This window comes from Ezakiella coagulans (assembly GCF_003096635.1).
Classification (GTDB): Bacteria; Bacillota; Clostridia; order Tissierellales; family Peptoniphilaceae; genus Ezakiella; species Ezakiella coagulans.
Genome location: NZ_QEKV01000005.1, coordinates 115,344 through 164,309 on the forward strand (window position 1 = coordinate 115,344; position 48,966 = coordinate 164,309).

Consider the following 48,966-nt stretch of genomic DNA (forward strand, 5'->3'; position numbering starts at 1 on the left):
TTTCTCTAATAGATTTGAAAAGACTCAGAAGTGAAGGTGTTAAATGTCTTTTGTTTAATCCGGTTACATTTCTCGACCCAAGGCTCAATAATCGCGACCACAGAAAAATGGTGATTGTAGATGGAGAAATTGCTTTCAGCGGCGGGAACAATCTTGCAGATGAATATGCAAATCTAGTCGAACGCTTCGGTCATTGGAAAGACATCGGCTTTAGCATCAAAGGCAATGGTGTGAATGTTTATTCATATATGTTTATGGAATTTTGGAACGCCTTTTCAAGCGACAAGATAAGTGAAAAATACCTTGATGTTGTGCACTCGGAAAAAGATGAGTACGACGGCATCGTTGCTTCCTACTATGACTCACCGTTTTTTGAAGACGCAGTTTCAAACTCTTTATATGTAGATATTTTAAGTGCAGCAAAAAGTTATGTATGGATTTACACTCCATATCTAATTCTTCCAAACTCGCTGAACGATGCAATAATAAGAGCGTCACATCGCGGAATCGATGTGCGTATAATAATGCCTGGGATTCCCGACAAAAAAATGGTTTACCGTTTCGGAAGAAGTTATTTTTCGGATCTTCTTTATGCCGGAGTTCGAATTTTCACATACAAGCCGGGATTTGTGCATGCAAAGGCAATTCTTTCCGACGACAATCTCTGTGCAATCGGAACTGTAAATCTGGATTTCAGAAGCCTTTATCTTCACTTCGAAAACAATTCCCTCTTTTATCACTCAAAAATTTCTTTGGACTTGAAAAAGGATATGGAAAAAACAATTTCAGAATCTGAAGAAATTTATCGTTCGAGTATAAACCCAAGCATTTTTAAACGCATAAATGACTCAATATTCAGGATTATTGCACCATTATTTTAATTTCAATTAATTTTCATATTTGTGATAAAAATCACTTGACATACAACTAATTATTAGCTATAATTGTATTTACAATCAAATTCATCAAGAGTGGTGGAGGGACTGGCCCTATGAAACCCGGCAACCTGTTTAAGAAACGTGGTGCTAATTCCAGCGGCAACGCCGAAAGATGACGCTAATATGAGTGTAACTCTTTATCTTTCGGTAAAGAGTTTTTTTAGTATAAGGAGAACTATATGATAGAAGCAAAAAATTTAACAAAAGAATATCATGTTGACGGGCAAAGATTCAAAGCTGTCGATAATGTCAGTTTCGAAGTCGATAAAGGTGATATTTTCGCAATTATAGGTCTTTCAGGGGCGGGAAAATCCACACTTGTTCGTCTTTTAAATAGACTTGAAGAACCGGATGAAGGAAATGTTTTCATAGACGGAGTGGATATAATGAGCTTGAGAGAAAAAGAACTTCTTGAAATAAGAAAAAAAATAGCATTCATATTTCAAAACTTCAATCTCTTCAACCAATACTCCGTGCTTGAAAATGTCATGTATCCTTTGAACCTTACAAACAAAAAAGTGGACAAGAAAAAAGTTGCACGTGAAGTGCTCGACTATGTCGGTCTTATTTCAAAAGAAAAAGCATTTCCAAAGGAACTTTCCGGAGGACAAAGACAAAGAGTCGCAATTGCAAGAGCACTTGTGACAAGGCCTGAAATTATTCTCTCCGACGAAGCGACAAGTGCACTCGATCCTGAAAGCACGAGAATAATTACGGATTTATACAAAAGAGCGAGAGATGACTTTGAAACCACAACAATAATGATTACCCACCAAATGGAGGTTGCGAAGGACACCTCAAACAAAATCGCAGTTATGGAAAAAGGTCGAATCATTGAATCAAACGACACAGTAGAACTTTTTAGAAGTCCGAAGTCGAAACTTGCACAAAGTTTTGTAAAAAAAGCGGCACCTTCAAATATCATCGACGTATCAAGCTTCAAAGGTGTTGTAAAAAGACTTTCCTACACAAAGCTCACAGTTAACACACCGGTCTTAAATGACACAATCAAAAAATTTGATGTCAATATAAACCTCATAGAAGGGAACATCAACAACATCTCAAACGATCAAGTCGGTTATATGATTGTTGAATTTACAGGCGAAGATGCAGAAATATTCAAAGCTCTACAATTTTTAAAAGAGCACAATGTAGAAATAAGCGAGGTGTTATAGATGAGATTTAAAGAAATTTTTGACATAGTGCTTCCGGCAATTCCGGAAACTCTGATAATGATTTTTGTTTCAGCAGCAATCGCATTTATAATCGGGCTCCCGTGGGCAATAATCACATATATGACTCGCCCGGACGGACTTAAGCCGAACAAAGTGGTCTACGCAATTTCAAATGGACTCATAAACATCTTCCGAAGCTTGCCGGCGATAATATTGATTATAATACTTGCACCGCTTTCCAGAATAATAATCGGAAAAGCAATCGGAACCGCCGCAGCAATAGTTCCACTAACATTTGCAGCAGCACCATTTGTCGCAAGACTTTTCGAAGGATACTTCCTCGAAGTTGAACCCGGAATAATTGAAGCAGCAAAATCAATGGGTGCAAACAACTCTGAAATAATAAAAGTTATATTAAAAGAAACATTCCCTCAAGGAATTTTGGGAATCACAATGACAATTATAAACCTCGTCGGCTACTCCGCAATGGCAGGTGTCCTTGGCGGTGGCGGACTAGGCGATATAGCAATAAGATATGGATATCAAAGAAACCAAATTGATGTCCTCTGGACCTCGGTATTGATTATCGTTATTATAGTACAACTCGTACAATTTATCGGTAACTCATTATATAAAATTACTAATAAAAAATAGAAAAGGAGATTTTTTAAATGAAGAAATTATTTTTATTAATTGTAACAATTGCACTTGTATTCGCAGGATGCAAAGGAAATGACAGCACAAAAGACACAACAACAACTGACGGTGGAAATGAAGCAGCAGACAACAAAATCATACTTGGAGTTTCACCGGTACCACACGCAGAAATCACAGAAGCACTTAAAGACGAATTCAAAAAAGAAGGACTCGAAGTTGAAGTAAAAGTATTTGACGACTATGTACAACCAAACCTTGCACTTGATCAAGGCGACATCGACGCAAACTTCTACCAACACCTTCCATACCTTGAAAACTTCTGCAAAGAAAGAAATATCGACCTCGTTTCAATTGGAAAAGTTCACATCGAACCGATCGGAATCTACAGCGACAAAATCAAATCACTCGACGAACTAAATGACGGTGACTCAGTATTAATTCCAAGTGACCCGACAAACGGCCGTCGTGCACTTCTTCTTCTTGAAAAAGCAGGACTCATCACACTCACAGACAACACAAAAGAAGACTTGACTGAAAAAGACATCAAAGATAATCCAAAAAATTTGAAATTCAGTGCTGCTGACCCTGCAAACGTTGCAAACCTCTACAAAGACGTTACAATTGCCGCAATCAACACAAACTTTGCATTAGGTGCAGGTCTAAATCCTTCAAAAGATTCACTCTTCCTCGAAGACAAAGACTCACCATATGCAAACATCATCGTTGTTAAAAAAGGCAACGAAAACCAAGAAAAATTCCAAAAACTCATGAAAGTCTTCAATTCTGAAGCATGCAAAAAATTCATCGAAGAAAAATATAACGGCGAAATATATCCTGCATTCTAAAAAAGCGACCGCAAGGTCGTTTTTTTATTGGGAAATTGTTTGGGAGGTTTTATGTTTTATAGCACGGAGGCTTTTTTGGCGGCGATACACCTTTTTCTCTCATCTCTGGGCGAAATCAAAGATTTCTGTTCGATGGATAAAAAAACTGGTCGCCGCTACGACAATGCTTGCCATATTATACAATTATTAAACACTGTTATTTGCGAGGAATTTTCGATGAGAAACGCTTACGATGAAATATTTTAGGAGTGAGGCATATTGATAAATATGTCGCAACGACTAAAATATTGAATCAAGCGTTTATCGCGAAAATCACCGCAAATCAAAAAAGAACCGGTAATTTCCGGTTCCTATATATACAACATAATTTGCGATGATAATTTGATGAGAAACGGTTGTATGGAGTGTTTTTGGAGTGAGGCGTACTGGCAAGTACGTCGCAACGACGAAAACACGGAATCAATCGTTTATCGCAAATTAGCGCGCAAAAATTATTTAAGTTTTAGCGACTCCACAATAATCTCCAAATAATCACAGAAATTATCGTATGCTTCATATTTGTCGACTTTTCCGTCGGCAACTCTGTCGAGGAGACCTTCAAAGATGTAAAGTGACATGTCGTTTGTTTGTTTTGCGGATTTTTCATCAAAATATCCAACATATTTCGCAACTTCAATCAAGACTTTCAATTTTTCTTCCATAGTTTTGCTCAAAAGAACTTTTTCGAGATATGCCGGGAAGCCATTGTTTACGATTGGGAATATTTTACGATATTGATATAAATAATCCGGATGTTCTTTTGCAAGTTGCGAGAATAGAACTTCTCTATATTTTGCAGCGTTGTCGAATGCGTGTTTTGTAAATGCTCTCCAAACTTTTTTGTATACCATCAGAGGGTCGTCTCCTTCTTTGACCCAGTTTGCGAGGTCGTTGTTGAAGTCATCAAATATATCGAGTTTTGCAAAGTATAGTAAGTGGTCTACATTATCGAAGTAGTTATATATTGTTGCCGGATTAAGGTCGGTACATTCACCGAGTTTCTTAATCGTTACTGATTCTATACCTTCTTCTGCTATAATCCTTCTTGCACAATCTACAAATGATGTTATAATATTTCTCCTGTGCGGAGTTAAATGTTTTTTATTAAAATCTATTACTGCCATAAAAATAAGCTCCTTTTTTTATAAATTGTACAGCGAATTAATGTTAAAAATAAATTGCTAGAAAATTTAATTCGCAGCACTAAGTTTTTACTCGTTTATTATTTGCTAAGTATATTATACTACTATTTATTCAAAAAATCAATGAATTATATATATTTATCTGAATTTAAATAAAATATTTTTGTATTTGAGTAATATCTAGCGATTTTCTTTATACAAATGTAATAAAAATATAATATTTCTTTAAAAAAATCATTTTTTCTTTTTTTGACATTTTCGTATTTTTTAAATATAATTGTCTTAGGGGGGATGGTATGAAAGATTTAAGAACACCTGCTGAAATAACTGATTTTGTTTCAGATTTAAGCGTAAAAAAAGCTACTTATAAACCGACAACCACCAGAATCCTTGCAAGTTTTGCCGGTATGTTTATCGCAATTGGAGGTGCGGCAAGTTCAAAGATAAATGTTTTGATGGCTGATTCACCTTTTAAGTCAATTGCAGCAGCTCTCTCTTTCACAATTGGAATTGTTTTAGTTTTAATTGCCGGAGGCGAGCTTTTCACCGGAAATATTTTGATTTCCGTTGGTTTTCTGGATAAGAAAATCAATATTAAACAGGTTCTCACAAATTGGCTGCGAGTCTGGTGTTGGAATTTTGTGGGTGCGATTTTTTTCTCGCTTCTCACTTATGTCGTTATCAAAGGCAATCCAAAAGATGTAGAATTTTTTCAAAATATTCTTTTAAAGAAAACTTCGCTTGGATTTTTTTATGCGATGATTTCCGGCATTCTTTGTAATATTTTGGTATGCCTTAGCGTTTGGATGTCTTTTGCTACATCGGAAGGTCCGGGAAAATTTCTTCTTTCCGCATTTCCGGTTTTTATATTTGTACTTTTGGGATACGAACACGTTGTCGCAAATATGTTTTATATAACTACTGCATATCTTAGCGGCGGAAGCGTTCCGATCCTAACCACAATTGTAAATTCATTTATTCCGGTAACTATCGGAAATATTATCGGCGGCTGCATTATAGGCTCTGCTTATAAGACAGCATACAAAAATTAATTTACATTAATAAAAACACTCTTTTTCTATTTTTAATGGAATTAGAGTGTTTTTATGTATGGAGAACACCCTTTCGGGTGTTCTCTTATTATTAATATCTATAATACCAGTAATTATATGCACTTCTTACAGTAACTTGTAGATAAGCATATGGTCCATCTACGCTTCTTGCATAGATGTAAACTGTTCCCGGTCTTACACCTGTGATGTTTCCGTTTTCATCAACTCTTGCAATTGAGCTGTTGAGTGATGAGTATGTTACGCTTTTATTTGTTGCGTTGTTCGGTGTGAAAAGAACTGATGCAGCTTTTGTTTCGCCAACTTTCAATCCCAATTGTCTGTCCGAGAAATAAAGTCCTGTTACTTTTACAGGTTTTGCTTCGCCATAAACGTCAACATAACATGATGTTTGAACACCGTTTGAACTTGTTGCTGTAATATATGCAGATCCTCTGCCGATTGCAGTAATTACACCATTTTCAACTGTTGCAACATTTTCGTTTGAAGATGTCCATGTTAAAGTTTTGTCTGTTGCATTGTATGGGTAAACAGTGTAATTGAGTTCATATTTTTTGCCTGCATCTAATCTTAGATATCTTGTATCAAGAGTAATATTTGTTACTTTAACTTCTGCAGGTGGTTGTGGAGCTGCTTTTGCTTTAACAGTTACATATGAATAAGCATAAGGTCCGTCAACTGATTTTGCATAGATATATGCAGAACCTGCTTTAACAGCTGTGATGTTGCCGTTTGCATCAACTGTTGCAACTCTTGAATCTGAAGATGAGTAGTTAACAGTTTTGTTTGTTGCGTCTGCAGGTGAAACTGTAGCTGTTAATGTGTAATTTTCGCCTTCTTCAAGTGTTAAATATCTTCTATCAACAGATACATTTGTTACTTTAACTTCTGCAGGTGGTTGTGGAGCTGCTTTTCTTACATATACGTAAACTGAATCAGATGGTCCGTCAGCAGATTTTGCATAGATATATGCTCTACCTTCTCCAACAGCTTTAACAAGTCCGTTTGCATCAACTGTTGCAACGTTTGCATTTGTTGTTGAGTATGTGACTGTTTTATTTGTTGCGTTATCCGGTTTTAAAGATACATTAAGTTGAACAGTTTCGCCTTGTTCTGTAAAGATTGAGCCGTTTGTAATGTCAAGATATGTGACCTTAACAGTTTCAGGAACTCCGCCGTTTCCGACCTTAACTTCACATGTGTCTGTGAATCCGCCGTCTTTTGTTGTAACTGTAATTGTTGCAACGCCGTCTTTAAGTGCGAGAACTGAGCCGTAGTTGTCAACTCTTGCAACACTTGAATCACTCGATGTCCAAACAACTTCTTTGTTGTCTGCATCTTCCGGAGTGATGGTGTATTTTAAGTTTAATCTGTTCCATTTTTTGAGTTCGGCCTTGTGTTCGCTGAGTTCAATTCCTGTTACTTTCTTTACTTCCGGTTTCGGATCGTCCGGCTTCGGATCAGGTGTTCCTTCTCCGTCAAGTGTAGTAAATCCTTTGATACATACATTTGCACTGCTGTTATAAACAGTAAGGTCTCTCCATTCTGCTCCGTCTGAACTTGTATAGCTTTGTCCAGGATATGCGTTTACTCTTGAAGCATATTTTCTTTCTCTTGCTTCAATAGGAATAGGATAATATGTTTCAAGTGTTGTGTAATAAACAACGACTGCGAATTTGCTGTCTTTTTGAACTTCTTGTTTATCGAAAGTTACTGTTGTGTATCCAGGATATTCAACAGTTCCCGATGCGACTTCAACTTTGTCGTTTTTAAGTGAATCGAGTCCCTTGTAGTCCTTAACAACATAAACTTTGTAATCTGTATTTGCAGATGGTACATAGAATCCAGCACCGTTTACATATTGTTTTTCCTTAACAGGTCCGAAAACGTTTGCACCGTATCCTTGTCCGTTGTAACCGACAGTTCTTGTCATTCCATACGGGTCATATTGATAAACATAATCGCTTTCGCCCTTATCTTTTGCAAAGTAAACAGCGTTGTTTGTTCCTACTACTGTATCATAATACGATGCCCAATAGTATCCATCGATACCCATGCCTTTGCCCCAGCTGTTTCTGATGAGCCATGCACCGTCCTTCGGTGGAGTTTGTAGGAAGTTTTCCTTCGGATAATTGTCGTCCCAACCGATAATAGCAACTGCGTGGTTACCGTTTACTCTTTTCGGACAATAGTGTGCCCATTCAGCTTGATTTAAATATCTGTCTGAAGCATACATTGCTGTTTGAACAGCACCATAATTCATAATTGCATCTTTAATAGCATTCATTCCGCCGTCAAAATCAACATCCATATCAGGAAGGTACATAACTTCTTTAATATCCTTTACTCTTTCAAGACCTTTTGGTGAGTAGAATTTGTAAGGATCATACGGATCGTCTTCTTCCAAAATCGGACCGCTCCAACGTGCTAAATATGCTGTCGAGATAAATCTATTTCCGCCTTTTTCCGGACCCCAGTCGAAACCGTGAGTATTTCTCATATTTGCTTCTGAGAAATCATAAATTTCACCTGGTCTCAAAGTACTTTCGAGAGAACTGTAGCATGCGAAAGTCCAACATGAACCGTTAGGACCTTGGTCTCTGATTTCACTTACTTTATTATAATCTCTTAAATCGTAAGTTGCAGGGAAACCCAATCTTTCAAATCTTTGTGCACGCGGTCTGCCGAAATAAATCTTTGCAGGTTCCGGAACAAGTCCTTCATAATCGTCTCCATCGGCGCTTGCTACGCCATAATTGCCATAGTTTTGTTGATTTTGCCATCTTATAAATTCTTCATTTTGTCTTGCTTCGCCAAGACGAGGTGCATATGATGTTCTGTAACCGTATGCTTCTGAAACAGCTGGTACAAACAATGCAATTGTCATGAAAAATACTATAAAACTAGCGAGTAATTTTCTGTTTTTCATAAATCCTCCTTATAGATTTGTAGGGGCAATGCCACCTTGCCCCCATAATTTAATACAGTGATACACTCTAAAATTTTTATACCACTGTTACTATTCTAGTACGTGTGCTCATAAATGTCAAGTGTTTTTCGTATAATAATTAATTATTTTTAAAATTAATTATTTTTATATACAAAACATCTTTTTAAATGTAATAAATCTGAACATTTGTGCTTTTTCTAAAGTTGTGTGATTTGTATCATGTTTTTCTTTAATTTTTTGTAACTAGATAAAGCATTTAGTCATTTAATAATAATATCATTTTTAATAACTCATAAAAACTATGTCAACCGTAAAACAAATAAATTGGGTAAAAATTTTAAAATAGATTTCATCTTCGCAAAAACATATCGGAACAAATATACTACATTTATACTGTATTTTAAAAATTACATAATAATTTTGCTTCGAATGAGATAAATATAATTCCTATTCGTCGTTATTTGCGAGGATATTTTGATGAGATGCGACGTAAACTCAATTATTTGATTGCGCAGGTGTGCTTATTTGCACTCCGAGCAATCAAATAATTGAAGTTTACAAGCAGGTCGCAAAATAGACCGCAAATTAACACAAAAAAATACCCTCTTACCTTAAGAGGGTACACACATTTCCTTTTCCTACTATATTACTTATTTCCAAGTTCTCTGTCAATAGTAATTTTTGCAGCGATATTGTCGTTTGCAAGTGTGAAGCTGTCAACAATATCAAGAGCAAGTTCTTCTTCTTCGATTTGCTCATTTATAAATTGATGCATAAATATTTCGCTTGCATAGTCATTGTTTTTCTTTGCAACGTCATGAATGTTGTAAATTCTTTCTGTTACTTTCTTTTCATGGTCCAAAATAATTTTTGCAACTTCCAATGGTTCTTTAACATCGAAAGCTTTCATTTCGATATCCATGAGTTTTGGAGTTGCGTCACGTTTTTGAATAAATTCAATGAATTGTTCAGCGTGTTGCAATTCTTCTTTGTAATGATTGCTGAGCCACTTTGCATAGCCTTTGTAGTTTTCTCTTTCCATCAAAATAGAGAGATTCAAATAAATATAACCTGAGTAAAGTTCAAAGTTTATTTGTTCGTTCAAGGCATCTAATACTTCTTGATTCATATTAAACAAACCTCCTTAATAAATTTTTTAATTCGGTTAATGGTGATATATAAAATATATTCTGACATTTTTCCAAATTAAAATGACCTATTTACTTTTGTTAGCATTTACCAACAATTAAATTATACTCTGTGCTTTCTAAAGTGTCAATGTTTTTTGTGATTGAAGTTTGATATAAAATATCAATTCATTTTCTATTTGTATACTATCATTCACTATTTATTATAATTTTCTTCTATTTCAAATAAAAAACTGCCGGGCACGCTCGCCTGACAGTTTTGTTTATTCAGCATCTTTTAATTTTAGTATTTCATATTTCAGTCTTTCTTTAATATAAATAGCAAATTTTCTTTTATTCCGCATTTTCGTATAAAAAACTCCGACCGCTATCCCAATCACCGAGATGGTGATGAAGTATGTCAAAAATGTTGGAATGGACATCCCGAAGAGATATTTTATATTTATGTCCTCGATAGAATTTATTGTAAGAAGAAGTGCTCCGAACGAAAGAAGTATAGGCAGAAGCATTCTTATCATCGGTCCCACGACCGATCCCACTCTTATAAATTTGTACTTAAATTCAAGACTCACACCCAGATTTGCAACTGTTTTCAAAAGATTTTCTTCGTATGATTCATCCTTTGATATAAATGCTTCATCAAGAACTTCCTCAAGTGCTTTTTCCTTTGCAGCATCGAATCTTTTAGCCAAAAATTTAAAATGCTTTTCAAAAAAATTCTTTTCCTTGTCGAAATAGAGATCTCGAACTTCCTCATTCAATTTTTGTTTCAATCTTTCAATTTTTATGTCCAAAACCTATTCCACCTCTAAGAATTTTCTAAAATTCATCTTGATTCAAATACTCAATCGCATAGAGCGCATACATCATTGCACCGTTTTTCATCGCACTTTCGTCGATAAAGAAGTCGGAAGCGTGATTGAATTTGTGTGTTCTCTCATCATCATCGCTCTTTGCACCCACTATTGCATAAGCTCCAGGCACACCTTTTCGTCCTTCAAACCCTTCAAGATATAGACCGAAGTCTTCGCTTCCTGAAAATCTGACTTCCGTTTTAACATTTTCCTCTCCGACAATTTCCGCTGCAACTTTTTGCATGAGTTTGCCGCTATTTTCATCAATGAAAACAGGTGCCGCACCTTGCTTTGTCTCAATTTCAACTTCGCCACCATACATTTTTGCAATGTCATTTGCCATTGTTTTAATTCTATCTATGACAAATTTTACACTTTCTGTTGTAAAAGCTCTAAATCCACCTTCGATTTTAACTTCTCCGCACACTGAATTTGCAACTTCGCCACCGTTAATTTTGCCGAACGTCAAAACTACCGGCTCTTCCAAAAGGTCTATCTCCCTTGAAATTATATTTTGAGCATTCATTATAAATGATGATGCCATAATAAGAGCATCCACGCCTTTTTGCGGTGTCGAGCCGTGTGTTGTCAACCCTTTAAATGTGAGTGTGACAAAATTGTTTGCAGCGAATGTTTGTCCCGTCGTTGCTCCGATTTCCCCGGTTTTAAAAATTGTAAAAATATGTGCACCGAACGCATTATCAACTCCGTCAATCGCACCGTCTCTCACCATTGCAACTGAACCTTCCCCCGTTTCCTCACCCGGTTGGAACAAAAGCCTTACCGTTCCGTTAAACTCTTTTTCTTAGTTCATTTAAAGCGTATGCTGCATTTAAAAGCATTGCAGCGTGTGTGTCGTGACCGCATGCATGCGAAATATCTTCATTTATAGACTTATACTCAATTTCATTTTCTTCCTTTATAGGAAGTGCATCTATATCAGCTCTCAAAAGTACTGTCTTTCCTTTTTTTGCACCTTCGATTTCAGCAATAACTCCTGTAGGGTTTGCAAGTCTGTACTTTATTCCCATCTTTTCGAGCTCTTTCGCAATTTTTTTGCTGGTTTCAAACTCTTGCATCGAAAGCTCAGGATTTTTATGAAGATCTCTTCTAAAATCTATCATTTCATTTTCTTTATTCGTAACAAGTTCTCTTACTTTATCAATTAACATAATACTAAATTCCTCCATATGCTTTTCTTATATATACCCACAAACCCACATATTTACTTAATTTTTCTGAAGGAGCTTTTTATGTGTCAAATCAATAAGAAATGCTCCGACAGGTGCGGTAAAAAGAATCGATATGACCGCGATTGTGAGAACCAAGTTTCCACATTCAAGTCCCATTTGTAAAGGAATGCCGCCAATCGCCGCTTGCACTGTCGCTTTCGGCATATATGCGATCGCCGTAAAAAGTTTTTCTTTTTTGTCAAGACTACTTTTTAACGTCGAGATGAAAACTCCGAACATTCTAAAAATAAGTCCGCCCAAAACCACGAGAAGTGTCAACGCACCGTAGTTCGTCGCATACTTTATATCTATTATGGAGCCGACCAAAACAAAGAGTAAAATTTGTGCGGCAATCCATAGCCCGGAGTATTTTTCGGAAAGTTTTTCGGCGAGAGTCGGTTCAAAATATCCGACCGTCATTCCGCTTACCATAACCGCAATAAGTCCAGAAATCGGAATAACCTTTGCATCTTCAAAAGTCACCATCAAAAACGAAAAGCTCATGAGTGCCAAAAGTTTTATCACCATATTGGTCCTTGCTTTTTTAAAAATAAACGAGTAAATAAATCCCGCGACAATTCCAAGAATTATTCCGAGCGCAATCGAGAGCGGTATGTTTAAGAATGACATATAGTTCACGGCTCCGCCTGATTCAATCGAAAGTGCTACCGAAAACATTACAATTACAAACACATCGTCGACGCTCGATGCCGCAAGTATCATTTGCGGAATTGATTTTTTCGTGCCATATCCTTTGTCCATAAGTTCAATCATCTTCGGCACAACCACCGCCGGCGACACTGCTGCAAGAACGCTTCCAATCAAAAAAGCCTCCTTTGTTGTAATCGGAAAAATTCTCGGTGCAATCAAAACAATTCCTATCACTTCAAAAACCGCCGGCACGAAGCAGAGCAAGATTGCACTTAAACCCGCTCTCTTCAAATCTTCGAGATTTAGTCCAAGTCCTGCACGAGTCAGAATTATTATTAGTGCAATTCTTCGAAGTTCTCCGGATATTGAAAGCGTTTTTTCATCGAGCACATTTAAAACGCTCGGTCCAATTAAAATTCCCAAAAGAATCATTCCGAAAAGTGCCGGAAGTTTTAATTTTCCCGACAAAAAGCTCATGATGATTCCAAAAATAAAAATAATCGATAAACTTAATAACATAATTCCTCCATAAAAAAAGCCGACTCCCCCTACAAAAAATTGTAGAAGTCATCAGCAGTTGCAATTAACGGGAAACTTCATTCCCTATTAAACTGTCTTCATTATACATAAATTATTTTTCGATGTCAAGCCCACCCAAGTCAAAATCCGGAGTGTAAATGCTCTTCTTTCCGTTTTCACGCCTCTTTTCGCCTTGAATGAAACCATTCGTAAAGCCCATGTCGAGTGCAAAGTTTACAAAACGATTGTACTCTTTTCCGGTCACGTCTCGATTTATTTCCGGAAAATTCTTTGCACCGAAAAGCGGGCAATACTGATTCATAAGACTGTACGCAATTTTGTTTCCATACTCATTAAAAAGCTTTTTAAAAACCGCCTTCGCATCAAGGACATGTCCCGGCAAAAGAAGAATCCTTACAATTACACCTTTTTTTATAAGTCCCTTCTCATCATAAACCGTCTCGCCGACTTGCCTAAACATCTCGCGAACCGCTTTGTCCGCATATTCGAAATAATCCCTCGTGCCGGAATATTTCTTTGAAAGCTCCGTGCTCACATATTTAAAATCCGCAAGATAAACGTCGACAAGTCCGTCAAGCATAGAAAGAGTTTCCACAAGCTCGTACGAATTTGTGTTGTATACGATTGGAATGTCCAGACCCTTATCCTTTGCGAGCCTGATTGCCCCCGGAAGACGATCGGCATAATGCATCGGGCTCACGAGATTTATATTGTTTGCATTTTTTTCCATAAGTGAAATCATCACGTCTGAAAGTTTTTCATCGTCCATTGTTATGTAATTTTTTTCCCTTAGCTGACTGATTTCAAAATTTTGACAAAAGACACATCTCATATTGCAGCCTGCAAAAAATATTGTTCCGGATCCGTTTTCTCCCGAAACTGCCGGCTCTTCCCACATGTGAAGCATCGCTTTTGACACAGCATAGTCATACGGAGCTCTGCAAAAGCCGAGAGTCGTCTTTCTATCTACATTACATTTTTTCGGACATATATTGCAATTCATAAAAACTCCTTAAAAAAATAGGGTTTCGGAAAAAATTTCCCAAAACCCTTAAAATTAAAATCTATTCACTGAATTTTGCCGGATTCAATTTGATTCCAGGACCCATTGTTGATGTGATAGTTACGTTTCTTAGATATTTACCTTTTGCTGCAGCCGGTTTAGCTTTAACAATTGCACTCATAAGTGCTTTCATGTTTTCAGCTAATTTTTCCTTGCCAAAGCTCTTCTTTCCGATTACTGTGTGAATGATATTTGCTTTGTCAAGTCTGTATTCAACTTTACCTGCTTTAATTTCTTTAACAGCTTTTTCAACTTCCATTGTAACTGTTCCACTCTTTGGGTTCGGCATAAGTCCCTTAGGTCCCAAAACCTTACCAAGACGTCCAACAAGACCCATCATATTAGGTGTTGCAATGAGTGTATCGAATTCAAACCAGTTTTCCTTTTGAATCTTTTCAATCATATCTTCAGCACCAACATAATCTGCACCTGCATCAAGAGCTTCTTTTTCTTTGTCGCCCTTAGCAATAACAAGTACTCTTACTTGTTTACCTGTTCCGTGTGGCAATACGATTGCACCACGAACTTGTTGGTCTGCGTGTCTTGAGTCAACTCCAAGTCTTACGTGGAGTTCGATTGTTTCGTCGAAATTTGCTTTTGCAAGTTCCAAACATTTATTAATAGCCGGTTCCATATCGAACAGCTCTTGTTTATCATAAGTTTTTACCGCTTCACGGTATTTTTTGCCTCTTTTAGCCATATTTACCTCCTTGTGGTTATACGAATAATTCTCCCACTTACTTTTCTACTTCTACGCCCATACTTCTAGCAGTACCTGCAACAAGTCTCATTGCAGCTTCAATATCTGCTGCATTGAGGTCAGGCATCTTTGTTTCTGCTATTTCTTTTAATTGAGCCTTAGTTAACTTACCAACTTTTTTCTTGTTTGGTTCACCTGATGCTGAATCAAGTTTTAAAGCTTTCTTAATTAAAACAGCAGCCGGCGGAGTCTTTGTAATAAAGGTAAAAGACCTGTCTTGATATACCGTTAAAACAACCGGAATAATAAGTCCTGCCTTATCAGCTGTTTTAGCGTTAAATTCTTTTGTAAATTGAACAATATTAACCCCGTGAGGTCCGAGAGCGGTACCTACCGGTGGTGCAGGAGTAGCCTTTCCTGCAGGGATTTGCAACTTTACAATTGCTTGAACTTTTTTTGCCATAATTTCCTCCTTAAATATATCGTGGTACGAAGGGAGCGCTTCTTCCACCTCTTCATTAAATTAAATCTTTTCTATTTGATCGAAATCGAGTTCGGTGCCCGTTTGCCTTCCGAACATTTCAACAAATACAGTTAATCTTCTAGTCTTTTCATCAACAGATTGGACTGTTGCCACTTGATCACGCATAGCCCCGCTCATAATCAAAACTCTATCTCCTGCTTTGACATCAACCGGCTTCTTTTCAATTTGGTCAACCATTCCGAGCCCTTTGAGTTCTCTGTCTGTGAGTGCGACCGGCTTTCCACCGGGACCTACAAAACCCGTAACCCCTCTCGTGTTTCTGACCAAATACCATGAATCATCATCAACCACCATATTAATTAGAACATAACCAGGATAACTCTTTCTTTGTTTAACCTTTCCCGGATTGTCCTTGTCATAGTAGTTTTCCATAGGCACAACAATATCATAGATATCGTCAATATGTCCTCTGTTTTCAACCATCTTTTCTAAGGTTGCTTTGACTTTGTTTTCGTGGCCGCTGTATGTGTGAACCACATACCACTTGGCATCTTTTTTTCTGTCGTCGGTCATTTTACTTTATAATTAGTGAATAAAGATAACCAATTCCTAAATCGAGTCCATAAATAATTAGACTGATAAGGATACTAACTGCGATAACCACTGCGGTATAGTTCATTACCGTCTTGAGTGAAGGCCAAACAACTTTCTTGCTTTCAACTTTAACTCCGTTGATATAAGCAGCCAATTTGCCCTTTTGCTCAACTTTTGTTTCTGTAGCCATGTTCTCTTCCTTTCCTATTTTGTTTCCTTGTGTACTGTGTGCTTCTTACAGAACTTGCAATACTTCTTGAGTTCAACTCTGTCAGTAGTGTTTTTCTTATTCTTGTCTGTCACATAATTTCTTTGTTTGCACTCAGTGCATTCTAAGGTGATACTATCTCTCATTCGCTTCACCTCCCAAGCTTTCATAAATCTGAGATATAGTTTATTATACAATAATAAACACCAAAAAGTCAAGGGGTTCGCCCTTGATTCTCAATAAACATTATATATATTTATGAAGACTTTGTCAATAGAAAAATATTAAGATAAAATTAAATTTTATATTTCAAAAAACTTCAAAAAAATTGCACGTGATATCCGTGCAATAATTTTTTATTTATTTTACAACAAGCGCAACAAATGTAATCACGCCGTTTGTTGTCGTGACTATAAAATGAGGACTGTCGAGAATTATTTCAAGCGGTTCGTCCACCGGAGCCATCATACTTTCAGTCTTAATTTCCGTCGCCGCTTTCGCCTCGATTTTATTTTCGTCCATCTTAAAAGATGCCGCCTGCTTTATGCCTGAAATAAAAATCGGATCGTCGCTTAATCTTTCAAGATTTTCATTTGTGTCAAATGTTTTCTCGAAAATCTCTTTGTTCTCTCCGTTTTTTTCAAGTTCCAGAATATCTACATTCGTTTTGATGTCGCACTTCGGCACAGCGAGAAACACAGTTCCTCTTTCGCCCACTCCGAAACTTGTCGAAAGATTTTCCATCGACTCAATATATCCCGGAAGCTCTCTTGCAACCTCCAAAATATTTTCCGCAGTCGGATTTTTCACGTCCACAAAATATGCATAGTCGCCAGGTGTTTCCATACTTTTTCTACCGATGTCTACGAGCTCATTTTGTAGAACAACATTGTCGATATTTCCTTGCATAAAATCCTTTTCGACAACATCTCCCGAAATCGTCGTAAAATTATCCTTGTAAGTCCGGCTTTTTTCGAAAGCTTTCTCCCACTTTCCTTGAAACGCTGTCGCATTTATAACCACCATCGCATTTTCCGGTTTGTATGACGGCTTTAAAATCGTCTCACCGAGAACATCCTTTTGAATTTTTTTCGACTCATCCTCAGCGCCGCTCGGAAAATCTTTTAACACAAACTCGTCAACCTTGTTTTTTATATTAAACATATCCTTGTTCAAAATCACTTCCGTCTTCGACTTGAAATTGTTTCCATTTGCATCCTTTAAAAGCTTCGCTCCGAAATAAGGACTGTCGTTAAAATCATCCGTCACAAGAGTCAAACTTTCAAGCGCCCTTCTGTACGAAAACGGCGAATAAACAAAATTATTGTCCAAAGCGGTTTCGTCACTTAAAATCGTCGCAAGATTCGTCTTCAAAAATTCATTGTACGCTTCCTTGTTTTCTTCTCCGTCGATAAGCGAGACCGGCGTTTTAGGTGGCTCGTCTTTTTTGCATCCGAAAATAAAAATCGAAAGAAAAGCGATGGCCAGAATAAAAAATCTCTTTTCCATAATATACCTCCTTTTTAATTTATACCCACACGCTTTATTATGCTAACAACCAACCAAACAAAAAACGTGCCTTTTCACTCATTCGCTTTTCGGCAATGTTCGAGTACCATTCGTACACTCCGCTTGTCTCAAAGCTCCATTTCGCGAAATCATCTTGTTTTATTCAAAAAATCAAGCGAAATTTTTGTTTTTTTGTAAAAAAAAATTTTTTTAATTTAAAGATTTAAAAAAGCTTCATGCCAATGGAACTTTTTTTATGCGCTTCGCCTAATCCCATCGTAGTGCGAAGCACCAAGGTTCGCGGGCACCCGCCCGATGCGAAGCATCGTGGAAGGGTGGTGTTCTTCTTTATATCAAAAACTCACTATAAATTTTTGTGCTTTCAAAATTACGGTATAGCAAAATAAAGAAATTTTGGTATTTATTGAATAAATATTATTAAAAGCTCTCATTTTGGTGAGAGCTTTTTTAATGCTTGCTTTCATGCTCCATTAATTTTGAGTTTTAATGCTATATTGCAAACGTGTTACAATTCACGAAAATCCATTTACTTATACTGGGTGGGGTATATATTATATATAGCTAAAGTAATAAAAAGTAATAAAAAGTGATAAAAGGAGGGTTATTATGAAAAAGTTTTTATCATTTCTTTTAGTATTTATGCTAGTTTTGTCCATGTCTATGAGCATTTCTATGGCGAAGCTTGATGAGACTGGTGCAAAGGAAATTAGTTTTGGAACTGATAGGGGAGCTGAAGATGCCATTATATGTATCGCTGACAAAACTTATCCTGTTAAGAATGGAACTATATTATTCATCAATGGAGAGATAATTCCTGAAGCTGAGGTAATCATGGACGGCGACAAGGCAATGCTACCACTAAGGCTTATTGCTGAAAAGCTTGGCTACGAAGTTGGCTGGAACGGCGCTGAGAAAAAGGTTACGCTTAAAAAAGCTGATAATAGCATTGACATTGCCACTAAGAAGAATGAAATGGCTAAGCTTATCAAAAATACTACTTATGTAACTTGTGATTTTGTAGAAAAAAATCTTGCTGAAAGTGCTGTAGTGACTGAAAGCTTAGGCAATGACTTCAAAAAATTCTATGAGACAGATATGCCTATAAGTCAAGATAAGACTATTGAAAGAAGCTTAAGAAATGTCATCATTGATGAAAAGCACGAGTACAAGGACAATATTAGCTCGGATGACGCCATGAAGCTTGTTAAGGAAAAATGCCTTGAAGGTCTAAAGAATTTTGAAAAAGTTATGAAGGAAAAAGCAAAGGACGAGCCGGGTAGATTTGATGATGACATAAAATTAATCGAAAAAGATATCAATAGAATGATCTACATTGGCGAAGTATCTAAGTTTTATAGATACACAATAGGACCTTACGATGTTTTATATGACAGAACAGATGGCAAAATCTACTTCCAAATATATCAAGCAGAAACTAGAATTAAGGAAGTGGATGTAAATGATCCAAATCTGTATCTAGCGATATTCATTGTGGGCTAAAATTTCTCTACAACGCAAATCTCTAAAATTTTATCTACGAAATCAGTATATTGCGAAATAAAGAAATTTTTGAATATAAAAATTATGGCTCTATAATATCTACGGGGGAGTAAAACCCTCCATAGATATTATAGAGCCTTTATAAATTAAAGAGAAGAAATTAATTGATAGAGAAATGATAAATATTAATGCAAATTTAGTTAAGGAAGCTGAATTTTCAGAATTTGAAAAAGATGGATACCCACCAGCTACTATTGGTATTATCGTAAGTTTTATCCTAATTCTGATTATTACGGAGTCGGGCTCTGGGACACTGATGGAAATCCAGAAGATGTAGTAACTTACGAAGCAAATGAACTCGAATTATTTTAAAAATGCTTATTTTTTAACAATTTAAAAGACTGTGAGCATTTAAACTCACAGCCTTTTCTCTTGCCTACTAAACTCTTTAAATCAGTTTTTATAAAAACCCTAATTCAATAAGCCTTTCGGCACGCTTTACATTTCAATATATGTTGTAGAATTTATTCTGTCGACTTCGGAGGAGAGTCTGAATGTTTCCTCTTTCAGTTTTTCGTATTTTTCTCTTATGCGTTTTTCGTCATACGGTGCATATGTCACGGCACCTACTCCCGATTCGACGGATGTTCTTGTGTCTCTCAAGTTCGCTTCAAGCGAATTTATCATTGCCCTTTTTTGGCGAAGTATTTCAAGCACATATGTCACGCTTTTCCCGTCAATTTTATTTTCGAGATTTTTTTCGGCGATTTTTTCTTTCAAGACTGCAATTTCTTCGTTTAGTTTATCAAGTCTTTCGATATGTTCAACTAATTTTTCTTTTTTGGATTCATCCACAATCTTTTTGCCGTTCACAGTAACCGGTCCGAAAAATTGCGACGAAAGCGCATATCTTTTTTCGTTCAATTCGCTTTGAATTTCCGAAACTTTAAAAATCGCTTGACTTATTGTCATCTTTTCCATTGTCTCACCTATCTCCCCATATATTTCGGATAATATTTCTTCGTTGAGAATATGCGTCTCAAATGGTGCATAATTCTCTTTGGAGTTCTGTCTTTTTTATAGTCGCAGGTGTACGCTGCATCTTTTATATAGTCTTTTATGAGTTCGAGATCTTCTCTGTCCGCATATTTTTTCAAAACGGATTTTGCACAGAAAAGCCATAGTGCATGGTTTGTCACACGTTTTTGCGGCAAATCTTTTTTGTAAAATACGTCTTCAATCAAATGATAAGCGAGATTTTCCCCAGCCGCCGTAACGACGAATGAGCTTCTTCCCTGTCTCAAATTTATTTCAAAGAGCTTATATTTGTTGTCCCTCGTGTCGAATTTAAAATCGAAGTTCGCAAAGCCGCGATAACCGATTTCTTTTAAAAACTTTTCGACCATATCGTAGAGCTCCGGATTGTCGACCGTAAAAAGTGCGTTGTAGTTTCCAATTTGTGTCGGAAGACATTCATCGAGCACGCACTTCGCATAGCTCATAAGAGTGACCTCGCCCTTTGTGTTTACATAAGCGTTTAAAACGCCCATCACTTTGCTGTCGCCCGGAATGAAATCTTGAATTATCAGTTCGCCGGTGTAACCCGATTTATAAACGATGTCCACAATATTTTTCGCTTCTTCTTTCGAATCCGCCCTATACGCCTTTTTCTTTCCTGCGAACGAAAGTGCCGCATACGAGATCGAGTCGTTTGCTTTGATTGCAATCGGATATTTCAAATCAAGCGTGGCGAATTCATCGGCTTTTTTTATGACCCAAGTCTTCGGATATGGCAAATTGTATTTTTCGCAAATATCGTAAAAGTCGATTTTATTTTCGAGCTTTCTTTGAAGTTCGAGACTCGGAACATTGAAGAGAAAATTCTTCGACAGTTCGTCGCTATGCTCAATCACAAGTTTTGCATAACCGTCGGAGCACGGAATCAAAATCGGCTTTACGTCTCCGTAGTTTTTCAATTTATTTTCGAGAAAATCGTTTATGCCGTCCATAAATCCCGCCGAATCGAAGTCGGGATAAGTTATAACCTCGACAATTTTCGATGCGTCGGTATATTTCAGCCTTTTAACTCCGAGCGAAACGGATTTTTTATTGTATGCCATGTGAACGGAACGCGCCATCGAGTAGGTGTTGATGTCCGTTCCCAAAATAACCGGAAGAAAATCCATTATAAATTGTCTTTCGCAAATTCAAGAAATGCATTCATCATTTCTTCGGCATCTTCGCCTTCTGCGGTGATTTTAAGCTTGTCGCCTTGTTTTGCACCAAGTCCCATAATTTGAATCAAGCTTTTTGAGGAAGCAACTTTGCCGTCCTTTTCAAGTTTGAGTTCGCTTTTAAATTCTTTAAGTGTCTTTACTAAAAGTGCAGCCGGACGAGCATGAATGCCGATCGGGTCCTTTATTTCAATTTCTCTTTCAATCATTTTACTTCTCCTTTACATTAAATTTTTTGACATCATCCTTTATAAGGACTTTTGTGAGATCGAGTGGTGTTTCAATGTGTTCTTTCGAATCGAAATCGCCGACGACGAATTCTTTTGTATATTGTGTAACATCATTTTTACTTGCTTCAACTGTAACTTTGCAGATGTAGTATTTGTCCTCAGCTTTTCCAAATGCAAATTCTACTGAAACGTTGTCATTGTCCTTTAGCTTTTCAAAAAATTCATCCAGTTCCGAAAGCTTATCCGGATTTTCCTTCACTCTATAGACCGAATCAATATGCGGTGCATTTTCCTTTTCTTTGCTTTCGTCTATTTTTTCAAGAAGGCCCTTAAGATTTTTAAAGAGTCCCGTAACTACTTCATAGTCGTCCTTTTCAGACTCTTCAGTCTTTGACCACTTGTCCTTTGTGTCATTTTTTTTGTACGCGTGTTCCGGTGCGCTGAAATAGTATGCGTTTCTGTCGCATTCAACTTCTGCGGTCGGACTGTCATAGATGTGAGTTTGTCTTAAAAACTCTTTTGTCTTTCCGTCTTCTCTTTTGATTGCACTCTCTGTAATCCATTCATAGCTTGGTTTTTCAGCCCTTCTCTCCCTTGTAACAACTGCCGTGTACTTAGGTTCTACAAGACTCTTTTCAATTTTTTCGATGCCGCCTGTTTTCGAGCAACCTGCTAAAATAAGTGCGAGTGCTAAAATAAACACCTTTTTAAAATTTCGTGCTCTATTAACGATAGCTCTATCTCTTCGTTGAAATTCCATAAATTACATTATCCCCTATTCTGTTAATATTAAGAACATTTACCTCGCTTTCAGCAGGGTTTATATTCATATATCTGACACCTTCTTCAAATCTCGAAGCGGTAGGATGTTTCAAGTTCGTTATGAGAAAAACTCTCTTTCCGGCTTTAACCATTTCTTCAAGTGTTTCCTTCAAAAACTTTCTTTCAATCGGATTTATGAGCCCGAGCTCATCCTTTGAACCGCCGTCAATTGTGATTATTACATTTGATGCAGCGGAGGTTTTGACCGAATTTAAAAGTTCGTTCCATTGATTTATATTTGTTGCTCTAAGACCGCCCTTGTTGTTTTTGAAATTTGCAATAATTGTGTTGTTGTCAGTTGTGACTCTATTTTTTGTAACATTCTTTGCATTAACAGCTCCACCAAGCACACTTACAATCTTGTGCTTTGCGGTATTTTTTGTGACAAGAGCTGCCGAAGCTTTCGTGCCGCGAACCACAATTGCAATGTCCGACGAATTCAAACTGTCGTTTCTCAAATGATCCATAAAATCCGTTCTCAAATTTTTGAACATCTTCGAGGTGTCCGGTGAAACGACAGCTGCAAGATATTTAAAATCCACATTGCCCTTTGTGCCCTTGCCTTCCGATTCGGCTATGTCGATACTCTTTAGATAAATTCCGTTTTCTCCCGGAAGTTTTGCTCTCCATTCGCTGAAGTCGTCGATTGTTTGATTCTTTGTAAAATCCACATCCATATCTTCTCCCGCAATCGAAATTTTTGCAGTGAGCTTTTGATCCTCGATGTCTCGAACAAAAATCGAAAGTTCCGAGCTGTCATTCGGAAGACGTGTATTTTTGAAATTTATAGACGCACTCTTGCTGTCCGTAACTTTTTCAAAATTATACCAAAGACGAACCGCGTGCGAATTTTTGTCCTTTACGCGTTGAAGACTTGCCCTTGCCCCCTTAGGTTGCGCTGTCGCAGATAGTCCCGTCGTGTTTGAAAGAGCATTTATCGATTCCTTTCGAGCGCTCTTGGAAATTATAATTCTGTTTTTTGCACCGCAGAATGAAACTTCGATCGCACCGTTTCCATTGTTTTTATTTCTTGTAAAAACAGTGCCGCTCATAGTTCCAACTCCGCCGACAACGTTAAGAGAAAGTTCTTCTGCTCTTATTGTCGAGCGATTTCCAACTGCGTCGATTGCCGTCACATCCGGCAATTTGTATTTCCCGCCGTTTCCAAGTGCAATCGTGTCCTTCGGAAGAAGAAGTGCCGTCGGCGTGTCTAGCACCTTTATATTTTTTGTCGCACTCAAATTTCCATAAGTCACACTTACAGTCGCATCTCCCGCTGCTGTAGGCTTAAACCAAGTTCCGTTTATAGTTGCCGGAACGCTTGATGAAATTGCGATTGCCGCTTGGTTTACCTTCAAAGGATTCCCCTTTTCATCAAAAACTTTAATATTAATTTGTTTCGAAGAATTTTTAAAAATCTTATCGAAGTCAGAGTCGATTTCAATTGTAGCAGGAGCTCCCTTTTCTGAAGTGCTCATAACGCCAACTCCGTTTGCAACTGCTCTTTCAGACTCAATATAGTTTACAACGTCGACTTTGTCCGTGTTTACATTTTTTATAGCCATCGTCGTCGAGCCACCGCCGTCAAGATTGAATCCGTCGGTCATTCCCATCGAAATGAGAAGCTCCGAAACGTCAGCAGTGGTCATTCCATGATATATACTTCTTCCGTCGACTGTGACGATTACACAGTCGAGCGTGTTTTTGTTAAAACCTATTGCGGTTCTCGGGTGTCGTCCCGAAATATTTATATGCGTGTTTACAGCTTTTCCGTCTTTTAGAATTTGGCTACCGGCACCGATTGCGAACTCAATATTGCCGACATTAATTCCGCTCACGACAAATTCAGCGCTTTCGCCAACGCTCGGCAAATACATCCCGTCTTTTATATTGACGACATATCCGTTTTTCGGAATATTCATCGGTCCGCCTTGGTCGACTCTGTCGATTACCACACCATTTTCAATCGCAACTTCGGTTTGGCTGTTCACTTTGCCGCCTCTCGTCTTTTGTCCCCAACGACTGGTGTAAATTCCTGTCGAGCCGTAGTTGTTCGGTTTATTTACCATGCCGACCGGCACAGTCTTGTCTCCCACTTTAAGGCTCATTGAAACTTCAATTCTTCCAAGTGTGAGGGACTTGTCCTTTCCGACAACGATTGACGGAGTCGGGTTTGACGCATCGGAATTCGAAGTTATAAGTTCTCCGTTTTCTATTGCAATGCCAAGTGGGAAAAACGGTTTATAATTAAAAAAATCTCCGTTAACTCCGGCAACTGCATTTTTACCTTGCACCATCTTTGAAACCGCCATGCCCTTTCCCGTGGTTGAGTTATTAAAAAGCGGAACGAGTCTCAAATTGCTTTGGTTCAAATTGAATTTTAAAACATTTATCCCTCTGAAACCGTCGGACGTAAAACTCGTAATAAATTCGTGTGTGAGTCCTTCGGCAAGATTTGTAGTTTCCTTTTTTTCTATATATTTAAATTGAGGTGCAGCCATAATTGGAGTTGCACCCATTAAAAGTCCGACAACTGCGGACATTATTCTTTTATTTATTCGCATTTTATCACTCCTGATGTATATTATATCATTTATCGTTTACATGAGCAAACTAATCAAAAAAACGTAACAGTATTGTAAATTTAATTTAAATTTATATAGACATTAAACAGCGGTTGTGATAAAATATACATATTAACTTAAATAGGGAGGTTAACATGGAGCAAAAGGGTTATAAATTAGTTCCGGCACTAAGTCGTGAAGTAATTATTTTTCTAATCATATTTTTTGCAATATTTATCGCAATCGGCAGCGTGATGGGTGGAGTAAACATGATAAACACACTCATGAACAGTGCCTACAGATTAATAATGGAAGTTTGTTTCTACATAATGGCGATTGCCGTTTTAGCGGGGGCACTGAGTAGCGTCTTGTCGGAGTTTGGAGTAATAGCGCTCGTCGACAGAATACTTTCAAAGCTTATGTCTCCTGTCTACGATCTTCCGGGTGCAGCAAGTCTTGGTGTTATCACTTGCTATCTTTCGGACAACCCGGCGATTCTTTCAATGGCACGTGACAAAAACTTTCTCACATATTTTAAGAGATATCAATTGCCGGCGCTCACAAACATTGGAACTTCATTCGGTATGGGTTTAATTATAACAACCACAATGATGGGTTTAAAACTCGACGGCACAATTAGAGCCGCACTCATTGGAAATGTCGGTGCAATCATCGGCTCAATCGTAAGTGTAAGGCTCATGCTCATGTTTACGAAAAAATATTACGGCACAAGTGATTATTCCAGCAACTACGAAGAAATAAGCGATCACAAAGTGCGTTTTATTAGAGAGGGTGCAGTTGGAAGCAGAGTTATAAACTCTCTTATCGACGGTGGTAAAAACGGCGTTGAAATGGGAATGGAAATCATTCCGGGCGTCGTCATCATCTGCAGTCTCGTTCTTCTTTTGACAAACGGCCCTGGACCTCAAGGTTACACCGGCGGTGCAAATGAAGGAGTCGCATTCCTACCATGGCTTGGAAGAAAAATCTCATTCATTATAAAACCGCTTTTCGGTTTTACAAATCCTGAATCAATTGCTGTTCCTATAACAGCTCTTGGAAGTGCCGGTGCAGCAATGGGCCTCGTTCCGAATCTCGTGGCACAAAATCTTGTCGGTCCGAACGAAATCGCAGTCTTCACAGCAATTTGTATGTGTTGGAGCGGATACCTCTCAACGCACATTGCAATGATGGACAGTCTCGGAGCAAGAGAACTCACAGGAAAAGCAATAATAAGCCATACAATCGGCGGACTTTGTGCCGGTATAAGTGCAAACTTGCTATTTAAACTATTTTCATTATTCTAAACTAAAAGAGGATGTTCAAACGAACATCCCCTTTTTTATTTGAAAAGATTTGCGAGCTTTTCAAAAAATCCCGCTTTTTCTTCAATTTTTTCCGGAACAACTTTTTCCTTTTGAAGTTTTTTAACTTCGCCCGTTCTTATAACGAATTGAACGGATTTCACATTTTCATTTTTCGAAGATGCGAAAGATTCTATTTCTCCGTCGGAGTTCTTCCCGACTTCTTCGTTAATCTTGTCTTTCACTTCGCCCTTGATATTTTTTGTTTTGCTGTAAAGTTCTTCGGTGCCCGTGTGAAGTTTTGAAACGCCTTCGGTGTATTTTTTTACACCGCTTTCAAGAGATTTCGTTCCGTCTAAAACCATGTCGCCGGCTTTATCGAGTTCGCCTATATTTGATTTCAGAACGTCTTTGCCTCCGCTGATTTTTGAAACACCTTCTTGAACGGATTTCACAGCGCCCGTGTATGACTTGATTCCTTCGTTTAATTCCGCATATTTCTCAGTCATTTCTTTGATTGCATTTGCAGCCATTTCATTTGCATCATTATTCTTTTCGCCTGCAAAACTTGCAAGAGTTTTTATGCCGTCGTCAATTTTTACATATCCGCCGTCCAACTTTTTCACGCCGCTCTCTATGCTCTTTGCGCCTTTGTTAAGTTCGTCGAAATATAATTTCGTGCCGCCAAGCATTTCCGTATTTTTCTTTAAAGCGCCGATTGTCTTTTGGAGATATTCGATTTCCGCCATCGCACTCGCCTTTTCGGAATCGCCCATCTCGCCTTTTTCCAGCGAGTTCTTTAAAGCCGCAATTCTTTCCGCACTCTCTTTTATGAGCGCAACATTTCCAGTTTCAAGCGTCTTTAGATTTATATCATTTTCTTCAAGTTTTTTCGAATATGCTCCATAACTTGTGCCACGGCTCAAATCTTCAGCGCCTTTTGAAATTGTTGAAAGCGCAGTCTTGACATCGCTCGATGCCTTTGAAAGTTCGACGATTTCGCTCGGCATATTTCCGATTTTTATAGTCATATTTCCCATCTTTTGAAGCGCCGCATAAAATTGCTCCGACGAATTTGTGAGCATATCATTTTTTGCGACAATTGCATTTAAGGCATTGTCCACTCCGTCAAAACCCTCTTCAATCGATGCGACCCCTTCGATGAGTTTTTTATTTCCATAGACATATTTTGCAATGCCGTCATTTATTTTTTCTGTCGAAGTTCTTAGTTCACTCGAATTGTCGTCGAGTTTTTTTGCACCGTCATTTAAATCCGTCACACCGTTATTCAGCTTGTCGATTTTTTCATCGATGCCGAATTTGTCGAGGTCTACATTTAAATTGAGGTTCACGCCGTTAATCGAAAAGCCGTCGAAGTAAAAGTCGTCGGTTGTGAATGTGATGTCCGCTTCAAGTCCGCTGTTTGGAAGTGACAAAAAGTTCAAAAGCTTTTGTTCGCCTTCGTTTGCCATAGTCGCTTCGTTTGAAACTATGTCTTTAAAATCCGCAGTGCTCAGCTTTGTAGAAATTTGGAGTGCATAGTTTTTGTAGAAATCGCGGTCGAAATCTTCATTTTCTTTAACGGAAAGATGAATCCTTGCTTCTCCCGCCTTTCCTCTGATTTCCTCGGCACTCATTTTTTCGCCGTTCAAATAATATTCTACCGAAATGTCCCAAGGCATCGAAAGATTTTTCAAATCGCCTTCGTAATAGAGTCTGTCCTTGTCCGAATCAAATATGACGAGGTCGCCTCTTTGCTCGAAGTCTATATTTGAGTTTAAAATTTTCACATTGTTGTAGTCGCCGTAGTCAAAAACTCCTCCCTTCGGGAAAATGTTTACGACGCTTATGTTTTCAGTCTTTCCTTCGCTGTCCATTGTAACATAGACCACCTCTTCTTTTTGAGGTGCGCTTACGGCGGAGATGACCGCCGTTTGTGTTAGTATTGTCGCAGCGCAAATTGTTGCGACCACTTTCTTAAAATTTTTCATTATATCCTACCTTTCATTTATAAAATTTATATTTTTCGTTGTCTTTTTAATGAGTCCGTCAAACATATATAAAAGTCCCGGAAGTACAAACAAAACAATAATTACAGATGCCGTCGTTCCGACCGACAACAAATAACCGAGTTGTGAAATAAGTCCGTGTGTCGAGAATTTTCCAAGTAAGAATCCGACTATAATCATCGTGAGTGCAGATGTCAAAATCGAGACGCTCACCTTTTCTAAAGTTGTCTTTATGGAATCTCTTCGATCTAGAGTTTCTCTCATTTCACAGTATCTTTCCGTAAGCAAAATTGCATAGTCCACAGTCGCCCCGAGTTGAATTGACGAAATTATGAGGTATGCAATATAGAAAATCGTCGTCGACCTGAAATAAGGCACCGACATATTTATAAATATCGCAGTTTCAATCGCACTGACCAAAATAACCGGAATCAAAAGCGATTTCTTCGAAAGAAGAAGCACGAGGAACACTGCAACAATCGCGATAATGTTTACAACATTCATATCGTCCATGACCGTGTTTTTGAGGTCATAGGTCGAGATGCCTTCGCCGGCGAGATAATAGTCGTCGCCGTAATATCTGTTCGCCGTTTCCTTCACTTTTTCAATGAGTTTAATCGTGTCTTCCCCTTCGTAGTCCGCATTCACGGAAACAATCATTCTTGTATAATTTCTCGAATTCAATTTTTTCAAAGAATCGCCGTCAATGAAATTTTCAGGAATTGTTTCTCCGACGGTGTCGACGTACGAAATTATATTTGAAACTTCGTCGATATTTTTCAAATCGCTCGAAAGTTTTCTTTCCTTTTCGAGGTCGCCCTTCGGAAGAAGAAGCACATATGTGTCGCTCTTTCCGAATTCGTTTTCAATTGCGACAGTGTCGCTTCCAAGTTTTGTATCCACGCCATAGATGTGAGAGTTGCCGAAATAGTATGCGTTATTTTTCGAAGCGAGGAAACACGGAATCATAATTATAAAAAATATTACAAGATTTGCATTTTTGTGTTTCAACACGAACTCTCCGAATTTTTTAAAGCTCGGTACAAACTTTTTGTGCTCTGTTTTTTCAATCAAATTGTCCATCTTTAAAATTACAATCGGCATCAATGTAAACTCGGTCACAAGTGAGATGAAAACACCTTTCGCAAGTGCGAGTCCAAGGTCCGGTCCGATTCTAAATTGCATGAATATAAGAGCCAAAAATCCGATTATAGTCGTGAGTGCCGAAGATAAAATCGACGAGAACGAAACCTCGAGCGCCTTTCCCATCGCCATGACGTGGTCGTCGTAATTCTTTTTCTCCTCTTTGTATCTGTGGAGAACGAAAACCGTGTAGTCCAAGGAAACCGCCAAGAGTAAAATATTTCCGGCAGCATTTGTAACGAATGAAATTTCGCCGAAAATTAAATTTGTCCCGGCGTTAATAACAATCGAAACCAAAAGCCCAATCAAAATTATAACCGGTTCAATCCACGACTCAGTTGTCAAAATAAGAATCAAAATCGTAAAGAGAACTCCGACAATCGTGACTACCCTTATTTCACTAACCGAGTTTGTCGTCGCAATAGCCGTGTTAACGGCGGAGCCCGTCATCTTGTTGTCGTCTCCGATAATCTTTCTAATCTCTTCGGTCGCACTTATAATGCTGTCTTCCTGAACTGTAATGTTCATGAGCGCGTTGTTGTTTTTGTAATAATTTTCGAGATTGTCCGCGTCCATAAAAGCCATCGGCTTCATAACACTTTCAAAATCGTCCAGCCAAACAACATTTTGCACACCCGGAACGTCTTCAATTTTCTTTATCATGTCGAGCGTTTCGTTTATCGTGACGTCCTCAAGCATGACCCGCAAATTCGGAATCAGCTCGTCGTACTCTTCCTTCATCTTGTTGAGCGAAACTGTCGACTCACTTTTTTTCGGAAGATAATCGTTTATGTTGTAGTTTACTTCTATTTTTGGATAACTGATTATGGAAATCACAATCAGCACCGCATAAATAATTAAAATAGTTTTGGGGTGCTTGATCCCCCGTTTGATTAAGTCTATCAAATAAATCACTCCTTTTTAATATAAAGGTATTATAACCGCAAAATGCAAAACTTAAACCGGTCAAATTGTGTGTTTTTGGGTAATAACGGACAATTTATACACAATTGATGGTCAATTGTTTACAAACTATGGAAAATTTATTCATATCAATGTATAATATACATAGGTGATAAAATGAAAAATGAAGAGATTTCAATAAAAACGAAAAAACATCTCTCAAAGACATTAAAAAAACTCATGCTGAAAAAACCTTTAAGCAAAATTACAATTTCGGAAATTGTAAGAAGTGCCGACGTCAACCGAAAAACTTTTTATTATCATTTCGAAAGTATAAACGAACTTTTCAAGTGGACTCTTGAGGAAGAAGCGGTTCACGTTGTAAAAAATCTCGACGTAAAAAAGGACTACAAAAAAGCAATTGAGTTTGTGATTAAATATATTGAAACTAATAACGATATTTTAAATTGCGCATACGACTCCATGGGGCGAGAAGGTTTGAAGGAATTCTTTTATGACGACTTCTACGAAATCGTCGAAAAACTTGTTGAGACAATAGTCGAGAAAATGGACGAAGTTGTCGAGAACGACTTCAAAGACTTCCTTGCAAAAATGTATGCGGGTGCAATTGCAAATATGATTATCGATTATTTCAGCGAAAAGAAAAATATAGACACCCAAAAAATTGTGAACTATATTATGATTGTTATAGGCTCATCAATCAAAGCATCCATCGAAGCTTATGTTAAAGAAATAAACGAAGCTTACGAAAAAATAAAATCACTTTGATTTTTCAAAAAATGAAGGGAGAATTTATGCAAATTTCAGCAGGCGGCATCATCGTCTACAACGAAAAAATATTATTATTAAAAAAGAGAAACGGTTCATTCTGTCTTCCGAAAGGTCATCTTGAATACGGAGAAACGCTCGAAGAGACCGCAGTGAGAGAAGTGAAAGAAGAGACAAATATAGACGGAAAAGTTTTATTTTATATCGGTCACATGAGATATTCATACAAAAATATTCGAAACAATAAAATGACTGACAAAGAAGTGCACTGGTTTTTAATGGACCCGCTTAGTTTCAATCCCATTCCGCAAAAAAGCGAGGGCTTTATATGGTGCGGTTTCAAACATTACACTGTGGCTCTGAAACTTGTAAACTATATGAATGAAAAGAAAATCATAAAAGATGCGGTTGAAGCGTACAAGGAAATTCACTCATGAACTTTACCGGAAGAGTGAAAGCTGCAATTAAAAATTACGAATTCGAAAGAATCGACGAATACTCGGCGTTCGTGATCGGCTTTTTATCTTCGACAGGCTATGTCTACAAAGAAACCGTTCGCGGCGAATTTGCGAAAAAAGATGAATTTATAATTATAAAAGGTGAAGAGTTGCGAATGGAAGATTTTTATTTTCATCCGAAAATGGACGAAAATTTAAACTACATCGCGATGGATTTCATCGGAAACACCGACATCGAACAATTTATCGAAAACGGCGATATGGCAGTAAAGCGTGCATTTTTAAAAGGTGCATTTTTGTCGCAAGGCTCAATAAATGACCCGAAAGATTCGTACCATTTTGAAATTGCAATCGGAAACAAGACCGAAGCGGACAGACTTCAAAAAGTTTTGTCTGACCTCGGAGTGAATGCAAAGACAGTTGAAAGGGACAGAAAAACAGTTCTCTATGTAAAAGAAGGAAGTGAAATTTCGGACATCCTTACACTTCTCGGTGCAATACCGGAAACTCTTTATTTCGAAGAGCAGATGGTTATAAAATCTGCACGAAACGACACCAACAGACGTGTAAACTGCGAAACCGCAAACCTTTCAAAGACGATAAGCGCAGGTGTAAGACAGACGCATGCGATAGAAAAACTGAAAGAAGACGGAAGGCTCGACCTTTTGGACGAAAGCCTCTATGAGGTGGCGATTTTAAGACTTGCAAACCCCGACGCATCGCTCAAGGAACTTGCAATGCTCTATGGCCACGGAATTTCACGAAGCGGCATAAATCACAGGCTGCAAAAATTAATAGAATTGGCGGAGGAATAATGAAGACAATAGTAACCAACAACAAACTTGTTAAAGAAAGATTTGAAGACAAATTTAACGTAATATATATAGAAGACAACCACTCATACAAACCGGTACTCCTAAAAATAAGAGACCTCGTGCACACCGGCTACAAAGTTTTGACTCACCCGCTCTCGGGCTCGGTCAAACCGAACGAAACGCCGTACAAAAGTGTAATCATTGAAGAAGGAAAAACGCTCGATGAAGACAGTGTAAAAATCATCGAGCTTTCAATCGCAACTCTCGACAAATTCCAAAATATGGAAAGAACGCCGAACTGGACTGAAAGAGTTCTCGACGACTTCAGAGTTGTGGACCTCGACTTGATGGTCTGCACAATCGAAAGACTGGGCCACTTCTAGATGATAATCGAAGGAGAAATCATCGACATAACAAACGACGGTCGCGGCGTCGTGAAAAAAGACGGCAAAGTCACATTTGTCGAAAACGCACTTCCGGGCGACATCGTTCAAATCGAAATCACAAAAGAAAAGAAAAACTTCAACCTCGGGAGAGTGAAAAAATTTTTAAGCTATTCAAAAAATAGACGCTTTAAAAACGGTGAAAATCCTTTGGGCGAAGCCTATCCCCTTTTCGCTCTCGACTATGACTTTGGTTTTAATCTTAAACAAAATATCGTAAAAAACAATTTTAAAAAATTTTTAAATATGGAAATAAATATCGTTCCGCACAAAAATGAAGACTATCGAGTGAACAAACTCCGTCTTCACAAAGCCGAAAAAAAAGTTGGACTTTTCGAGAACAAAACGAACAAAATCTACGTTCCGAACATGGAAACACTTTTGGGCGAAGGCGCGAGCGAAATTTATAAAGACATAACAGAAAACATCTCCGGTGGAAAATTTGTGACCATAAGGCGCGCCGACAACGGGGATTTTTTGTCGACCGATGGAACATACACAGGGAAACTTTTCACCGACTACAAAGACAGAAACCGCTCTCCAAAAATTCATCCGGTAATGGAAATCGCCGGAAAAAAATACGAAATGGAAATTGACGGCTTCTTTCAAAACAACAGATACGGCGCCGAAAAAGCTCTCGAAATTATCGGGAACAAAAGAACCGGAAAAATTTTGGATCTATACTCCGGAGTCGGACTCATCTCCCTCTTTGTCGCCGACAAAGCGAGTGAAGTTTTGGGGGTTGAACTTTGGGAGCCTTCGGTCATTAACGCACGTGAAAACGCAAAACTTAACAACATAACAAATGCAAAATTTATAGCGATGGACACGGGTGACCTCGCAAAAGAAAAACTCCCGCTCGCGGACACAGTCATCGTCGACCCGCCGAGAAGCGGACTCGTTCCCGAACTCATCGAGAGAATAAAAGAAATGGCACCGAAAGAAATCGTCTACATGAGCTGCGACCATACAACCCAAATACGAGATATAAAAATGCTGTTGCCGGAGTACGAAATTAAAGACAACGCCGTGCATGTTATAGACATGTTCCCGGGTACGATGCACGTGGAGACTATAGCGTTGATACAAAAGATGTAAATATAGAAATCCTGCATTTTAAGCAGTTTTATAAGCATTTTGTCTTCGATAAAGATGAAGAAGGATACGTCAAAAAGACTCAAAAAAACTACATGGATGTAAGAGTAGTTTTGCAACTGGTATGAGGAGACACAAAGAAAAATATAATAAGATAAAACTCATTTTATACTTTCTACAAGAGTAGCTCAAATAGCTGCTCTTTTTTATTGAAGGGAGTAAGGATTCGTTACATCCTTTAAAAAATATACCTAAGCCAACTTTACAAATTCGCTTTTATAATATATAATAAAAGTGTAAACGAGAGGAGGCGGGCTATGAATACACTTAAAGAATATATACAAGATAATATAGTAATAACTAACAAAGAAGCAGAAGACCTTGGATATACTAGGCATAATTTATCAGAATTAACAAAGATCGGACAATTAGAAAGATTAAGACCGGGACTATATCAATTAAAAGGAAAAGTAATAGACGATTTTGTTTTAATATCATCAAATAGCAATCGAATTATATTTTCCCATCAAACATCCCTCTACCTCCATGACCTATCCGACAGGACCCCAAATGTATTTCATATATCTGTTCCCCAAGGCTACAATGCAACTCATATCAAGAAAAGATATGAAGATCTACAAGTTCACTATGTAAAAAAAGATTTATACGAACTAGGAAAGGCAGAAATAAAATCACCACAAGGCAACCTTATTCCAGTGTATGATATAGATCGAACAATTTGCGATATCATAATCGATAGAGAAAAAATAGATAAACAAATTTTTACAGAAGCAATAAAAAGATACTTTAAATCACCAAATAAAAATCTAAGACGATTAATAAAATACAGTAAACTATTTAAAATAGAAGATGAAATTAGAAAATATATGGAGGTATTATCGTGATTAATATCGAGAGTATAAAGGGAAAGATAAGAAGTTTAGCAGAGAAGAAAAATTTGAAATCGCAGGAAGTTCTGCAAATATATTTCTTTGAAAGATTTTTAAAAAGACTATCTAAATCACAATACAAAAACAATTTTGTAATCAAGGGAGGATTTCTTATATCATCCTTAATTGGCATTGAAAATAGAACAACTATGGATATGGACACAACCATAAAAGGCATAGCTCTAAAAGAAGAGAAAATAAAAGACATTGTAGAAGAAATTATAAATATCAATGTAGAAGATGGAATAAAATTTGAAATAAAAGACATCTCTTATATTAGAGAAGAGGATGAGTACGAGAACTTTAGAATTTCATTAATAGCAAATGTTGGAAAGACCAAAAACCCGATGAAACTAGACCTAACAACAGGAGATGCAATAACACCAAGGGAAATAGAATATACCTATCCCTGTATTTTTAGCAAAGAAAATATAAAAATATTGGCATACCCATTAGAAACAATTCTCGCAGAAAAATACGAAACCATAATCAGAAGAAATATAACAACAACACGAATGAGAGACTTTTACGACCTATACACTCTCTACAAGCTGAAAAAAGATGAGATAAACTATGAAATTTTAAAAGAAGCAATAGAAATAACTTCAAATAACAGAGGAAGTCAGGAGATAATGGAAGACTATAAGGAAATAATCGAGGACATAAAAGAAGATTCATACCTAAGATCCTTGTGGGAGGCATATCTCAGTGAAAATAAGTATATTGGAGATTTGATCTTTGATAATGTTGTTGATGTAGTGACAATTATTTCAAATAGGGTTAGTGAGATGTAATATTCCAGACACTGTCTGGGAAATTACATAAATATTTTAAATATCCGATTGTCCTATGTAAAATTATTTTATAGCCTGCTATTTAATATGATTTTTTTGTTATTTTAAATAAAAATGGAGGGTTAAATGTTTAATAAAAAAAATAAATTTAAAATCGATGATGTTGAAATTTTAGAATCAGTCATGTCGAGTCACAATTTTAACATTATAAGAAATAATAAACCATTATCATTTCGAGGTGTAATGAGTATATTTGCGTTAATTGTAGTGGGACTAGTTATTCTGATTATTTTTGCTGAAAATTTTACGGATAATCAAATAACTTTTTTGGGAATTATGGGCGCAACGTTTATATCTTTTTTTGCCGTTTTTTACACAATTAATAAAGAAGGTAGGGATAGATATATATTAGCAAAAAAATCTGCAGCAATATTGTCTCAAATCCTAAAATCAGTAGATAACCAAATATCAAGAATAGAAAATGGTATGTTTTATCCTGTTATTTATCCGAAAAATTGGCTTGATTATTATGAAAGTTGTTCATTTTATTTAGAATATGATTACATAGAGTATCTTTTAAGAGAATTCGAAATTATAGATAAAATAAATTGCTGTATTAAAAAAGATGATAAAGAAGAACTTTTAGAAGTGATTAAATATAGAAGACAAATTCTTACTGATTGGAATACAGACTATGATATTCTCATTACAAGTCTTAACTTATCTAGTTTTTCAATAGGTATGAATGAGATTATTTCGTGGAGATTTGAAAAATCTTACAAAGATTTTGAAAAATATTTCATTGAAAACTATCATGATAAAGTAAAAGAGTTGACAATAGAATATTTAAAAAAGAACAATAATTCCTGTGATGTCAATTTAGCTTTATACTATGTTATGGATAAAATAAGAGAAGACACTGAACTAAAAGATAGCAGTTATGAGTTTGAAGTTATGGAAAATAAAAAAATGTTAAATACAATATTTAAGGTTTATTTATCACTTCAAGAAGATGATTTATTTTATTTGTGTTGGGGAGAGCTTCATTTAAATGAATAATAAGAAATATTTATTTTAATTTTTTAAAAATATCCCAATCAATATCAATGGTAATTTGGATAAAATTGACAATAATACAATTAAATTTTAACATAATTCAAAAAAGACTATGTACCACAAGAAGCCTTAGCACTATTGACAATAAATTAAGATAATATTATATAAAACTCGTTGACACAAATGAATTTTAGAATTAAAAAAAATCATAAAAGCCATTTTTCTTTTTAGAAAATACATTGTGAGAACAGTTTAAGTATATATTAATGCATGGTATATAGACAATATGTAGATTTTATGTTGAGATAATATAATAATAAAATCATAGATAAAAAAAGAAAATATTGATATAATCGTTCTAAATATTACGAATGAGAATAATGGGCAAAATAGACTGACGCAATTATAATAGTTTCTGGATAATTGGGAATCAAAAATAGAAATCCTATAGATAAGATAGTAGCCTGTAAAAAATATTTAGGAATAATATTTGAATCTTAATTAAAAATTATTATTGATAAGTAAACAAACCTCATTATAATATTGTTTTTTCTTTTCTTATAAATGGTATAATATATACGAAGTATATATTATTTCATGTGGGTTACAAAAAATATTAATCGTTTGAAAGGACTATAAATTATGCTATTTGATGAACGAGACATGAGAGTTTTTCAAAATTCCGATTCAAGAGTTTATTTTAAGGAAATACTGCAATCCTATTATAGCCAGAACTATAGAGCAACTATTGTATTATTGTATTCATTTGTCATATATGATTTATTCATGAAACTACAGACAATGGAAATTGAAGGCGATAACAAGGCAAAAAATATGGTAGAAGAAATAAATAGTCTGATTGCAGATGATGAGAAATATTCAATAGTGGAGAATAAGATAATTGAGTATTTCACTGATAATCATGAACTTTATTTTAAAGATTTTAAGGAAGATATTAATTATCTAAAAGATTGTCGAAATAAGTGTGCACACTTGAAAGTAAATGATAATACTCTATATGTACCAAATGACTATCAAGCAAGAATGTTAATTTGTTCAATGTATGATAATATTCTTTCTGTAAAAGCTCCTTTTATTTTAGATTTATTTAGGCATGCTGAAACAGATGTGGAAAGTTACACAAATGCGGTATTTTACTATCCCGGTATAGAAATAGAAAAAAACATCAAAAATAATATTAAGAAAAAATATCTTAGTAGAATGACTTACAAGTCACTTTGCAAATCATATAAAACATTCATTAAATTGAATTTTATATCTGATGATGTTGAGTGTGTAAATAATGCAAGTGGTCTTTATGTATTTATTATTACTATGACTGAATATATTATTGAAAAAGGATACTCAGAAATCTTTAAAGAAGAAAATATTCTTGAAATTTTTTCTAGAATAGATGTTGAAAATCTGAAAGATGATAATACCAGATTTAGTATGTTAGTAGATATAATTTCTACTTTTCCAGTAATAATGGAAATTATAAAGATGGATAATGGACTATTTACATTTATTGCTGACAAAGTACTTAGTGATCCAAGAGAGTTAAATAAATATAAATATTTCTATCCATCTTCAGAAAAAACTGTAACTCAATGGTTTAAAGATATGTCAAGCCTACAAAAACCGAAGTATATTGATGAATTATTTACAGTTCTTAAAGATGAGGAAGACTTCGATATTAACGACTTTATCATCATAATGATAAAGGGTGTGCCAACTTTTAATGGATTCAATTCAGCTGATAATTTTATGAGCTTTTTTAAATCGCATATTAGTGAATTTACGAAAGACACAATTGATAAGGTAAAGGATGAATACAACAAAAATAAACAATGTACAAATAGATCTAGGCATGATGACGATATAAAAGAAGTTGAAAAGATATTAAATGGAGAATCGTAAGAAAAAATAATTATAAATGGAGGTTTTATGTCTAAAAAATCTTTTGACAAATTTGCATATAAAGGGTCTATTTATGATTTAGAAATTATAGATAATTATGCAAAAGAAAACAATAATAGAATTGGGAAGTATAAAAACAATATATTTTGCCCTGAATGTAAAAAGGCAAGACTTAAATATGTTCCAAAGACTGCACCGTTAAGGGGTTATTTAGCGACCATTGACCTAAACGAACATTTAGAACATTGTTCTTACAAGTATAAAGGTAGTTCTTATAGTACTATAACAAGATATAAACTGATTGAAAACTTATCATCATCTGAAAAAAGGAATCAAATTGAGATTTTATTGAGACATTTATCTGGTTCAGATATAGATAAAAGTTATGAGAATAAGAATTGTAGCAAAGATAACAGATTACGATCAGAACGAGATAATTATAATGTAGATGAAAGAATTAATAATACGATTCAAAAATTTAGTTTAACTAACAAAATTGATTTGAATGTTTTAAAAATGAATAGTAATTTAAAAATCTTATATGCTAAGAAAGCGTGGTTAGGTTATGAAGAGAGAGATGGTGGAGCATATTATTTGCCTTATATAAAAAATCTAGCAGGGGAAAAATTGGAGATATATTTTCCAATCAAAAATAATGAACTTGGCAACCCTGGATATTATAATATTGTATGCATTGGTAAAATCAATGAGTTTAATAAGATACAATTAGATGAGCCAAGAAAAGATTCAATGAAGTTGGAAGCGACTAATTAGTAGATATGTTCCCACATACGAGGATTATGAAAAACATTAAATTTTATCCATATTGACCAATCAAGCCACGTCGAGACGGTTGTATTGATGTCAAGAAAATAAGATAACAAACTATAAAAGTCTTGAAATCAATGGTTTTTAGCAATTTTGAAAGATATCTTAAAAGCAATTTTTTCATTTAAAACCACCTTGTGGGAACATTTTAATAGCAAAAATCGTAGGGGTGAGTGGACAGTGTAATTATAAATAAATATTTTAAAAATATATTTATTTAATGGCTATATTACTTGAATAAATGTGATAATAGATTTATAATATACTTCAAAAAACCATAATTCTGGTATCGAATAGTTTATCAACTATAGTTTTGTCAGACAAAATATTAGTGCTAAAAAATGGAAAACTAGTGGAGTGTGGAAATCATAATGAGTTAATTCAAAATGGTGATGTTTATTTTGAGTTATATCGTCAACAAAAGAAATAATATTCGCTGTAAAGAGATTGTACAACTATCTGAAAAGAATTAAACATTTCCACTTGTTATAAAAAATAATCTAAAAAAGAGGGAGACAAGAAGATGGTTTATTTATTTATTTGTATATTACTTATGACTTTTTTAATAATATTGTTTTATACTTTGTGGATTAATGGTTATTTAATTGTAAATAGGAAAACAGCTAAATTGTTTATTGCTTCGTTTAGAAATAAGAAACGATGTAGGATAAAATTTGTATCCTGCAATGGCTATATTAAAAAAATACTTAAGTTTAAGGAAAATCGCAGTTATGATTTTTGCTTAAACAGTATAGTTAAAAATGGGCTTGTTTTGGCAGAAATATGGGATAATAACAAAAAATTATTGTTACACCTGGATTCTAATATGCCAAACGCTACTATAAATATTGATAAAAAATATCGATACTATTTGATTCTAAAATTTGAAGAAGCAACAGGTGAGTTGGAATTTTTATGGAATTAACCTATTATTGCCAAACATATGTGACACAAACCCTTAAAAATAAATTTGACAAAAAGCTTTATATGTAAAAATATAAATAATAATTTGAATAACGATAACAAATAGCCTAACTAAAAATACACGAGACAATAAAATATTGAAAAATCTAAAAATTCAACGGATTTTCTAAAAGTATATATTTTTAGAAATAACCTAACTATTACATGTCTAAGCCCTAGCATTAATGTCCAGAGTGTAGCAAAGCGAGATTAATCTGCAGGTAAATTTTTTGTTTATAATTAAGCTAATAAAATTTCATCATTTTAGAGGTGAGTTATGGATTGTATTTTTGAAAAACTAAACAAAGATAATTTTAATAAGTATTTTGATTATTTATTATCGGCTACTGAATTAGAACCGGAACTTATGTGTTCAACTGATATAGACAAAGAAAAGCTTTATGAAAGATTAGATGATGAATTATCAAAAAGAAGCACTTCAATATTGGCTATTTATGAAGATAAAGTTGTCGGGAGAATAGAATATCATTTTTATTCTTGTTTTCAAGACGGATATAGAATATGCTATGTCGACTGGGTTTATGTATTGCCGGAGAATAGAAAGCAAGGAATAGCAAAAAAATTGTTTAATGAAATGACCAGCGACTGTATAAAACATAGTATTGATGAAATTAGATTAATAAGGGCTACAAATAAAAATGCAAATGAATTTTACGAAAGTTTTAAATCTTCCAAAATTTGTGAGCTCCCATTTTTTATACAACCTTTAAATTAAAATACTTAGATGTGCTCGGTATAATGTTCATTTTTTTGTGGAACGTTCTTGTAGATTCTTGGCAAGAATGCAAGTGAAGCAACACCAGATTTGATTGATTTGATAAAATTAATGGAGATAGTGATATTATTTTAGGAAGTGATAAACATGAAACATCCGGAAAAATGGAGAGATTCGATAGACCCTTTTTCCCTGCCCTTTAAAAATTTTCATTTGTTAGAGGTAATCGGTTATCCTCATGCAGGCAACGATGTTTTCCAAGTTAAAGGCATCTACAAAAAAGAGAAAGTTGAAGCATATATAAAAGTAGCTCGACAATTTGGCGCAGATATAGAAAATGAAATAAATACCATAGCTTCTATTAAATGTGAACTTGCTCCAAACATAATCGATTACGATGAGGAAAAGAAGTATTTTTGCGTCTCTCTTGCAAAGAAAGGTGAGCGATTGTCTAGTATTGTGGGAGATAACTCTAATAAAGCTTCGTTAGACTATCTCTATGAATATGGTAATGCTCTTGCAAAGTTACATGCGACGGAAGGAATTTTTCATGATGTAAAAGATCGCAAATTTTTTCATATACAGGATAAAGAGTATTTCCGAGAATTAGGCATAGAATTTGTCTACGATTATTTAATTTCGAATCAGCCTCAAAGAATTAATAAATGCTTCTGTCATGGAGATTTTCACTATGCCAATATTCTGTGGCAACAAAAGCATATATCAGCCATATTGGATTTTGAATTATCCGGCTGGGGAAATAAAGAATTTGATATTGCTTGGGCATTGATACTTCGTCCCGGTCAGAAATTTATGAACACAGATGAAGAAATTTCTTTGTTTATGGATGGTTATCAGTCAGAAGGAACTTGCAATTGGGATTATGTGAAGTATTATATGATACTTATATATTCATATTTTTACAAAATCGGAAGAACAAATGTAGAGTACCTGTCTTACGTTAAAAATGTGTTTCTTGATTATTGCAAATAATAATATGTTTTTTGATGTTGCTATTTGATTAGAAATATATTATTTAATAATTTATGATATTAAATGAAATAAAATCAAATGGCTTTTAAGACCTACAAATCTTAGAAGCCATTTTTTTATATAAAATTTAATTTGAACAAATATTTTTTTAACTAAAGCGGTGCATAAGTGTTATAATATAGATAAAAGTTAGAGCGATCGAATAAAAAATATTTTATATTCTATTAAAAATTTTTGACAGAGATGTCCTGGGATACAGGCCACTTCCCTACCATAAAGTTACATACGCACGATTCGGTTCTCTATCTCCACTGAGAAGAAATGATTACGCAACTGAACAAATTATATTTTTCTTTAACGGAAATATATTGGGCGTACGGTAATGATGACACTGAGTTAATATTTAACATAATAATCTGAGCGACAATTAGATAAATTAGAATTTATGAGGTGAAATAAATGAAACTCTTTAAGCATTATATTTTTCTTGCCATGTTGGTAATATGTCTTATATTATTTTTTTCATCATGTAAGAATCAAAAAGATTTCAGCAATAATAACAATAAAACAAAAACGGAAAAGCAAGTTTCTACAAAGAAAGAAGAGAAATTAGAACCAAACGAAGATAAAACAGAACCGAACGAAGCTAAAACAAAACCAAACGAAGATAAAACAGCACCAAACGAAGAAAAAGTAGATAGAAACGAAGATGTTGTTTGGGACGAAGTGACTGAAAATGGTGTGGATGAGGAATTACTACTAAAAAATATTGATGAAAAAACTCTCACGTTTATAGCTCAACAATTTCAAGATATATGTAAAAAAATTGGTGAAAAAGAAAAAAAGGATAAATTTTATTGGTTGAAAGGAGAATGGTATCACGATGTAATGGATTCTAAACAATATCACAATGTAATTTTATTGGGAAATAAAGCAATGAAACCATTATTTTTGATCATATATAAAAGTCCTATTGCCGGTTTGTACGAATGGATTTGCAGCAAAGCATTAACTGAAATATCCGGATTTGATTTTTCAAATGAAAATAATGGTGCAGGATGGGGAAATTCAAAAGAATGTTTAGAAATGTTTATCGATAGGGTTCTTGAACAAAAAAAGTAATAACTTTCAGTTTCCAGTGGACTTTAACTTGAACCATACAACAAAATTCTCTTGTCCCCCTCCCCTTCTTCAATGAACGTGAAGACCAGTTTCTTTATGTAAGATTATCATCACGAAGCCCTAGCATTAATGTCGCGAGTGTAACGAAACGAGATTAATCTGACAAAGATTGAAGTAATGGAACCTATGCTAAAATCAACGAATTTATTTGGAATCAATTTAAATTCTTAGAAAAAATAGAATCAACATGTTAATTTATATCACAAGGAGTGTTGAAAGTGATTGATAAAAGCAATAAAAAATTTTGGGATAAATTTGCTAAGCTGTATGCCCCTTTTATGAAAAAAGATAAAGGTGTTTACGATGAAGTTTGTGAATACATTATTCCCTATTTGAATAAAGATATGAATGTACTGGAACTTGCATGTGGGTCAGGCCAGTTATCGTTTAGTCTTTCAAAGCATGCTAAAAATTGGATTGGTACAGATTTTTCCGAACAAATGATTATGGAAGCTAAAAAGCGTGGGGAATACGAAAATCTTACATTTGAAACCGCCGATGCAACATCATTATCTTTTCCAAATGAAAAATTTGATTGTGTCCTAATCGCCAATGCTCTTCATATTATGCCTAAGCCGGATGAGGCAATGAAAGAAATATATAGGGTGTTAAAACCTAATGGAATTTTGTTTGCCCCTACTTTTCTATGGCTAGAGGGAAAGCAAAGAAAAATTATAAAAAATTTAATGTCTATTTTAGGATTTAAAATGTACCAAGAATGGAATAAAGAAGAATTTGAAGATTTTATTGAGGAATATGGTTTTTCAACAGTTGAAATGAAATTAGTATATGGAGGTCTTGCACCTATTGGTGTTTTGATTGCCAAAAAAATATCCTAAATATTTTGTTCTCGTGGATTAAAAATTTTTACGTAAAAATGCATGGTAATGTTTCCGAAAAGTATATTGGAATATTTATTCGACAGCTTTTTATGTCAAGAATTTGCCTCTACAATACTATGACGGCTTCAGCCACTGTTTCAACTCATTGTTTAGAAATTAGTTAGATTAAAAGTGCAAATTAATTTATTATAAAATTTTAAGGAGAATAACTATGGAGCATAATTGTGCTATTATTGACGACAAAAAAGCATTTAGATATAGAGCGGCAGCCATCATAGTCGAAGAAAATTGTGTGCTCTTTGCAAGAAATGAAGTCGATGACTATTACTACTCGGTCGGCGGAGCAGTTCACATGGGCGAGACATCGGAAGAAGCCGTGAAGAGAGAAGTTTTTGAAGAGACAGGAGTTCGTTATGAGGTCGATCACCTTGCCGTGATACACGAGAACTTTTTCATCGGCACCTCCGGCTTAAAAGGAGTGGACTTCCATGAGGTTACTTTCTACTATATTATGAAGCCGATGGGCAAAAGAGATTTTACGAGCGAAAGTACTACAATGTCGGGCGTTAAAGAAACAATGCTTTGGGTGCCTATAGATGAGCTTGATAAATGCAAAGCATATCCGACATTTATGAAGGAATTTCTCCGTTCGGAACATAACGGAGTGGAACATATAATTACAGATGAAAGGGTCAAATAAACCGGTTAGACTATACGAAAGTTGTTTCCGGAAGTTTCGGAGGTTTTATGAAGACAATATATTTTATTTCAGGTTTAGGAAGTACTGAAGAGTCTGTGCAACTATTAAACACTGAGTTAAACAAGTATGGATACGAGATAAAATTTTTGGATATTCCGGGGCAATATTCAAATGAAAACGTTAAAATAGTTGATGAGAAAGATTTTGTAGAATGGTTGAAAAACAGTATTCCTAAAGATTCTATTGTCATGGCCTTCTCAATGGGCGCTGATTTGGCACTCAAATTTAATAAGGAGATAAATCCCTGCGAATTAATTATTCTCGATGGCGGTATCATCGGTTATGATTTTGAAAACAGAGATTTAGAGAAAGAAATACAAGAAACAAAAGAGATTATCATCAAAAATAAGTTGAATATGAATCCGGATACTATCACAAATTTAATGTCAATTATTGCTGACGATTATAAAGATATTTTTGAAGTTGATTTACATTCCCGAGTGTTGTTTTTTGTTGCGGACAGTCCAAATTATGCTTTTGAATATAAAAAAGTAAAAATTGATAAATACTACAAAACTAATCGCAATGATATTACTATTAAAATTGTTAAAAATACGACTCATGAGATTTATACTCAAAAGCCGAGATATGTTGCAGAACAAATCGCCGAATGGTTCAACAGGGAAAATAAAAAAACTTCTTAGCAAATAGACTCCAAAATATGATCAATCGCTCCGACAGAAGATCTGTTGTATTTTTTTACGCCATTTTTAATTTATCGTAGCCAAATTTATTAAAATGGCGATATTAATCTCGCCAATATTGATTTATATACGCCAAATATGGTATAATGGCGAGAAAGGTGGTGAGAGTTCATGAGAAAATTTAATTATTCAAAATTAATTAGTTTAAATATACCGGCAAATATGTATGATTTAATATCAAAAATATATGAATATAAAGGCAAACAAGAACTTTATGTGGCTAATTTTTCCGATGTTCTCGATAAAATGATAGAGGTTGCAAAAATTCAGTCCACTAAATCATCTAATGCAATAGAAGGTATTTCTACAAATGATACAAGACTGGAAGAGTTGATGAACAAAAAAAGTGAACCTAAGAATAGAAATGAAGAAGAGATATATGGTTACAGAGAAGTTCTAGATATTATTCATGAAAACTATGAGAATATTGAATTTACAAAAAACAATATTCTAACCTTACACAATAGGCTTTATGCGTATTCCGAGGAAAGTCATAAGGGAAAATTTAAAACAATGTATAACAGTATAGTTGAAACAAATGCACTTGGAGAGAAAAAAGTAAGATTTCAACCTGTTTCAGCCTTTGAAACAGAAAACTATATTGAGAAAATGATTAGTGCATACAATGAAGCTATTCGCTTAAAAATCCCACCATTACTTCTAATACCGACTGTTATTCATGATTTTTTATGTATCCATCCATTCGCTGATGGAAACGGTAGAATGTCAAGACTGTTAACACTTCTACTACTATATAAAAACGGTTTTTTTGTAGGAAAATATATTTCACTGGAAATGATTATCGAGGAGACGAAAGATATTTACTATGAAGAGTTGCAAGCTTCAAGTGAAAATTGGCATTCCGGAACGAATAACGACTTGCCGTTTATAAAATATATGCTCTCGGTCATCTACAAGGCATATGGTGAATGTGATGAAAGATTTAAACTAATATCAGAAAAATCTTTAACTTCTGCAGAAAGAGTTATGAAGGTGTTTGAAAATTCATTAGAGCCATTATCTAAATCAGATATAGCAATTCTTTGCCCGGATATTTCAAAGAGAACTATAGAAAGAGCATTGAAAGAATTAAAAGACCGCGGCTTAATTAAACAATTAGGCAGCGGAAGATCGACTAAGTATATTAGAGTTTAAAACTATTTCACAAGCAAAAATACAGGCAGATAACTTCTTAAACGTCTTTTTATTTGGAATGAGAATAGCTCCTATGAATATCAGTGGCTTTGCCTCTACGTAAATGGAGCTTTATTTATAAGCAGTAGGTATATTGAAAAAAAGATAAATATTTGATTTAAGCCAAATATGGTATAAGGAGAAAATTATAGAGCATATAAATCCAGAGGAAAGGATGTAATGGACTGATTATAGCATGAAATTTATTGTAAAAGAAATTGTAGATAAAAAAGAAAAAGAAAGAATCGCAAGAGAAGTGCTTAATGACCTGCCAGAATGGTTCGGCATACCTGAGAGCACAGAGAATTACATTAAAGAGACGCAAGCAAAGCCGTTCCTAGCAAATTTTTATAAGGACGAGCTAGTAGGCTTCATCGTCCTTGGCGCGAGCAGTCCCGACTGTGCAGAGATCTTTGTCATTGGCGTGAAGAAAAAGTTCCATCATCATGGAGCTGGGAGAGAGCTAAATACTGCCTATGAAGACTTAGCAAAGAGCTTGGGATACACTTACACACAAGTAAAAACCGTTCAGTCCGGCCATTACGATGAGTACGACATAACGAATAAATTTTATAAAGCAGTCGGTTATAAAGAATTAGAAGTCTTCCCAGATTTATGGGACGAGAGTAATCCTTGTCAGATATATGTAAAGTATTTAGCTTAAAGAGAAGAGATATTATGTCAAAAACCGTAATTTTAGGATGCTCATCATTAAAAGAATATATTGATGAGGCTCAAAGAAAAGTTAAAACGAATTACCCGGTATTCTATTTAAATCGTTTGTATCATAGGGATCCAAACGAGATGCGTGAGCACATCATTAACACGCTGACGACAATGTACAAGGATGTGGACACGATTTTGGTTGCAATGGGACACTGCGGCGGCTCATGGGATGGCGTAAAGGCTCCATGCAGACTTGTTATTCCAAAGATTGACGAGTGTGTTTCACTTCTTTTGCAGAATACAGATGAAGTAAAAAGTGATTTAAAAGAACCGGGGCATTTATATGTACGCGAAAAAGATCCGATGAAAGAAAATTTTCATTCGATTTTTGATAAGCTTACTAAAAATTTGGACGAAGAAACGAAGAAGCGTTACCATGAGGACTGGAAAAAATATTACCACGAGATAGACATCATCGATACAAAAATTAATGACTGTAGAAGAGCTGATTATGTTCAAGTTGTAAAGGAAGATGCTGATTGGCTCGGTGCGAAGCTTGGCTTTGTTGAGGGCGGCACATATCTATTGGAAAAACTTTTCACAGGAAGATGGGACGAGCAGTTCACTATATTGGAACGAGGAGAACAAATATAAAACGAATGCATAAGTAAATACAAACCAATTGTCTCGACAGAAGATTGATTGTATTTTAATCTCGCCATATATTATTTATATACGCCAATTGCGGTATAATGGCGAGAGAATAAAGACAAAATTAAACGGCCTGTCGCCTTTTGAGTGCAGGTTACAAGCCATCTAGTAAACGCAGTTATTATGAAGATTCTTTAAAGCATATGGGTATTGATTAGTTTTCATAATAAAAGGAGATTAAAATGATAGAAAATGAAGATTGGAATTGGTCTCAGGAGACTTTAAAAGCAATTATTGAAGTACTAATAGATAATAGAGAATACTGGGAGCAAAACATTAAGAGCGATTTTGATCAGGGTGTTGTAATGGGTTATGAATTTGCCCTCGATTCTATCAAAAATCAGCTAGAAGCCAGAGGCTATAATTTTGAGGACTGGCTTAAGGGTTAAAGGTTTTATGCACGAACAGAAAATATTAAGGCTCTATAATATCTATGGGGGAGTTAAAACCCTCCATAGATATTTTTATGTAAAAAAATTGCACTTATACGCAAAACATCCTATACTAAAAATAGAAACAACAAGTAAGGAGGTGCATA

General features: G+C 35.5%; 49 protein-coding genes, 1 pseudogene and 2 riboswitches (1 of these 52 cut by a window edge). Of the genes and pseudogenes, 29 read left to right on the forward strand and 21 right to left on the reverse strand.

Translation table 11 applies throughout. The annotated features are described in order from the left end of the window. The 4 genes from cls to C7381_RS05290 form a co-directional block, all read left to right on the forward strand. Positions 1–881: the 3' portion of a cardiolipin synthase gene (gene cls / locus C7381_RS05275; RefSeq protein ID WP_165803606.1), read on the forward strand. It extends 619 nt beyond the left edge of the window; the window shows 881 of its 1,500 coding nt (coding positions 620–1,500); its start codon lies off the left edge, out of view; it ends in the stop codon at positions 879–881. A gap of 78 nt (positions 882–959) precedes the next feature. Continuing rightward, positions 960–1,057: riboswitch (SAM riboswitch) on the forward strand. A gap of 60 nt (positions 1,058–1,117) precedes the next feature. Next, positions 1,118–2,113: a methionine ABC transporter ATP-binding protein gene (locus C7381_RS05280; RefSeq protein WP_116480166.1), complete on the forward strand. Its 996-nt coding sequence runs from the start codon at positions 1,118–1,120 to the stop codon at positions 2,111–2,113. Next, on the forward strand, positions 2,114–2,767 hold the full coding sequence (locus C7381_RS05285) for a methionine ABC transporter permease (RefSeq protein ID WP_116480167.1): 654 nt from the start codon (positions 2,114–2,116) through the stop codon (positions 2,765–2,767). A 17-nt stretch (positions 2,768–2,784) separates the two neighbouring features. Continuing rightward, complete coding sequence (locus C7381_RS05290) at positions 2,785–3,615, forward strand: MetQ/NlpA family ABC transporter substrate-binding protein (protein ID WP_116480168.1); 831 nt, start codon at positions 2,785–2,787, stop codon at positions 3,613–3,615. Between the two features lie 491 nt (positions 3,616–4,106). Here the strand turns inward: C7381_RS05290 and C7381_RS05300 are convergent, their stop codons facing one another. Continuing rightward, on the reverse strand, positions 4,107–4,778 hold the full coding sequence (locus C7381_RS05300) for a TetR/AcrR family transcriptional regulator (RefSeq protein ID WP_116480170.1): 672 nt from the start codon (positions 4,776–4,778) through the stop codon (positions 4,107–4,109). Positions 4,779–5,092: 314 nt separating this feature from the next. Here C7381_RS05300 and C7381_RS05305 point away from each other — a divergent pair, with 314 nt between their 5' ends. Continuing rightward, the gene (locus C7381_RS05305; protein ID WP_116480171.1) at positions 5,093–5,848 is read left to right on the forward strand and encodes a formate/nitrite transporter family protein; all 756 of its coding nucleotides are present in this window, start codon (positions 5,093–5,095) and stop codon (positions 5,846–5,848) included. 91 nt (positions 5,849–5,939) lie between these two features. Here C7381_RS05305 and C7381_RS05310 read toward each other — a convergent pair whose 3' ends face one another. The 13 genes from C7381_RS05310 to C7381_RS05365 form a co-directional block, all read right to left on the reverse strand. After that, entirely contained in the window at positions 5,940–8,795 is a 2,856-nt protein-coding gene (locus C7381_RS05310) for an Ig-like domain-containing protein (RefSeq protein ID WP_116480172.1), read from the reverse strand. Between the two features lie 667 nt (positions 8,796–9,462). Beyond that, entirely contained in the window at positions 9,463–9,945 is a 483-nt protein-coding gene (locus C7381_RS05315; RefSeq protein ID WP_116480173.1) for a ferritin, read from the reverse strand. Positions 9,946–10,227: 282 nt separating this feature from the next. Continuing rightward, on the reverse strand, positions 10,228–10,758 hold the full coding sequence (locus C7381_RS05320; protein WP_116480174.1) for a hypothetical protein: 531 nt from the start codon (positions 10,756–10,758) through the stop codon (positions 10,228–10,230). 25 nt (positions 10,759–10,783) lie between these two features. After that, on the reverse strand, positions 10,784–11,593 hold the full coding sequence (locus tag C7381_RS05325) for a M20 metallopeptidase family protein (protein ID WP_281261755.1): 810 nt from the start codon (positions 11,591–11,593) through the stop codon (positions 10,784–10,786). Between the two features lie 16 nt (positions 11,594–11,609). Next, entirely contained in the window at positions 11,610–11,990 is a 381-nt protein-coding gene (locus tag C7381_RS08780) for a M20/M25/M40 family metallo-hydrolase (RefSeq protein ID WP_281261756.1), read from the reverse strand. Between the two features lie 57 nt (positions 11,991–12,047). Beyond that, positions 12,048–13,220, reverse strand: coding sequence for a cation:proton antiporter (locus tag C7381_RS05330; RefSeq protein WP_116480175.1), 1,173 nt, complete (start codon positions 13,218–13,220; stop codon positions 12,048–12,050). A 35-nt stretch (positions 13,221–13,255) separates the two neighbouring features. Beyond that, a riboswitch (Fluoride riboswitch) is annotated at positions 13,256–13,314 on the reverse strand. Positions 13,315–13,332: 18 nt separating this feature from the next. Next, positions 13,333–14,244, reverse strand: coding sequence for a radical SAM protein (locus C7381_RS05335; protein WP_116480176.1), 912 nt, complete (start codon positions 14,242–14,244; stop codon positions 13,333–13,335). A gap of 61 nt (positions 14,245–14,305) precedes the next feature. After that, entirely contained in the window at positions 14,306–15,004 is a 699-nt protein-coding gene (gene rplA / locus C7381_RS05340) for a 50S ribosomal protein L1 (protein ID WP_034547222.1), read from the reverse strand. Positions 15,005–15,041: 37 nt separating this feature from the next. Continuing rightward, complete coding sequence (rplK, locus tag C7381_RS05345; RefSeq protein WP_034547220.1) at positions 15,042–15,467, reverse strand: 50S ribosomal protein L11; 426 nt, start codon at positions 15,465–15,467, stop codon at positions 15,042–15,044. 60 nt (positions 15,468–15,527) lie between these two features. After that, positions 15,528–16,061: a transcription termination/antitermination protein NusG gene (gene nusG, locus C7381_RS05350; RefSeq protein WP_034547218.1), complete on the reverse strand. Its 534-nt coding sequence runs from the start codon at positions 16,059–16,061 to the stop codon at positions 15,528–15,530. Position 16,062: 1 nt separating this feature from the next. Next, positions 16,063–16,272 carry a preprotein translocase subunit SecE gene (gene secE / locus C7381_RS05355; RefSeq protein WP_034547216.1) on the reverse strand — a complete coding sequence of 70 codons (210 nt, stop codon included), beginning with the start codon at positions 16,270–16,272 and terminating at the stop codon, positions 16,063–16,065. A 14-nt stretch (positions 16,273–16,286) separates the two neighbouring features. Beyond that, positions 16,287–16,436, reverse strand: a complete 150-nt coding sequence (gene rpmG, locus C7381_RS05360; RefSeq protein ID WP_034547214.1) for a 50S ribosomal protein L33 — start codon at positions 16,434–16,436, stop codon at positions 16,287–16,289. Between the two features lie 214 nt (positions 16,437–16,650). Further along, a complete protein-coding gene (locus tag C7381_RS05365; protein ID WP_116480177.1) occupies positions 16,651–17,799 on the reverse strand; it encodes a serpin family protein in 1,149 nt (382 codons plus the stop codon). A gap of 627 nt (positions 17,800–18,426) precedes the next feature. Here C7381_RS05365 and C7381_RS05370 point away from each other — a divergent pair. Beyond that, positions 18,427–19,320, forward strand: a complete 894-nt coding sequence (locus tag C7381_RS05370) for a copper amine oxidase N-terminal domain-containing protein (protein ID WP_116480178.1) — start codon at positions 18,427–18,429, stop codon at positions 19,318–19,320. 163 nt (positions 19,321–19,483) lie between these two features. Next, positions 19,484–19,558 (forward strand): annotated as a pseudogene (locus C7381_RS05375) (single-stranded DNA-binding protein); the annotation flags it as partial. 260 nt (positions 19,559–19,818) lie between these two features. On the opposite strand, the gene C7381_RS05380 reads toward C7381_RS05375, so the two are convergent. The 5 genes from C7381_RS05380 to C7381_RS05400 are packed head-to-tail and all read right to left on the reverse strand — an operon-like array spanning position 19,819 to position 25,170. Next, positions 19,819–20,301 (reverse strand): hypothetical protein, encoded by a 483-nt coding sequence (locus tag C7381_RS05380; RefSeq protein WP_034547207.1) that lies wholly within the window; start codon positions 20,299–20,301, stop codon positions 19,819–19,821. An 8-nt stretch (positions 20,302–20,309) separates the two neighbouring features. Further along, a complete protein-coding gene (locus C7381_RS05385; protein WP_116480179.1) occupies positions 20,310–21,506 on the reverse strand; it encodes a carboxylate--amine ligase in 1,197 nt (398 codons plus the stop codon). Further along, positions 21,506–21,763: an HPr family phosphocarrier protein gene (locus C7381_RS05390; RefSeq protein ID WP_034547203.1), complete on the reverse strand. Its 258-nt coding sequence runs from the start codon at positions 21,761–21,763 to the stop codon at positions 21,506–21,508. Before C7381_RS05390 ends, C7381_RS05385 begins: the two co-directional genes overlap by 1 nt. A gap of 1 nt (position 21,764) precedes the next feature. After that, positions 21,765–22,544 carry a hypothetical protein gene (locus tag C7381_RS05395; RefSeq protein ID WP_116480180.1) on the reverse strand — a complete coding sequence of 260 codons (780 nt, stop codon included), beginning with the start codon at positions 22,542–22,544 and terminating at the stop codon, positions 21,765–21,767. Then, the gene (locus tag C7381_RS05400; RefSeq protein WP_116480181.1) at positions 22,522–25,170 is read right to left on the reverse strand and encodes a phosphodiester glycosidase family protein; all 2,649 of its coding nucleotides are present in this window, start codon (positions 25,168–25,170) and stop codon (positions 22,522–22,524) included. The genes C7381_RS05395 and C7381_RS05400 overlap by 23 nt, the downstream gene beginning before the upstream one ends. A 155-nt stretch (positions 25,171–25,325) precedes the next feature. On the opposite strand from C7381_RS05400, the gene C7381_RS05405 reads away from it, so the two are divergent. Further along, positions 25,326–26,477, forward strand: a complete 1,152-nt coding sequence (locus C7381_RS05405) for a CD0519/CD1768 family membrane protein (protein WP_116480182.1) — start codon at positions 25,326–25,328, stop codon at positions 26,475–26,477. 35 nt (positions 26,478–26,512) lie between these two features. Here C7381_RS05405 and C7381_RS05410 read toward each other — a convergent pair whose 3' ends face one another. Both C7381_RS05410 and C7381_RS05415 read right to left on the reverse strand, forming a co-directional pair. Next, on the reverse strand, positions 26,513–28,465 hold the full coding sequence (locus tag C7381_RS05410; RefSeq protein WP_116480183.1) for a hypothetical protein: 1,953 nt from the start codon (positions 28,463–28,465) through the stop codon (positions 26,513–26,515). Positions 28,466–28,471: 6 nt separating this feature from the next. Further along, positions 28,472–30,472: an efflux RND transporter permease subunit gene (locus C7381_RS05415; RefSeq protein WP_245893768.1), complete on the reverse strand. Its 2,001-nt coding sequence runs from the start codon at positions 30,470–30,472 to the stop codon at positions 28,472–28,474. Between the two features lie 234 nt (positions 30,473–30,706). Between C7381_RS05415 and C7381_RS05420 the strand changes: the two genes are divergently transcribed. The 21 genes from C7381_RS05420 (at position 30,707) to C7381_RS05520 (ending at position 48,817) form a co-directional block, all read left to right on the forward strand. Then, on the forward strand, positions 30,707–31,318 hold the full coding sequence (locus C7381_RS05420; RefSeq protein ID WP_116480185.1) for a TetR/AcrR family transcriptional regulator: 612 nt from the start codon (positions 30,707–30,709) through the stop codon (positions 31,316–31,318). A gap of 11 nt (positions 31,319–31,329) precedes the next feature. Continuing rightward, positions 31,330–31,755 (forward strand): NUDIX hydrolase, encoded by a 426-nt coding sequence (locus tag C7381_RS05425; protein ID WP_133240929.1) that lies wholly within the window; start codon positions 31,330–31,332, stop codon positions 31,753–31,755. Further along, complete coding sequence (gene whiA, locus C7381_RS05430; RefSeq protein ID WP_116480187.1) at positions 31,752–32,591, forward strand: DNA-binding protein WhiA; 840 nt, start codon at positions 31,752–31,754, stop codon at positions 32,589–32,591. Before C7381_RS05425 ends, whiA begins: the two co-directional genes overlap by 4 nt. After that, positions 32,591–32,974, forward strand: a complete 384-nt coding sequence (locus C7381_RS05435; protein WP_034547190.1) for a GrdX family protein — start codon at positions 32,591–32,593, stop codon at positions 32,972–32,974. Before whiA ends, C7381_RS05435 begins: the two co-directional genes overlap by 1 nt. Beyond that, a complete protein-coding gene (locus tag C7381_RS05440; protein ID WP_116480188.1) occupies positions 32,975–34,132 on the forward strand; it encodes a class I SAM-dependent RNA methyltransferase in 1,158 nt (385 codons plus the stop codon). A gap of 314 nt (positions 34,133–34,446) precedes the next feature. Further along, positions 34,447–35,034, forward strand: coding sequence for a type IV toxin-antitoxin system AbiEi family antitoxin domain-containing protein (locus tag C7381_RS05445; protein ID WP_116480189.1), 588 nt, complete (start codon positions 34,447–34,449; stop codon positions 35,032–35,034). Continuing rightward, positions 35,031–35,873, forward strand: a complete 843-nt coding sequence (locus C7381_RS05450) for a nucleotidyl transferase AbiEii/AbiGii toxin family protein (RefSeq protein WP_116480190.1) — start codon at positions 35,031–35,033, stop codon at positions 35,871–35,873. Before C7381_RS05445 ends, C7381_RS05450 begins: the two co-directional genes overlap by 4 nt. A 126-nt stretch (positions 35,874–35,999) precedes the next feature. Next, positions 36,000–36,932, forward strand: coding sequence for a hypothetical protein (locus C7381_RS05455; protein WP_116480191.1), 933 nt, complete (start codon positions 36,000–36,002; stop codon positions 36,930–36,932). Between the two features lie 783 nt (positions 36,933–37,715). Then, positions 37,716–38,849 (forward strand): hypothetical protein, encoded by a 1,134-nt coding sequence (locus C7381_RS05460; protein WP_245893771.1) that lies wholly within the window; start codon positions 37,716–37,718, stop codon positions 38,847–38,849. A 27-nt stretch (positions 38,850–38,876) separates the two neighbouring features. After that, positions 38,877–39,623, forward strand: coding sequence for a hypothetical protein (locus tag C7381_RS05465; RefSeq protein ID WP_116480193.1), 747 nt, complete (start codon positions 38,877–38,879; stop codon positions 39,621–39,623). A 577-nt stretch (positions 39,624–40,200) separates the two neighbouring features. Continuing rightward, entirely contained in the window at positions 40,201–40,602 is a 402-nt protein-coding gene (locus C7381_RS05470; protein ID WP_116480194.1) for a hypothetical protein, read from the forward strand. Positions 40,603–40,917: 315 nt separating this feature from the next. Further along, positions 40,918–41,376 carry a GNAT family N-acetyltransferase gene (locus C7381_RS05475; protein ID WP_116480195.1) on the forward strand — a complete coding sequence of 153 codons (459 nt, stop codon included), beginning with the start codon at positions 40,918–40,920 and terminating at the stop codon, positions 41,374–41,376. 147 nt (positions 41,377–41,523) lie between these two features. Continuing rightward, positions 41,524–42,369 carry an aminoglycoside phosphotransferase family protein gene (locus C7381_RS05480; protein ID WP_116480196.1) on the forward strand — a complete coding sequence of 282 codons (846 nt, stop codon included), beginning with the start codon at positions 41,524–41,526 and terminating at the stop codon, positions 42,367–42,369. A gap of 459 nt (positions 42,370–42,828) precedes the next feature. After that, positions 42,829–43,491: a hypothetical protein gene (locus C7381_RS05485; protein ID WP_116480197.1), complete on the forward strand. Its 663-nt coding sequence runs from the start codon at positions 42,829–42,831 to the stop codon at positions 43,489–43,491. 278 nt (positions 43,492–43,769) lie between these two features. Next, on the forward strand, positions 43,770–44,390 hold the full coding sequence (locus C7381_RS05490) for a class I SAM-dependent methyltransferase (RefSeq protein WP_116480198.1): 621 nt from the start codon (positions 43,770–43,772) through the stop codon (positions 44,388–44,390). Positions 44,391–44,604: 214 nt separating this feature from the next. Then, entirely contained in the window at positions 44,605–45,093 is a 489-nt protein-coding gene (locus C7381_RS05495) for an NUDIX hydrolase (RefSeq protein WP_116480199.1), read from the forward strand. A 47-nt stretch (positions 45,094–45,140) separates the two neighbouring features. Then, on the forward strand, positions 45,141–45,797 hold the full coding sequence (locus C7381_RS05500; protein ID WP_116480200.1) for an alpha/beta hydrolase: 657 nt from the start codon (positions 45,141–45,143) through the stop codon (positions 45,795–45,797). 171 nt (positions 45,798–45,968) lie between these two features. Continuing rightward, entirely contained in the window at positions 45,969–47,012 is a 1,044-nt protein-coding gene (locus C7381_RS05505) for a Fic family protein (RefSeq protein WP_116480201.1), read from the forward strand. Between the two features lie 235 nt (positions 47,013–47,247). Then, the gene (locus tag C7381_RS05510) at positions 47,248–47,715 is read left to right on the forward strand and encodes a GNAT family N-acetyltransferase (RefSeq protein ID WP_116480202.1); all 468 of its coding nucleotides are present in this window, start codon (positions 47,248–47,250) and stop codon (positions 47,713–47,715) included. A 14-nt stretch (positions 47,716–47,729) separates the two neighbouring features. Next, entirely contained in the window at positions 47,730–48,371 is a 642-nt protein-coding gene (locus tag C7381_RS05515; RefSeq protein WP_116480203.1) for a DUF1638 domain-containing protein, read from the forward strand. A 239-nt stretch (positions 48,372–48,610) separates the two neighbouring features. Then, complete coding sequence (locus C7381_RS05520; RefSeq protein WP_116480204.1) at positions 48,611–48,817, forward strand: hypothetical protein; 207 nt, start codon at positions 48,611–48,613, stop codon at positions 48,815–48,817. Positions 48,818–48,966: the final 149 nt, after the last annotated feature.

What these genes read in the sequence shown, in the direction of transcription:
- C7381_RS05390 (WP_034547203.1), bottom strand. Translation starts at nt 21,763, where the DNA reads ATGATTGAAAGAGAAATTGAAATAAAGGACCCGATCGGCATTCATGCT.
- C7381_RS05475 (WP_116480195.1), top strand. Translation starts at nt 40,918, where the DNA reads ATGGATTGTATTTTTGAAAAACTAAACAAAGATAATTTTAATAAGTAT.
- C7381_RS05380 (WP_034547207.1), bottom strand. Translation starts at nt 20,301, where the DNA reads ATGGAAAAGATGACAATAAGTCAAGCGATTTTTAAAGTTTCGGAAATT.
- C7381_RS05395 (WP_116480180.1), bottom strand. Translation starts at nt 22,544, where the DNA reads ATGGAATTTCAACGAAGAGATAGAGCTATCGTTAATAGAGCACGAAAT.
- C7381_RS05310 (WP_116480172.1), bottom strand. Translation starts at nt 8,795, where the DNA reads ATGAAAAACAGAAAATTACTCGCTAGTTTTATAGTATTTTTCATGACA.
- C7381_RS05385 (WP_116480179.1), bottom strand. Translation starts at nt 21,506, where the DNA reads ATGGATTTTCTTCCGGTTATTTTGGGAACGGACATCAACACCTACTCG.
- C7381_RS05365 (WP_116480177.1), bottom strand. Translation starts at nt 17,799, where the DNA reads ATGGAAAAGAGATTTTTTATTCTGGCCATCGCTTTTCTTTCGATTTTT.
- rplK (WP_034547220.1), bottom strand. Translation starts at nt 15,467, where the DNA reads ATGGCAAAAAAAGTTCAAGCAATTGTAAAGTTGCAAATCCCTGCAGGA.
- C7381_RS05495 (WP_116480199.1), top strand. Translation starts at nt 44,605, where the DNA reads ATGGAGCATAATTGTGCTATTATTGACGACAAAAAAGCATTTAGATAT.
- rpmG (WP_034547214.1), bottom strand. Translation starts at nt 16,436, where the DNA reads ATGAGAGATAGTATCACCTTAGAATGCACTGAGTGCAAACAAAGAAAT.
- C7381_RS05515 (WP_116480203.1), top strand. Translation starts at nt 47,730, where the DNA reads ATGTCAAAAACCGTAATTTTAGGATGCTCATCATTAAAAGAATATATT.
- C7381_RS05460 (WP_245893771.1), top strand. Translation starts at nt 37,716, where the DNA reads ATGAAACTACAGACAATGGAAATTGAAGGCGATAACAAGGCAAAAAAT.
- C7381_RS05510 (WP_116480202.1), top strand. Translation starts at nt 47,248, where the DNA reads ATGAAATTTATTGTAAAAGAAATTGTAGATAAAAAAGAAAAAGAAAGA.
- C7381_RS05410 (WP_116480183.1), bottom strand. Translation starts at nt 28,465, where the DNA reads ATGAAAAATTTTAAGAAAGTGGTCGCAACAATTTGCGCTGCGACAATA.
- C7381_RS05280 (WP_116480166.1), top strand. Translation starts at nt 1,118, where the DNA reads ATGATAGAAGCAAAAAATTTAACAAAAGAATATCATGTTGACGGGCAA.
- whiA (WP_116480187.1), top strand. Translation starts at nt 31,752, where the DNA reads ATGAACTTTACCGGAAGAGTGAAAGCTGCAATTAAAAATTACGAATTC.
- C7381_RS05285 (WP_116480167.1), top strand. Translation starts at nt 2,114, where the DNA reads ATGAGATTTAAAGAAATTTTTGACATAGTGCTTCCGGCAATTCCGGAA.
- C7381_RS05485 (WP_116480197.1), top strand. Translation starts at nt 42,829, where the DNA reads ATGAAACTCTTTAAGCATTATATTTTTCTTGCCATGTTGGTAATATGT.
- C7381_RS05290 (WP_116480168.1), top strand. Translation starts at nt 2,785, where the DNA reads ATGAAGAAATTATTTTTATTAATTGTAACAATTGCACTTGTATTCGCA.
- C7381_RS05305 (WP_116480171.1), top strand. Translation starts at nt 5,093, where the DNA reads ATGAAAGATTTAAGAACACCTGCTGAAATAACTGATTTTGTTTCAGAT.
- C7381_RS05335 (WP_116480176.1), bottom strand. Translation starts at nt 14,244, where the DNA reads ATGAATTGCAATATATGTCCGAAAAAATGTAATGTAGATAGAAAGACG.
- C7381_RS05435 (WP_034547190.1), top strand. Translation starts at nt 32,591, where the DNA reads ATGAAGACAATAGTAACCAACAACAAACTTGTTAAAGAAAGATTTGAA.
- C7381_RS05370 (WP_116480178.1), top strand. Translation starts at nt 18,427, where the DNA reads ATGAAAAAGTTTTTATCATTTCTTTTAGTATTTATGCTAGTTTTGTCC.
- C7381_RS05470 (WP_116480194.1), top strand. Translation starts at nt 40,201, where the DNA reads ATGGTTTATTTATTTATTTGTATATTACTTATGACTTTTTTAATAATA.
- C7381_RS05445 (WP_116480189.1), top strand. Translation starts at nt 34,447, where the DNA reads ATGAATACACTTAAAGAATATATACAAGATAATATAGTAATAACTAAC.
- C7381_RS05330 (WP_116480175.1), bottom strand. Translation starts at nt 13,220, where the DNA reads ATGTTATTAAGTTTATCGATTATTTTTATTTTTGGAATCATCATGAGC.
- C7381_RS08780 (WP_281261756.1), bottom strand. Translation starts at nt 11,990, where the DNA reads ATGTTAATTGATAAAGTAAGAGAACTTGTTACGAATAAAGAAAATGAA.
- C7381_RS05520 (WP_116480204.1), top strand. Translation starts at nt 48,611, where the DNA reads ATGATAGAAAATGAAGATTGGAATTGGTCTCAGGAGACTTTAAAAGCA.
- C7381_RS05420 (WP_116480185.1), top strand. Translation starts at nt 30,707, where the DNA reads ATGAAAAATGAAGAGATTTCAATAAAAACGAAAAAACATCTCTCAAAG.
- C7381_RS05400 (WP_116480181.1), bottom strand. Translation starts at nt 25,170, where the DNA reads ATGCGAATAAATAAAAGAATAATGTCCGCAGTTGTCGGACTTTTAATG.
- C7381_RS05465 (WP_116480193.1), top strand. Translation starts at nt 38,877, where the DNA reads ATGTCTAAAAAATCTTTTGACAAATTTGCATATAAAGGGTCTATTTAT.
- C7381_RS05455 (WP_116480191.1), top strand. Translation starts at nt 36,000, where the DNA reads ATGTTTAATAAAAAAAATAAATTTAAAATCGATGATGTTGAAATTTTA.
- C7381_RS05425 (WP_133240929.1), top strand. Translation starts at nt 31,330, where the DNA reads ATGAAGGGAGAATTTATGCAAATTTCAGCAGGCGGCATCATCGTCTAC.
- C7381_RS05500 (WP_116480200.1), top strand. Translation starts at nt 45,141, where the DNA reads ATGAAGACAATATATTTTATTTCAGGTTTAGGAAGTACTGAAGAGTCT.
- C7381_RS05405 (WP_116480182.1), top strand. Translation starts at nt 25,326, where the DNA reads ATGGAGCAAAAGGGTTATAAATTAGTTCCGGCACTAAGTCGTGAAGTA.
- C7381_RS05440 (WP_116480188.1), top strand. Translation starts at nt 32,975, where the DNA reads ATGATAATCGAAGGAGAAATCATCGACATAACAAACGACGGTCGCGGC.
- C7381_RS05315 (WP_116480173.1), bottom strand. Translation starts at nt 9,945, where the DNA reads ATGAATCAAGAAGTATTAGATGCCTTGAACGAACAAATAAACTTTGAA.
- nusG (WP_034547218.1), bottom strand. Translation starts at nt 16,061, where the DNA reads ATGACCGACGACAGAAAAAAAGATGCCAAGTGGTATGTGGTTCACACA.
- C7381_RS05505 (WP_116480201.1), top strand. Translation starts at nt 45,969, where the DNA reads ATGAGAAAATTTAATTATTCAAAATTAATTAGTTTAAATATACCGGCA.
- C7381_RS05300 (WP_116480170.1), bottom strand. Translation starts at nt 4,778, where the DNA reads ATGGCAGTAATAGATTTTAATAAAAAACATTTAACTCCGCACAGGAGA.
- C7381_RS05480 (WP_116480196.1), top strand. Translation starts at nt 41,524, where the DNA reads ATGAAACATCCGGAAAAATGGAGAGATTCGATAGACCCTTTTTCCCTG.
- rplA (WP_034547222.1), bottom strand. Translation starts at nt 15,004, where the DNA reads ATGGCTAAAAGAGGCAAAAAATACCGTGAAGCGGTAAAAACTTATGAT.
- secE (WP_034547216.1), bottom strand. Translation starts at nt 16,272, where the DNA reads ATGGCTACAGAAACAAAAGTTGAGCAAAAGGGCAAATTGGCTGCTTAT.